Source organism: Kandleria sp., assembly GCF_017934775.1.
Lineage (GTDB): Bacteria > Bacillota_I > Bacilli_A > Erysipelotrichales > Coprobacillaceae > Kandleria > Kandleria vitulina.
This window is the reverse complement of record NZ_JAGBIX010000096.1, coordinates 1-57671: the sequence shown is the minus strand read 5'-3', so window position 1 is coordinate 57671 and position 57671 is coordinate 1. Positions and strand designations below refer to the sequence as shown.

The following is a 57671-nucleotide window of genomic DNA, read 5'->3' as shown; positions in this document are numbered from 1 at the left end:
GTATCTACAGGAACACTAGGAACATGAAAAGCTTCTCCTACGACCACGCTAGCCGTTTTACGGCCTACTCCTGGCAGAGTGATCAGTTCATTGATGCTTTGAGGCACTTCACCATCATACTTCTCACAAAGCATTGCAGCCATTTTCTTGATGCTTCTTGCCTTATTGCGATAAAGACCAATACGTCTTATCAATTGTTCAATATCTTCCTGATTGGCATCACGATAATCACTTGCACTATGATACTTCTTGAAAAGTTCAGGTGTTACCTTATTGACTGAAGCATCAGTTGTCTGTGCTGACAATAAGACCGCAATCAATAATTCAAGTGGAGTTGTATAATGAAGTTCACACTTAGCATCAGGGTAAAGACGATCAAACTCATCTAATATTCTATTCTGTTTCTTCTCTATCATTAGCCCCACCATTTAAAGTCTTTCACTTCATCGCTAAAGCTAGAAACAGACTCCTCTTCCTTCGTTTTAATCACCTTGCCATATTCACTCCAGTTTTGTAGAATACGTTCCACATAGCGGAAATTCTTCACATTAGCCTTCACAGCTTCCTTGACTGCATCCATGATCATTTCATCATCATAGCCAGATCGTTTAAAGTCATTGATAAAGCCAATCTCTGTAACAGAAAGAGAACGACCAAATGATTCTTCAAAGAAGGATACAAGATTGACATCCTCCTTTTTTTCTTCCTTTTCATCCAAAAGCTTCATTTGAATAGGTTTAAAATCAAGCTGTCCATTACATCTATTGACAAAATGACCATTGATCAGCTTTAACATAATTTCATCAATACGAGAAAGCGCAAGTGATGAATATCGTGAAAGACATTGTGGTGTAATAGGTCTGATATTGAGCTTATGACATGTCATCATAAGCATGAGAATATGAATATCTTCATCTGTAAGATTCAGTTGTTTCCCTTTTACTAGAAGTAAAGTATTCCAATCTACACAGCCATAATCAATAATATCCAGATTCATGATGTCCTCCTATAGATTATATGATTTCACAAAGTCCCCTTCTAATGAATAAAAATAATAGTATAAATGATTCTTGTTTTGATATTTTGCATAGTACATGAATTTATCATCTTCATAGCAGATATGAACAGCCTTTACTTCATGATGTTCTTTCTTAACTTTCTCTTTAATACGAGCATCACTCATGTAGTTTCCTTCATAGCTTCCTGCGAGTTTCTTTTTTTCATCAAATGCGACAAGTTTCTTTTTGCCATCTTGTTTTACTTTCATGATGTAATATGTCTTTTCTCCATAATAAGGATAAAAATAATGATCATATTGCATCTTATTAGAAGAAAGAAGTTCATTTCTTAATGATTGTCCTTGTTGCTGATGTTTACTGTATGGTGTATGAACCACATTGATCAAAATAATCATAACGATCAGAAAAACAATGACCACCGTTGAAACTCCAATAAAAAGATAATGTTTCTTATTCTTAGTATCCATATTCTCTCCTCCAGTGATGTTTATTATATACCATCCCTTCTACAAAAAAAAGGGCATACGCCCTTTAATCGTTACGACTGCTGCCAATGATAACAAGCAGTATTCTAAGCATTGATGCAATTGTCGAAATAACAGCTGCCACATAAGTCAAGGCTGCCGCAGAAAGCATGCGCTTTGCGCCAACATATTCATCATCCGTCAAGAAAGATGCATCGAGAATATGCAATGCACGTGCTGATGCATTAAACTCTACTGGTAAAGTGACAACCTGGAATAGTAAGATTCCAATGATCAAGAAGAAGCCTACCCAGGCAATCTTTGTAGCTCCTAGAGCTAAACCGATCATGATTGCGATCCAGCCAAGATAGTTGCCCATATTGGCAAATGGCACAATCGCATTTCTAAAAAAGATTGGACGATAGTTCGTATTGTATTGAATCGCATGCCCACATTCATGAGCTGCAACTGCAATAGATGCAATAGAGTTTCCTCTATAGACATCACGGGAAAGATTGATTGTCTTCTTAGAAGGATCAAAATGATCAGAAAGTTCACCGTTGACCTCATAGATAGGCATATCAGCCATGCCGTTGGCATCAAGAATCATACGCGCAACCTGTGCGCCTGTGAGGCCTCTTTCATTAGGGACTTCCTTATATCTCGCATATGTTGTTTTAACTTTAATCTGGGCATATAAAGCCAATAAGGCTGCAAGTCCAACAAAGATTGTTCCTATCAAATAATAAGGATTACGCAACATCATGCTATAATACCATAAATTAAGCATAAACATTTACCTCTTTCTTTAAATATACTTTTATTATACACGAAAATATGAATTATTTATGTACAAAAAAGACGCAATTAGTTCATTGCGTCTTTTAGTCTATTACTAGGCTTAAAACTTACAGTTCTGCTTGCAGGAATTGTAATGATTTCTTTTGTCTTAGGTGAAACACCTTTTCTTTCATGACGGTTGTTAACTTTAAAAGTTCCAAATCCAGAAATAAGAACTTTTTCGCCATCCAACATTGTATCTACCATAGTATCAAATACTGTGTTGACTAAGATCTCAGCATCTTTTTTAGTAAGATTTCTTTTCTCTGATACTACGTCAACTAATTCTTTTTTATTCACGAAAAAACCTCCTCAATGAAACTGTAAATACTATAACAAAGTGAACTCATAGTTTCAAGTAAGAAAGTCAAATTTTTACGCTTTTTTTCAACAAAATATAGCAAAAAAAATGTCAGCTTACGCTGACAGATTTTTAATAAAGTCTTTCTGGTTTAAGTTCACGGTTCATAAGCTCTTTAATCTTTTCACTAGGCTTATCTCCGCAATAAAGTACATCATAAATAGCCTGTGTAATTGGGGCTTCAAAACCAGGATAGTTAGCAATGTCATCATGGATGACCTTACATGTTCTTACCCCTTCAACGGTCTTAGTATTACCAACCATGAAGTCAGAAGCACCATCAGCTTCACCAATTTCCTTACCAGCCTGGAAGTTTCTTGAATGAACACTTGAACAAGTAACAATCAAATCTCCAAGACCAGTTAGACCAAAGAATGTTTCTTCTTTAGCACCTTTTAATAGACCATAAGAAACCATTTCCTTAAGTCCTCTTGTAATTAATGCAGCACGGGCATTATCACCATAGCCAAGTCCCTTTAAGACACCTGAAGCTACCGCAATAACGTTCTTGTAGGCAGCACCTAATTCAGCCCCTACTTCATCATTGCCAGTGTATACTCTTAAATATTCATTTGAGAATAATGACTGAACGCTTTCTGCTGTCTTTTGATCCTGTGAAACAGCACATACGCTTGTCAACATTCTTACAACGACTTCTTCTGCATGAGAAGGACCAATTAAAGAAACAACTGGGTTGATTTCATCTTCAATAAATACTGAACGAATCGTATCTGAAATACGGCTGTTCGTATTCATATCAAATCCTTTAGCAGCATTGATGATTGTCACCTTCTTCTTAAGAATCTTTTTAATATCTTCCAAGACAGTACGAATAAACTGAGAAGGGATAGTTACCAAGATAAAATCAGCGCCATCAATTGCTTCTGCTAAATCCTTAGTAGCTCTGATATTTTCTTCAATCTTAATATTCTTAAAGTATTTATAGTTACAATGTCTAACATTGATGTCTTCGATTTCTCGATCATCAACACCATACATTAATAAATCTACTCCATTATCATTCAATACTCTCGCTAGACCTGTAGCCCAGCTTCCTGTTCCTAAAATTGCTACTTTCATTGTTAGTCCCTCTTTCTGCAGATAATATGAATTGGTGTTCCTTCAAAACCAAAAGCATCTCTAAGCTTGTTTTCTAGATAACGCTTATAACTGAAATGAAGGAATTTTGGATCATTGACAAATAACACGAACGTTGGCGGTGTTACTGCCACCTGATTACCATAATAGATTTTTAGACGTCCACCTTCAAAGTTAGATGTAGGATTCATTGCCTGAGCATCAACCAATACATCGTTCAATACGGAAGTGGCAACACGTTTTCTCTGATTATCATATGCTTCATGAATAAGGTCAAACAATGTCTGAACACGTGCGCTTGTCTTAGCACTGACAAAGGCAATACGTGCATAATCAAGATACTTAAAGTCTTCTCTTAATTTCTTCTGCATCTTAGCCATAGTCTTTTCATCCTTGTTCACAAGGTCCCATTTATTGACAACCAGGACAACCCCTTTACCAGATTCATGTGCGTATCCAGCAATGTGTTTATCCTGTTCAATAATGCCACGTTCACCATCGACAAGAATAAGAATTACATCCGATTTTTCAATGGCACTCATAGCTCTTAAGACAGAGTATTTTTCAACGTTTTCATAAATCTTACCTCTTTTACGCATACCAGCTGTATCAATGACACGATACTTCTGACCATCTTTAGTAAAAGCTGTATCGATAGCATCTCGTGTTGTACCTTCAATATCAGATACGATAACACGTTCTTCTCCAAGAAGTGCATTAGTTAAAGATGATTTTCCAACATTTGGGCGTCCAATTAAACTAAATTTAATTTCATCTTCTGGAAGATCATCCTCTTTATCAGGCAAGAGACGTACAACCTGATCAAGTACATCCCCTACACCAATCCCGTGTGAACTTGACACGGGAATAGGATCTCCTATTCCTAATGAATAGAAATCGTAAATATTATCTCTAAATGCAACATCATCAATTTTATTACAAGCTAAAACAACTGGTTTCTTTGATTTCTGCAAGATTCTTGCTACCATCTGATCTTCAGCCGTTACACCTTCACGACCATTTGTCACAAAGACGATGACATCCGCTTCTTCAATCGCAATTTCAGCCTGCATTCTAATTTCTTTGACGAAGTCATGATTAGCAAGTTCAATTCCTCCAGTATCAATAACTGAGAAATCTCTAGTGAGCCATGAAGCACGGGCATAAATACGATCTCGCGTAACACCGGGCGTATCTTCTACGATGGAAATACGTTCACCTACAATTCTATTAAAGAGCGTTGACTTTCCGACATTCGCTCTACCGACTATCGCAACAACACCTTTCATCATCACTCATCATCCCTTTCTAACCTAATTTCTGACTGACAAGATCCATGACAGTAGCGACTACTTCATCCAAGCTCATATCCGATGTATCGATTTCAATCGCATCATCAGCTTTCTTTAATGGAGAAATTTCTCTCGTCATATCTGCATGATCTCTTTCAGCTATTTCTTTTTTAATTTCTTCTAAATCAGAATCAATACCTCTTTCAAGGTTTTCTTTATGTCTTCTAATAGCACGACATTCAATAGAAGCAACCTGATAAATCTTTAATTCCGCATCAGGTAATACGACAGTCCCAATATCGCGTCCATCTAGAATGACACCTCCACCTTTCGCCATATCTCTTTGCTGAGAGACAAGGAAAGATCTCACTCTGCTGTATCCTGATACAATGCTTGCTCCCATGGATACTTCGTTTTCACGAATAGCCATTGAAACATCCTGATTGTTTAGCATAATAATGCCACCAGGCAACATATTGATTTTTATATCTTTAAGTAAATTGCATACGCCTTCTTCATCATGAAAATCGACCTGATGAATAAACGCATAGTAGGCAACACATCGATACATTGCTCCTGTATCGATGTATGTATAATTAAGATTATTTGCAACCATTTTTGCAATTGTTGACTTACCGGCGGCAGCCGGTCCATCAATCGCAATTGATATTTTATCCATTCCAAAGACTCCTTACACTATTTTCATCTGAACCAAGATAGTATAAACAATAAACATGAGAACTGCAAGAAATAATAAGACAATAATAAGATTTAGGAAGAAATCTAGTACTGGATGAGCCTTTTTATCGTCATTTTTCTTCTTAGATTGCTGACGTTCAACTTCTTTTGTTTGCTTCTTATCTACTTTTTCCTGTTTCTTAGCTTCTTTTTCTTGCTTCTTAAGCGCTTTTTCTTCTTCAGCTTTCTGTCTCTTAGCCGCCTTTTCTTCTTCTATTTTCTGACGTTTAGCAGCTTTCTCTTCTTCCTTTTCCTGCTTAGCAGTCTCTTTTTCCTGTTTCTTTAACGCCTTGATTTCTTTTTTTGAAAGCTGAGTCGTTTCTTCTTCTACAATAACAGGAATGACAGGTTCTTCTTCTTTTTCCTCTTCCTGAGACATTTCAGTAAGTGTTTCCTGAACACTCATAGGAGAAGATGAAACATCCTTTCCTTCGCTTAAATCCTCTTCATCCACATTGATGCTAGTAGCATGATGATCTGCCTTTAAACGATTAAGAATATCCATTCTTGTAGAAAAATCATCTTTACCGATATTTTCCTTTACACGATTAAGTGCAGACTTCACATTCTCATCTACTTCCAATGTTTCATAGCTAAGCGGGTTAAGCATTGATTCATCAACCTCAGCATCTTTTGACTTTGGAATAAATGAAAGAAAATCGTCTTCTTCTTCCGCTGTTTCTTCTACAACTGGAAGTTCTTCCTGATTTTCCTGTGTGGCTTCTCTTAAGTCTTTATATTTGTTTGTTCTTGTCTGTTTTTCTTCCATTTTCATCACCACGAACATTATAACATAACTTAAATATTCTGAAAATAGGCTTTCAAAATAGAATAAGATGGTTTATAATAATCTGTGTAAATTATTGATAGGAGGATCGTTTATGGTTAAAGTAAATGAAAATTGTATCGGTTGCGGTGCTTGTACTGCAGTATGCCCTGATGTATTCGATCTTAATGATGACGGTGTGGCAGAAAACATCTTAGGCGAAGTACCTGCAGATTTAGAAGAATCTGTAAAAGAAGCTGCTGAAAGTTGTCCTGTTGAAGCAATCGAATTATAATTCCACTAAAAAAAGTCCTATTTATTAGGACTTTTTTTCTTTCTTAACGCTAAGTTTCTTAAAACCTTCACTTCATGTGGAGTCAAGCGACGACAGCTTCCTGGTGTCAATCCTTTTAAGTCAATAGGACCGATCATAATACGATGCAATCTCTTAACCGGATGACCAACTGATTCAAACATCTTCTTAACCTGACGGTTCTTTCCTTCAATAAGTCTGATCATAAGCATAGTTGTACCATGTTCATCATCTACATCTACTACCTTGATCTTAGCTGGAAGTGTCTTTACCCCTTCAAGATAAACACCTGATTCAAGCATCTTCTTTTCCTTTGTCTTAAGAATACCCTTAATTGATACTTCATAGATCTTTTCTAAATGAGAAGACGGATGCATCATTAAATTAGCGAATTCTCCATCATTACTCATAAACAATACACCAGTTGTATCATAATCAAGTCTTCCAACAGGATAGACACGTTCCTTGATAGCTGTGAAATAATCAGCTACACATGGACGATTATGTTCATCTTTCATTGAACAGATGACACCTTTTGGCTTATAGAATAAATAATAGACTTTATTTTCTTTTTCTAAAGAATGACCATTGATAGTAATGACATCATTCCCACTTACTTTTGTACCTAAAACGTTGCAGACAACACCGTTGACTTCAACTTTTCCAGCTTTAATAAGTTCTTCAGCTTTTCTACGCGATGTATACCCGCTCTGGGCAATAACTTTCTGTAAACGTTCCATATTACTCTCCTCTAATAAATCTTGCTATCTTCTCAGCATCATTATAGCCTTTTCTATAGAGAAGATATAGATTTTGTTTTTCTTTTGATAAAGTTGACATATGCCCAATTGTATCTGGCGCAATAATCAATACTTTTCCTTGTTTTTCAAGCTCCAATGCATCCTTTAATGCAGCATTGTACACTTCTGCTCTTTTTCTTAAATGCTCACTTGCTTTCTTATCAATCTTAGAAAGAATGTTGGCATTTAATTTATCGTGATCAGAATCACGCATGTAATCTTTTGGTCTTGTTAAGATCAATACAACTTTATCACAGCCATCTTTTAAGGCACGTCTAACTGGGATAGGTTCTATAATGCCCCCATCATAGTAAGGTACACCTTCAATATTGACTGGCTTGCAGACAATCGGTAAGCAGGATGATGCTGAAAAGATGCGATATTCATCCTGGTTGATATCTTTCTTGGTAAAAATATGAGGTTCTCCCGTATTGGCATTATAAGCCAACACATTAAATTTCATCGGATTATTCTTCAAGGTCTCATAATCTAAAGGATTTTCTCCTTCTTTTCTTGATAATGTGTAATAAATATAATCCAGATCAACATAGCTTCCTTTGTTGATGAAATTCTTTAAGCTCATATATTCTTCCCTGAACGCATAATCCATGAAGAAATGATAGTTTCTTTTATATTGTTTAGCAGTAAAAGAAGCAAGATTGGCACTTCCTGCTGAAATGCCGATACCATAGTCAAATGTAATATGATGCTCTAGGCAATAATCAAATACGCCTGCACCATAGATATCTCTTGTTCCACCACCTACATCGATAATACCAATCATAATTAATCTCCTAAAGGATAATCTTCATACCCTTTTTTCGTCTTGATCATTTTAACAGTAGCTTCTAATCCATGCTCTGATAAATACTTTAATAAATAAACAAGAAGTTCTCTTGTTTCTTCATTCATGATATAGCTATGTGCCCCATTAAGATAATACTGTAATGGAAAATCATCAGTATAATTTTCGCCATTATAGATCATACTTGCTGCCACGCGGTCACAAAACATTTCAAGAACATAGCGATAAGGCATCTTGGCAGCCTTGATGCCATCTCTAGTAAAATCCACCCAGAATTCCCAGTGATGCATGTTTCTTCCTTTATGATGAAGCCATGCCAGCGAATAGCCATTCAGCTTACGTTCCGCACCATTAGGGGAACTTGTTCCACGGTAGTAACGGATTCCCGTCTTAAATTCTGTCCAAGTATATTTAGATAAATCATGAAGCAGCCCCTGCTTATAAAGTCCCACTTTAAAGCAGAGTCTGCCAACTAATATTTTATGTGCTGTAATTGTCTTAAAATGATTCCATGCATTCATTATTTCTCACCAATCGTAAGTATACACACTTTCTTGCACGTGTCAAATGGCTTTTCTTTTTTAGAAGTCATGATATAATGTATAAAAAGTGGAGGTGGTCATATGCCATTCAAAATTGATATTCAGACAAATATTGATGAGAAAAACCTTGATATAGAAACATGTAAAAATCTCATCCGTTCTCTTGAAGAAACGTATAAAAACACACGTACTGAAATATATAGTCATTTCTTAGGAATGAAATCCATGCGTCTAGCACTCATGCTTGCGGCAACATCGCTTTTCTTCTATTTCATGACAACTATGCCATTCTTCTTATATGGTGCCTTTGGAAGTGTCCTTCTTATCATGATCGCATCTTTACTGTTGGCAGAGACAACATCAAAGATCATAAGAAAACAAGTTAAAATGAAAATTGAACAATTCAAAGAAACGCTTGATCGTCTTCAGCGTATGAAAGAACTTAAAAAATCCTAATCTTCATTAGGATTTTTTTCTTTATATTTTGTATTAAAGATATCTTCTTCATCAAAATCATCACTGATTTCTTTAAGCTTAGGCAATTCATCAAGACTCGTTAACTGAAATGCATCCATAAAGACATCCGTAACCCCATAAAGGATCGGTCTCCCCGGTGCATCAGAACGTCCCACTTCCTTGATAAGCGCCTTGGCGCAAAGCTTTCTTACCATCGCTTCACATCCCACACCACGGATCTCTTCGATCTGTACACGGGTGATCGGCTGATAGTAGGCTACAATAGCCAATGTCTCTAAGGCTGATTTTGACAATTTAGCAACGTTTTCTTTAAAGAGTGATTGATAATACTGCTTATGCTTTAAGAGCGTTACCATCTTAAAATAGCCGCCATAATTGACAATCTCAAACCCTTTGACTTCTTTTTTTTGATACATATGAATAAGTTCATCCACATACATCATGACTTCCTGTAAAGAGAGCTCTAAAGCTTCACCAATCTGCTTTACACTGATTCCTTCATCTCCTGAAAGAAAAATCATGCCTTCAATTATTGATAAATATTCATTCTTATTCATAATACTTTCCTTTCAGATAGATTCTATCAAAGTTTTCTTCCTGCGTGATGACCAGCTTCTGATTCTTGACAAGAACAAGAACCGAAAGAAATGTTACGACCGCAAAATAGCGATCCCCTTCATCAAAGAGATCTTCAAAATCGACAAGCTGCCCCTTCTTCATGCTGAAGAACGTTTCAATCTGTTCACATCTTTCCGCAATAGAAATTTCTACTCGGGCTACTTTTGATTCCAATGGCGACTGCGCCATTTTTCTTTTTAATATCTTCTGCATCGCAGAAATAAGATCATAGACTTCCAGATTATCAGGAAGCTGATCTTCTACTTCACTGCTGAACTGATCTAGTGTCGGCATCTTAGAAAACATCATTTGTCTTTGATTGTATGCTTCCTCAAATTCCTGAATCACTTCATTAATCTGATTCTTTTCGATCAGCTTTCTGATCATTTCCTGACGTTTTTCTTCATAGTCATCTTCTTCATCAAGATGCTCTTTTGGCAAAAGCAGTCGACTCTTCATTTCAATAAGCCAGGCAGCCATCACAAGATATTCAGACATCGCTTCTAAATAAGAAGGATCCATCGTTTCTATATATGCGAGATACTGATCACAGATGATGGAAACATCAAGATCAAGAAGATCCATGTTCTTCTCTTTAATAAGATGCAACAACAGATCCAGCGGTCCTGTAAATTCTTCTGTTTTTACCTGATATTCCATCTTCTCACCTTCTTTAGAAAACAATTTTAACAAAAAAAGCCTTAATATTTAAGACTTTTTTACTCATTCACAACATTCCTTAATGTACCTTCAATAAACAATCGCACATTCTCATACACTTCATCAGCACATTTTTGTCTTGCTTCAACACTGCCCCATCCCACATGAGGAGTCAGAATTGCACGCTCAGGATATGTTAACTGTAATAGACCACTGCTTTTTTCAAGTGGTTCTTTTTCATAGACATCAAGACCTGCTCCGTAGATTTCTTCATTATTTAACGCCTTTACAAGCGCTTTTTCTTCTACGATAGGTCCTCTACCAACATTAATCAGGATAGCTGATGATTTCATCATCTTGAAGACCTCTTCATCAAAAAGATGATGCGTCTTATCAGTCAACGGAGAATGAATAGAAATCACATCGCATTCACGACACAATTTTTCAAATGACACTCTCTCATATTCCTCCTTGCGATCCACTCCAGAAAAGGATGTATAAACCACTTCAGCACCAAACGCGGAAGCGATGGAAGCCACCTTGCGTCCGATTGCACCAAGTCCGACAATTCCCCAGCGCAAAGAAGAAAGGGTGTGGAACGGATTTCCAAAATATGAGAATGCCCCACTTTCGCTGTAAGCGCCACTTTTAACATAACCGTCATAATGAGAAAGGCGTTCTACTAAACTTAACGCCATAGTCATCGTCAGCTGCGCGACCGCATCCGTCGAATAGCCTGACACATTCTCGACCACAATGCCTTTCTCTTTAGCATATTCGAGATCGACATTGTTGGCTCCAGTGGCTGTTAAGGCAATCAGTTTAAGATGCGGACAGCTGTCGATGACTTCTTTATTAAAAAGATTCTTATTCGTAATGACAATTTCCGCATCCTTAGCGTAATTAATAACCTGATCCTGGGTTACATGTTCATAGAAGGAGATATCTTCAAAGTTATTGAACTTCTCTAGATCAACATCTTCTCCTAGTGTTTCTTTTTGTAGAAATACAATCTTAGACATGTTTTTCATCCTCCATAATATAGATTTCTATACGAGAACGATTGGTCTTTAATCGATCGATATAGAAAATAAAGCATACTGACATCTTATTGTTTATATAATCATATTTCAATAGATTATAAGAAAGATATTTGCTTTTCTCTTCCTTGAGACCCCCACCGGTCGCACTTCCTGCCGAAATAATATAAGCGTGATCCTTTTTCATGAAGAAAGGAATGTGCTTATGACCGTGCAGGACATAACGAATACGCTGTCTTTTCAGCCAGCTGATAAAGATGGGCGCATCGATGAGCGCTTTGCTTGAATCAAGCAGTTTTCCTAGTATTGCTTTTTCTTTAAAAGCGACCTTCAAGAAATCCGCTTTCCCGACCTTGTAGACATGATGATGCAATAATACAACTGGAGTATAGTCTTCAAGATGATCAACTGTCGAAAGTTCTTCTTCTATTTCATAAAGCTGACGTGAACCAACGGCCCCTCTTGCAAGTGACCCTTGTGAATTGGAATCGATTTTTATCAGGATAATCTTATCATCTTCTAAAATCTTGATCTTATCCCCTAAAAGATAAGCGATAACCTTGGACTTCTGTCCACCTCCAATATTGACCCCATGTACAATCATATCATGATTGCCAAGCACAAAAGTTACATCAGTGTGATATCGCTTTTTAAGACTGGTCATAAAATCATTAGCTTTATACATGTTCTTCTTGCTTGGTGAATTCATCAGATCACCTGTAATGATCGTCTTTAGCTTATGATCACTATGAAGATAAGGCATCAAGGCATTGAGTGAATCATAAAGAGCATCCAGCTGTCTGCTCTTTTTAGCAGGCCCTAAATGAAGATCACTTAAATGAAGATAATAACTATTATGGGTTCTTTTATTCTTGTAGAGCTGATCACTGTTGATAAATGCTTTTAGCTTTTCAATATCATCTTGTGAACGCATTGGAAAGAATGTGGATTGTCCTTCAGTAAAGATCAATGCACCTGGCCATTTATCAATGTTTAATATTGCATCAAGACATCCTGGGAAAGGATCATCCATAACCAGATGTGTTTCATCAATCTTATAGTTGATATTATGTATCATCACATGAGGATCATCCCACGAGAAAGTTGGCCATGGTTCCTCATTGACACCGGGGAAGAAAATAATATGCGTCATAGGCGCATATTTACTCCTTATTTCATTAATTTCTTCACGGATATCACCATGTAGAACGTGTCTTACCTCATTTACTGAATTAAAAGATTTCGCAACAGAAAATATAGTCTGGTCAATGATATTAAATGAAGGCATGTATATATCACGATGAAACAGCCATTCACGAAAATAACAGAAATGTTCATATGTTTCAAAAACATCTCTCATGAAGGCTGTATCTTGCCCGTATATCATATTATAGAAAATGTTAATACAATCAAATTCATTCATATGACCACCATCCTTGTTTCTATTTTATCAATATTGAAAAAAAGAAAAAAGGGCATAAGCCCTTTTTCATTAGAATTTAAGATTACGTGGAGTACGTGGGAATGGTTCAGTATCTCTGATATTGCCCATACCTGTCAAGTACATTAAGAAACGATCAAATCCAAGACCAAATCCGGCATGTTTACATCCACCGAAACGACGTAAGTCCATATACCACTGAAGTGTATCAGTTGTCATGTTCTTTTCTTTCATCATCGCTTCAAGAACATCGTAACGTTCTTCTCTCTGGCTTCCACCAACTAATTCACCGATACCTGGTACAAGAAGGTCACAAGCTGCAACTGTCTTCTTGTCATCGTTTAATCTCATGTAGAATGCCTTGATATCTTTTGGATAATCAGTTAAGAATACTGGACCTTTAACGATTTCTTCACAGATGTATTTTTCATGTTCAGCATTTAAATCCATACCCCAGTATACTTTATTTTCAAACTTCACACCATTAGCGATTGCTTCTTCAAGATATTCAATAGCTTTTGTATATGTCATACGTTCAAAGTGTGAATCTCTGACATGTGTGATTCTCTTGATACATTCTTTATCAATTCTTTGTTCAAAGAATTTCATTTCTTCAGGTGCATTATCTAATACATACTGAATACAGTATTTTACCATATCTTCGATAAGATCCATATCATCTTCAAGATCAGCGAAAGCAATTTCAGGTTCTACCATCCAGAATTCGCTGGCATGTCTAGTCGTATTAGAATTTTCAGCTCTGAAGGCAGGACCGAATGTATAAACATCTCTAAATGCCATAGCGAATGCTTCTACATGAAGCTGTCCAGTTACTGTCAAGTATGCTTCTTTACCAAAGAAGTCATTTTCAAAATCATCGTTGTCGATAGTAGTCGCTCTAAACATTTCTCCAGCACCTTCACCATCATTACCAGTGATGATTGGTGTATGCACATAAATAAATCCCTGTGACTGGAAGAATTCATGGATAGCCATTGATAAGACAGAACGTAATCTAAACATAGCGTAGAATGTATTTGCTCTTGGTCTTAAATGAGGAATTTCTCTTAAGAATTCAAATGAAGTTCTCTTCTTCTGTAATGGGTAATCTTCATCGCAGCTTCCTTCTACTTCAATTGCAGTAGCAACAATTTCAAATGGCTGTTTAGCTTCTGGAGTGATTTTAAGCTTACCGGTAACGTGGATTGATGAACCAGTTGAAATATGGGCAACTTCTTCAGCGTTCTTTAATGTTTCCTTTTCATAAACAATCTGGCAGTTTCTAAAATAAGTTCCATCGCTTAAGGCGATAAATCCGATTTTACCGCTATTTCTATTTGTTCTTACCCAACCTTCTAATTCAACGTATTCTAAACTATCAGTTTCCATTGGCTGGTTTGATAGAATCATTTCATATAATTCTCTTACTGTAATAAATTCAAACATTTTTTTACTCCTCTTCATTTGCTTTCGCTTTCATTTTAAGTTCGAGTTCCTGAATTGCCACAACAACATCTACATTCTGTACTTCGACTCCTTCAGGAACAGTAAAGTGGCTGTGAGTAAAGTCTACAATACCTTTTACTCCAAGCTTTACTAATCGATCTACTACACTTTGCACATCTTCTGAAATGGCGAGAATGGCAATCTTGCACTCTTTAGGGAATGATGATTCAAGATCTTCAATATTTCTGATCTCTACCCCAAATCTTTCTCCGATAATATTTTTATCACGATCATAAGCACAGACAATCTTGCCGACCGTGTATTTCCATCTGTTGTATTTTAATATGGCACTTCCAAGATTACCGACACCAAGAAGGATGATTGGTTCATCTAGTCCTAATCCCAACACTTCACTTAAGGCATCAATAATATGTGTTGTATCGTAGCCATATCCGCGTTTTCCAAGAGTTTCCTTCTGAGGAAGAAAACCAAAATCTCTTCTGATTGTTGTATCCTGGATATGCGTTACTTCTGAAAGTTCACTAGAAAGAAAACTTTCCTTTCCAGCCTGTCCCATTGTACGTAATGCTTTTAGATAAATTGGAAAACGTGCCATTGTCGCACGTGAAATTTTCTGTTTCTTTTCCACCATAAACTATCCTACACTTTCCTCTTCAAGATCATAATGTGGTTTCACGCTTATATCAAGCTCTGAAAACTTCTCATGACGATACATGACGCTTGCTGCTGAAGCAATCATAGCCGCATTATCTGTACAGTATTTCATTGGTGGGAAGATAACAGGAACGGGGCTCTTGGCCATCTTTTCTCTTAATCCCTTATTTGCGCTTACACCACCAGCTACAATGATTTCTTTTACATTAAGATCCACTGCTGCCTTAATGGCTTTTGTACTTAACACTTCCACAGCAACATCCTGGAATGTACAAGCTAAATCATTCTTTCTGACTTCTTCTCCACGCTGTTCAAACTTATGATTTAAATTGATAACAGCACTCTTCAATCCACTAAAACTGAAATTATAGCTGTCATCTAGAAGCGGTACTGGAAGATCGTAAGTATGTTCACCTAAGTGTGCCATACGATCGATTTCTGGTCCTCCAGGATAAGGGAGATGAAGTACTCTTCCGACCTTATCATAAGCTTCTCCGATTGCATCATCATATGTTGTTCCTACGACTTCAAAATTAAACTCGCTTTTCATATAGACAAGTTCTGTATGTCCCCCTGATACGACAAGGGCAAGACATGGATAATGAATTGTATTCTCAATTGCGTTGGCATAAATATGCCCAGCAATATGATGTACGCCAATAAGCGGCTTATTAGTCGCAATAGCTAAAGTCTTCGCTTCCTGCATCCCAACATGAAGCGATCCGACTAATCCTGGACCTTTTGTGACAGCTATTGCATCCACATCATCAATTGTGATATTGGCAGTACGTAAAGCTTCCTTCAACACTGTTGAAACGCATTCTACATGCTTTCTGCTGGCAATTTCTGGAACTACTCCACCATACTGCTTATGTATATCAATCTGTGATGCAACGACATTGGCCAATAATTCTTTTTCATCTTTAAGAATTGCGACACTCATTTCATCACAGCTTGATTCAATAGCTAAAATCGTTGCCATAGTCATCCAACCTTTCTTTAATCATGAGATATGCATCTTCATGATTATCTACATAATAATTCTTACGAATAGCTTTTTCTTCAAAACCAAAAGACTTATAGAGTCCAATCGCTACCTTGTTAGAAACTCTCACTTCAAGATCACACTTTTCACAGCCGTGAAGTGCAGCCCTTATAAGTGCATAGCCAAGCAGTTTCTTGGAAAGATGTTCTCCCTGTCTTTTTTTAGAAATGCCAATCGTTGTGACAGTTGCCTGTTCATAAACAAACCACATGCCAATATATCCAATTATTTCTTTATCTTCAAGTACAAAATAATGAGCAAAGCCATTATTTTCTATTTCTCTAAGATAATCTTCCTTCTTCCATGAAGAATGAGGAAAAAGCTCCTCTTCCAACTTCATGACATAAGCAAGATCATCCACTTTCATTGCTCTTATATGCATGCCTTCTTCGCCTCTACATTTTTAATATAGGTTGGCGTTAATGCATCCACATATTCTTCAGCCTCTACATTTAAAGAAAGCTGATAGATATTATTGCATAGATCAGCTTCTTCAGGATCTACTCCTAAAAGTGAAGTCTGTCCTACAAATGAAAAATCAGGGTACTGCTGTTTTAAAGCCAAGGCTTCTTCATAAGTACACATCATTTCTTCCATCAATGGTTTTCCTTGATCATAGACACAAGCAAATACCTTCTTGCTGCGGGCATCAATAATAGAAATAGCTTTCTTATTTCCAGCGTAGGCAGCTAAAGAAGAAACTGTCTTGATCTTAACTGGCGCAATCGCTGCTAATGTTTTAGCAATAGTCATAGCTACACGTACCCCTGTATAAGACCCTGGACCTTTCGTAATGATCATTTCATCCACGTTTCTTAATGAAAGGTCATGTTTTTCAATTAAACTATGAAGTACCGGAATAGCATCTTCCGATTGTCTTTTTGTCCCTATTTTCTGATAAGCATCCAACATCTTTCCGTCTTTAAAAAGACCGACAGATAAATACTGATTGCTTGTATCCATCACTACACTAATCATGACAAACCTCCTCAACGAGCTTTACATATCTCTCTCCGACAGGATGGAATATAATGCGTCGTGACTGATCTTCATTTTTTCTTATTTCAATTTCTAATCGTTCTTCAGGAAGAAGATCTTCAATATACATTGGCCATTCAATAACACAGATGCCATCATCGTCGATCATTTCTTCAAAGCCTAGATCGTCATCGCTATCTTCTAGACGATAAGCATCAAAATGATATAAGGTCTTATCTCCTTCATAGATCTTAACAATAGTAAATGTTGGAGAATTAATGATCTTCTTGATTCCAAGACCTCTTCCTATACCTTTAGTTAACGTTGTCTTGCCTGCTCCTAATTCACCAGTAAGCGTAATGACACTATGTGACTCTAACGCTTTACCAAGCTTTTCACCAAAAGCAATCATGTCAGCTTCATTATGAAATGTTAACATTATACTTTCTCCTTTTCGCTTTTCAGATAAGCATCATACCATTTCTCCGCAAATCCCGGTCTAAATGGACCTTCCATATTCTCTGTCATTTCAATAAGAATATCTAGCTGTTCACGGAAGATGTGATCCAACTCATCCGAATATCCATATAGTTTTTTATGGCTAGCATATTCTGCCTCATCAAGAACTTTATAATGGTAATCTGGGAACACTTTTAAATCGAGATCATAATCGATATATTTAAGAGCTTCTCCATCATAAAGAGTTGGAGATGCGATATTGCAGTAATAAAAAACGCCATTTTTTCTAATCATACAAATGACATTGAACCATTTATCCTTTGGAAAATAACAAATGGCTGGCTCCCTTGTAAACCAAGTACGACCATCGCTCTCAGTAACCATCGTCCTATTATTTATAGAAATAAAATGCTGATCTGTCTCTTCTAGAATAACTGTATGAGACCAGCTCCGGTGAGGTTTCCCATCATGCTTATAACAATGGATCAGCTGCTTTGATCCAACAAACGCTTCATTCATTTCCATACCTCATTTCACATTCATGGCTATTATACACGTTTTCTCTTGTTTTTACTAGAAAATCATATATGAAAAAAGAAGGCTTTACGCCTTCTTCATTTTTAATACTTTTTCTAGTCTAGGATAGAGAATCATAAAGAGAATAACACAGGCTACAAGTGTTCCTACATTATAAGGAACATTGTAAGTTAAATTCCCTTTTAGAGGTGTCTTAAACTGATACCATCCTGCAATAAGATGCGAGATTGTCTTAAGTACCATTGCTACGACAATTCCTACTGGAAAATGTTTAATTGATGGCACAATTGCGGCAACTCCACATAATACCATCGGGATCACGTAATCAAAAGCAACTGAGTAAGGACCATAGAATGTGGCTAACCCCAATGCAAAATGAAGACCACAGCACACAAGTCCTACAACTGCTCCATAAAGCGGACCAAGCAAATAAGAACAAAGAAAGATAGCGACTAGCGAAAAGGCTACGTTTCCTCCTTGTGGCATGCTTGGTGTAAATTTCGTTAAGAATTCTAATACAATCTGCATTGCTGCAAACATGGCCATCAGTGTCATGGCTTTAGTGTCTAATTTCATTATTTATTTCCCCCTTATAAATATATAAGAAGCCAACAAACAAAAAGGCTCCACATACAGTGAAGCCTTTGATATCTCGATTTGCACTCTCTACGCTGGCACTACCCAGTTCAGATCATAAGGGTCATTCTCAGCCTTGCGGCACCCCTGGCTTCTCATTGATTATATATGTTCTAACACATTATTTCAATCATTAATGACGAAAGCCAATCGTAAATATTATAGCTAGTGAAATCACCATCATTAAAGCAATCGCAATAATTGAAGTAGAATCCCCTGTTTCTACAGTCTTCTTGCTGAGTTTTACTTCCTTATTCTCCTTTTTCACCTCGTAATGTTTTCTATTCATCACTGTAAGCGTGATTGTTCCATCACCTCTTGTATCATTATTTATATGCACTATCTCTTCTTTTCTATTAAGCTCATAGCCCTTAGGTGCTTCTTCTTCCTTAATGATATACGTTCCAAAGAGAAGATGATCAAATTTCACTTGACCATTTTCTAAATGTTTTTTCATAATGCACTTCTTATCTTTATATAAGCCAAAGACACCACTTTTATCATTAAGTACTTTTCCTTCTTCATCTACCTTCTCTACAATTAGATCAGTATAAAGATAATCATCATGCATGATGATTGTCTTTTCTACTTTATCATTCTTCACTTTAAAAGACATACTATTGGCAATCTGATAGCCCTCTGGTGCCATTGTTTCAGTTAAGATATACTCATGATTTTCTTCTAATCCTTTAATAGGATGAGCCTTATTATCACTGATCCATTCATCTACTTCTTCTCCTTGATCACATTTCTTATTCTGATTGCGATCTTCAAAGACACAAAGATGAGCACCCTCTACTTCTTGATCAGCCATATCTTTCTTATAGACACGATAGACATTATCCTTCATTTCCACCTTTGCTTTCACTTTACCATTAATGATTACATCACTATGACTATCAATAGAGAAGGCTACATCTTCACTTTTCACATAGCCTTCGGGTGCTCCATTAATAAAGGAATCATCTTTTTTAAGGACTTCACTTAATATATAGTAATGATCAGTCTTTAATCCTTTAGCAAGATGTTCACTGCCATCACTTTCCCATTCATCGACAATGTTTCGTTCATTTTGATCTAAGACACCATTCTTGTTAGTATCTTCAAAGATTGTCAAATGGGCTCCCTTAACTTCTTTTCCCGTTGTGATATCAGTCTTAGAGATCACTACATTTCTATTGATAATAGGTTGTCCATTATTTAAGGTATAAACCTCATTGTCTTTACTTAAGGTAAAATGATATTCCTTCTGGTCTAGTACATGTCCCTCCACAGTTTTTTCTTCTACCACATAATACTTGCCTAGTCCTAGCTTAGATGAAATAGCTTCTCCTTTTTCATCTGTTTCTAGCTGTTCAATCTTATCTCCTTTCTTGTATTTCACGAAATCTTCATCTGCTCTAAGTGAGAAGATAACATGTGGCAGTGGCTTAGCATGGTTATGCTTAACAAGTTTCACTTGTCCTAAAGAAGGACGGTCTACACTTTTACAGATGATATTTTCTGCATTTAGGTTCACCTTGATAGGATTATCCATAATCTGATAGTTCTTTGGTGGAGTCTCCTCTTTGATGTAATAAATGCCTTCTTCTAATTCAGGAGAGAGAGCCTTCCCTTCTTTATCTGTAACAAGGCGTCCGACCTCCTTTCCTGATGGTGAATCATTGTGAATAGAGAAGATAGCACCAGAGAGATCTCCGCTCGTATTGACGCCTTCAGTGGTAGCGCTTTTTAAAAGCGTAAATCGATACTTCTTCACTGTCTTCCATTTATAGACACGCCACAGTTTCACAGTCGTTTTCTTAGGTTCAATCTTAGATATACGGTTTCCCGTGACTATCCCCTCAATAAGGTTCCCTTTAGAGGTCTTATCCTGACGATTGCTAGAATGCCAATACTTGTCATCATGGGGTGAATCGCCCCAGAAGAATCCAACGTGATGGGATCCGTTCTTCGTTGTCACGCCCCCATCTACAAAGGACCAGATAATATCTCCTTTTTCCAGTATGCCAGAATTAAGCATATCCTTCTTGGTCTTAAAATCATAATAGCGAATGTTATTCTTATTGGCCCAGCTGACCCATCCTACCTTATTGGCAGAGACACCATCAGGAATCTCATTTCGCGCATGATGCTTCTTTACTGGCATATTGTAAAGCACATACCAGATAAATCCCGTACATTGCATATGTCCCTTCTTGCCTGGTACAGGATCTTCATGAGCCTTGTCAGCACCATAAGGTGTTCCTAAAAAACGTGACTTGTTTTTTGTCAGATAGCTGACAACCTCATTTCTTGTGACCCCAAAATAATCAGTTAAATCATATTTCATGCTGTTGGCTGCCATGACCGGCGTCATTGCTGATATAAGCAGTCCAATCATCAATACTATTCTCCATTTTTTCATATTGCTTCCTCCTTGCACTCATCAAATATTTTTTCTTTTATAAATGATTTGATATCTTCTTTATTGGTGCACACTTCATAGATGGGCTTTCTTTCATCTAAACGCTGCAGATCCACCATTCTCATATCCGAAAGCTGCATACGACAATGCATCTTTTCGTGGTGATACATCGTTTCTATTTCCATCTCAAAGTTTTCATTGATAGCAGAGGAATTCTCTTTAATGGATGTACAAGGCACTATCAGCATCTTATATCCAAAATCTTTTAATACATAACACCAGTGTCCATCCTGAAGTTCTTTAGGATAACCACGTCCAATATTGAAATAAGCCAATGTATGGATCTTGGGCTTATGGTGAACATGGTAGAACGTATGATCGACATTATGATCCTTCACCAGCTGACAAAAAAAGAAAGCCAGCTGACTAGTCTGAAACATCAGACTATGCGTATATTTCTCTACGTCGTAGCATCCTGATTGTTCAAGTGACAGCAAATATTTCTTAAATTGAATAAGATTCGTCTGTGTACTCATCTTTTTCCCTTCTTCCTATAAAAAATAAATTCTATTTTTCTATTCTTAAAAAGAAGGTTTTTTTCTCATAGAAATATGAAAAGATTTTTATATGATTAAAATAATAGCAAAAGACTTCCCATTTTAAACTAAAGTCCCTATAATATGTTTGTGTCACAATGTCTACAATAAATATAGCGCCAGAACTCTTCGGAGTTGACGAGGACCAGATTTATCGAATATTCGGCGGATGATCTGGAGGTATGATGCTACCTGAACGATGGGCAAAACAAGAAGCAATTCTTGCACAAATTCCATTTGGCATCATTCATTGTCGACACATATTTCACTAATAGGAGGTCAAAATATGTGTGGAATTACAGCCTATGTAGGTAAAGGAGAAGCTCTTCCTTTCCTAATGCAAGGATTATCTAAACTTGAATACCGCGGTTATGATTCAGCCGGGGTCACTGTTTTAAAGGATGGTCATTTAACAACTGTTAAATGTAAAGGACGCCTTGCAAACTTAGAAGAAGAATTAAAAAAATATGATATGAGCGGATGTGTAGGTATCGGTCATACAAGATGGGCTACACATGGTGTACCATCAAACTTAAACTCTCACCCTCATACAAATATGAGCAATACATTATCAATTGTTCATAATGGAATCATCGAAAACTATCGTGAACTTAAAGAAACATTGATTGAAAAAGGCTATACTTTTAAATCAGATACTGATAGTGAAGTTGTCGTTCAGTGCCTTGATTATTTCTATCATGGAGATATCATCGATGCAGTTCATAAAGTTCTAGCAGTCATCGAAGGATCTTATGCATTATGTATCATTTCTACTGAAAATCCAGATAAGATCGTCGTTGCTAAAAAGGATTCACCATTAGTTATCGGTAAGACTGACGAAGGTTATGTTGCTGCGAGTGATACACCTGCTCTTCTTGCTTATACTAAAGATGTTTATTTCTTAGATGATAATGATATTGCCATCTTAACAGCTGATAGTGTTTCTTTCATCGATAAAGACAACAACCCTATCGAAAAAGAAATCGTCACTATCCCATATGATATGGAAGCTGCTCAAAAAGATGGATATGACACTTACATGTTAAAAGAAATCAATGAACAGCCTCATGTTATCAATGAAACATTAAGAGGAAGAGTCTTTGAAGATAAAGTTGTTCTTAATGAAATCAAAGATGTAGATTTCTCAAAATTCAATAAAGTATACTTTGTTGCATGCGGTACTGCTTACCATGCATGCTTATGCGGTGCTCAGATTCTTGAAAGAGCTACAAAGCTTCCAGTTATCACTCAGGTTGCTTCTGAATTCCGTTACAATGATCCAATCATTGATGAAAAGACATTATGTATCTACGTTTCACAGTCAGGTGAAACTGCTGATACTTTAGCAGCACTTCGTCTTGCTAAAAGCAAAGGCTGCACAACAATCGCTATCGCCAATGTATTAGGCTCTACAATTTCAAGAGATGCTGATTATACATTATATACTTGTGCAGGTCCTGAAATTGCGGTTGCTTCTACAAAAGCCTATACAACTCAGCTTGTCTTATTGACTTTATTGGCATTATATATCGCTCAAGATCTTCATTTAGATGTAGATCAGGATATCTTAAATCAGCTTAATGATCTTCCTGCCTATGTTGAAAATCTTATTAAAGATGAAGAACTATTCGCTAACTACGCTAAAATGCTTAAAGATAAACATGACTGCTACTTCATCGGTCGTTCATTAGACTACGCATCAGTTCTTGAAGGGGCATTAAAATTAAAAGAAGTATCTTATGTTCACGCTGATGCCTATATCGCTGGTGAATTAAAGCATGGTCCAATTGCTTTAATTGAAGATGGTACAGTTGTCATTGCGGTGGCAACACAGCCTCATGTAGCAGCTAAGACTATTTCAAACATCCAGGAAACTATCGCTCGTGGTGCAGATGTTATCTTATTTACAACTGAAAATGAAGAAGTAAACAATGTAAAGAACACTTACATCTTACCTTCAATCAACCCACTATTACAGAGCGTACTTGTTGCTATCCCACTACAGCTGATTGCTTACCATACAGCTAATATCAAGGGATGCGATGTTGATAAACCAAGAAACTTGGCAAAATCAGTTACTGTAGAATAAGCTAAAACGTACATCAGGATATGATGTACGTTTTTTCATGTATTTCTAATATTTTTATATTCATTACAACCGCTTTCGTTTTTCTTCACATTATCTAAAAAAAATGGTACACTTAAACATGAGGTGATAATGTGGACAACAAAGAAAACAAAGATTTAACAGCGTATGATAACCGTTTCCACGAAGATCCAACATCTTTTAATGATTTTCAGGCCGCTGATTATATCAAGGAATTAAAGAACCAAGACAAGAATGACGAAGCTATTGAAGTAGGTCGTACATTCTTGGAAGTAGCTCCTGAATTAAAGAGATACATCAACTATTTCGGTTATGCGCTATATAACCGTTATATCAATATTGAAGATGAAAAGATTGCAGAAAATGAAACATTATTCTTTGCAATCCTGGATGAAATTGCAAATGTATGCAAGCAAGAACGTTATTCTCCATTGGAAGCTGCTGTTAATAAAGCAATCAAATATGTCAGCAAGAAGAATCCTGTTGACTACGGAAAACTATCTGAAATTCTAGAGTATCTTGATGCCCCAACTTTAGATGATACACCATTCATCAATAAAGAAGGCAGAGAGTACGAAAGCAAGAAAGAAAAATGGTACAGAATGAAAGTTAGAGCACTTTATGAAGTGAAAGACTACAGAAACTGTATCGAACAGGCGAACATCGCGCTTACCCTACCTTTAAAATGGCATTATAACAATTTAAACTGGGTAAAATACTACCGTGGTGTTTCTCTAATTGAAGTAGGAAGATATGAAGAAGCTGAACATGTATTCCTTGAATTAAAGAACAGCTTCAAGATCGTTAACCTTTCATCAGTCCTTTATAAGCTTTATGTCAATACTGGACGTGAAAATGATGCGTATACTTATCTTATCAACGATTTCTTCCTATCAGGATATGATGCTTCAAACTTAGATAACTATGTTGCTATCGCAAAAATGGCACATGATAAAGGTGTAGAAAAAGCTGAAAAGATTGCTGCTGCAATGATCAATAAGATCAAGAGCAACGCTTATGAAACTGAATTAGATCTTTCTGAATATGACAATGAAAGTGCTGATTCATTATTCGATATGCTTTATTCTGAAATCATGTATCATCTTGAACGTTATATCAAACGTGAAGAAGGTAAAGTTATCTACTATAACAACAGTAGAAACTTTGGTAGCATTCTTCAGGAAAATGAAGATGACAATCTATTCTTCATGCAGGCTGATTTCATCGATGATGAAGAAGTCAGAAAATTCGATGTTGTTGAATTTTCTCGTATTGCAACATATGATCGTAAGAAGAAACAGGCTTCTACTAAAGCAGTTCTTCTTAAGGTTTTATATGAAGATATCAACTATTAATAAAAAAGACTGATTTTTTCAGTCTTTTTTATTTTATAGCTATAATTTTTTTCTTTTTATTTAGGATAAATCATCAAATTTAAAAACATTTTTGCAAATGTACAAAATTATTGACAAAATAATGAAACTTCACTATTATTTAAGTAATATCATATAAAAAACATTGAAGTGACATAGTAAAGAGCACTGTGGCAAAAGAGATATCACGGACGGTGAAAGTGATACGCAAAGGTTCTTGAATTCACCACGGAGTTATACAGCAGAAAAGCTGTTTCGGCAGTGCCCGTTATCGCACATGGTTCTTTGAACCTAGTAAGGCAGAACTTGTGAAAGTTATGCAACTAGAGGTGGTAACGCGTGGATTCGCCCTCTTGGGTGAGTCTTTTTTGTTTTTAAGAAAGAGAGGAATGGAAATGAAAAAAGTTTTAAGTATCTTATTGGTTCTTGGATTAGTATTAACTGGATGTAATTCATCTAGTAAAAAGGACAAGAAGGATGTAAAGATTGCAGTATTACAGTATATGCCACACGCTGCCTTGGATGCTGCTTATAAAGGATTTAAGGATAAGCTTGTTAAAGAAGGATATAGTGCAAAGAATATTACTTTAAAGAATGCTCAGGGAGAAATCTCTAACTGTGAAACAATTGCTGAACAGATGGTCAATGAATCACCTGATTTAATTTATGCAATTGCAACTCCAGCTGCTCAGACTATCGCAAAGAAGACTAAGGATATTCCTGTTGTCATCAGTGCGGTTACTGATCCTGAAACTTCTAAGCTTGTTAAATCTAACAAGAAACCTGGCAACAATGTTACTGGTACTTCTGATTTAACTCCTGTTAAAGATCAGATTAAATTATTGAAATCATTATTGCCTAATGCAAAAGAAGTTGCTGTTCTTTATACAGGAAGTGAATCTAACTCTGAAATTCAGGCTAAGATTGCTGTTAAAGAAGCTAAAGCTAACGGTTTAAATGTAGTTGAAAAGACTGTTTCTGATTCAAATGATATCGATGCTGTTGCTCGTTCAATTAAATCTGATGTTGTCTATATTCCAACTGATAACCTATTAGCTGCAAATGTTCCTACTGTAACTCAGGCTTTAAATGAAAACAATATTCCGCTTATCTGTGGTGAAGAAGCTATGGTTAAAAACGGTGGATTAGCTACTTACGGTATTGATTACTACAAATTAGGACAGAAGTCTGGAGAAATGGCTGTTAAGATTCTTAAGGGTGCTACTCCTGCTACTATGCCTATTGAATATCTTGATTCAAATGACTGTCAGCTTACTATCAATAAGACTCAGGTTTCTCGCTTTAAAGTAAGCGTTCCTGCTGATCTTGAAAAGAAAGCTAACTATGTAACTACCAATAAACAATAAAACAAAGGGGTATATTTATGGATTTATGGATTAACGCGATGCAAGGTGCCGTTAACCAGGGGATTCTCTGGAGCATCATGGCACTTGGTGTCTACATTACATTCAGACTGCTTGATATTGCAGATCTGACTGTTGACGGATCATTCGCTACCGGGGGTGCAGTGTGTGCAGTGATCTTAGTCAACGGTGGTGATCCAATCGTTGCGATTCTTGTTTCTACCTTAGCAGGATGCTTAGCAGGATGGGTAACTGGTTTTCTACTTACAAAATGCCACATTCCTGCCATTCTTGCAGGAATCCTATCACAGATTGGTCTTTATTCTATCAACTTACGTATTATGGGAAAATCAAATATCCCACTATTATCTACAAAGAGTCTTTATGACTGGGGATATAGTGCTGGATTAAAGACAACACAGGCATCTATGATTGTTGGACTTCTTATTACAGTTATGATCATCGCTATTCTTTACTGGTTCTTTGGTACAGAACTTGGTTCTGCTATCCGTGCAACTGGTAATAATGAACAAATGGTACGTGCTGTTGGGGTCAATACAAACTTTACTAAGCTTGTAGGGACAACATTATCAAATGGTCTTATTGCCTTATCTGGTGCATTGATTACTCAGCAGCAGGGGTTTGCGGATGTTAAGATGGGGATTGGTGCTATCGTCATCGGATTAGCTTCCATCGTTATCGGTGAAGTGGTATTTGGCAATCACGGTAATTTCCTAGTAAGATTAATTGCTATTGTTACAGGTTCAATTATCTACCGTTTAATCATTGCCCTTGTGCTTCAGGCCGGCTTATCTACTGATGATCTTAAATTATTGACTGCCATTGTAGTAGGCGTTGCCTTAACGATTCCACATATTCTATCTAATCGTAAGCAGGTTGCCTTATATAAGAAACTTACGAAAGAGGTGGATGAGAATGCTTAAGATCAAGAATGTTTCAAAGACTTTCAACATTGGTACTATCAATGAGAAGAAAGCTTTAAAGAATATTAACTTAGAATTAAATGATGGGGACTTTGTCACTATCATCGGTGGGAATGGTGCTGGTAAATCAACACTTATGAACATGATTGCTGGTGTCTACCCTATTGACTGTGGTCATATCCTCATTGACAACAAGGAAGTTTCATTGGACTCTGAATACAAAAGAGCTTCCATGATTGGACGTGTCTTCCAGGATCCAATGCTTGGAACTGCAAGTGCCATGTCTATTCAGGAAAACTTGGCGATGGCTTCTCGTCGTGGAAAGTCAAGAACCTTAAGATGGGGTATTACTAAAAAAGAAAGAAAAGAATTCAAGGAACTTCTTAAACCTCTTGGATTAGGTCTAGAAAACCGTTTGACTTCTAAAGTAGGATTATTGTCCGGTGGACAAAGACAGGCGTTAACATTGCTTATGGCTACTGTTAAGAAGCCTAAAGTACTGCTTTTAGATGAACATACTGCCGCATTGGATCCTGCCACTAGCGCTAAGGTTTTAATGCTGACAAATGAAATTGTCACAAAGCAGCATCTTACTACTATGATGGTCACTCATGATATGCAGGAAGCTATCGATGTGGGCAATCGTCTTATTATGATGTATGATGGCCAGATCATCTATGATGTAAGAGGAGAAGAGAAAAAACAGCTTACTGTACCAGATCTTCTTAAGAAATTTGAAGAAGCTTCAGGTAGTGAATTTGTTAATGATAGAATGCTTTTAGGATAGAAGATGACAACATCTTCTATCTTTTTTTGTTTGCACCTTTATAAAGAAAGGTTATAATAGACCCTACAGGAGATGATTAAATGAAAAAAAAGAAACATGCAAAATTCAAAAAGGGGTCCTTGATCTTAGCAGCTCAGTTCATTGCTTCGCTATTGATCATGTTCACTTCTCTTAAGATTGCTTTTTTACCTTGGTTCTATCAGCTTCTTCTTGCAGTTCTACTTATTATATTATTAGGACTTGTACATAAGATTATTTATCCAAAAAAGAAGGAAAAAAGAAAAGCTTTTCGTCAATTGACGGGAATCATCTTATCCCTTGTGCTTTCTTTTTTCCTAGTCATAAGTTCTTCCTACCTTAATGTAGCGAATGCAGCCTTGTCAGGAATGGCTAAATCTGATCCTACTGCCAATTATCGTACATATGTCATTGATGGCAGCTATAACAGCATCGGTAAGCTACAAGGACAGACTGTAGGTCTCTTAACTCTAGGTGATGAGGCTGAACATACAAAAGCAAAGCAGATTATAAAAAATAAACTCCATTGTGAAACGGAAGATTATGATACTGTTCTTGACATGCTTTCATCTCTTCGCCGTGGAGAGATTCAGGCGGTCTTTATTAATGATGCCTATAAGACAGTATGCGCCAACAACTATACTGGATGGAATCGCAACGCCTACTGTGTTGATAAGATATCCTTTACCTACGATGAAGAAGATACCCCTTCTACCAATAAAAACATTTCTAAAAATGCTTTTACAGTACTGATCAGTGGTGTCGATAGTCGTAAGAGTGTAACAGAAACCTGTCGTTCTGATGTCAATATGCTTGTGACAATTCAGCCAGAAACACATCAGATCCTGATGACCAGCATTCCTCGTGATTATTATGTATCATTAAGCAATGCTCAAGGTCATAAAGATAAATTATGCCATGCGGCTTTATTTGGTACCTATACTCTACAAAAAACATTAATCAATACACTTGATATCAATATTGACTTTTACGCTCGCGTCAGCTTCACATCCCTTACAAAGATCGTTGACCTCATCGGAGGCGTTAAGATCTATTCCGATAAAACCTTTGTCCCATGGACAGATCGTGGCATTACCATCAAGAAAGGATGGCAGACTATGAACGGGCGCTATGCCTTGGCATTCTCAAGAGAAAGAAAGACTTACACCAACGGTGATTCTCACCGTGCTGCTAACCAGCAGGCGGTCTTGAAAGCTATTATTGAGAAGATGTCTTCTTCTCCACTGCTTATCAAGAAGTATCCGGAAATCATGAAGGCTCTTTCGACATCCATTCAGACCAATATGTCTTCTGATCAGATGAAGCAGCTTTTACGTCTAGAGATTGCTTCTCATCCATCATGGGACATTATGAGTACTGTTCTTGAAGGTAACTCAAAACGTATGTTAGGTGGCTATCTGATGCCTCATACATCGCTTTATTATATGATTCCTGATGAGAATAGTATTGATGAACATCGTCAATATATTCAGAATATGATCAATGGTCAAAAAATATCTGTAAACTAAAAATAATCTGGAGAAGTTCTCCAGATTATTTTTTATTATGAAGCATAAAGAACATGCTCACTGCTCCTAAAACAAGACATATGCTGCCATAAAGCATAAAAAGCATTGTTCCTTTAATAAGTGCTGCTGTATAAAGAATAAGAGCACCTAAGTACAATAAAACAGGCAATAAGAGTGTTTTCATACATTATCCACCTTTCTTTTTAAAAAAAGAAAGAACAATTGTTCTTTCTTATCCTTCAATTTCAATATTAGTGATTTTTACATCATATGGGCTAGCAACCGCAACAGTAACAACATCACCAATAGCATGATCAAGAATAGCTTTTGCTAATGGTGATTCATTAGAAATCTTACCATTTAAAGGATCAGTTTCAGTTGTACCTACGATCTTGTAAGATTCTTCTTCAGCATTTTCTTCAGATAAATCTAAGATAGTAACGATATTACCAAGTCTAACAACGTCACTAGACATATCAGCTTCATCGATAACTTCTGCATGCATTAACATGTCATCGATTTCTTTGATACGACCTTCGATTCTAGCCTGTTCATCTCTGGCTGCATCGTAGTCGGCGTTTTCAGATAAATCCCCTTGACTTCTTGCTAATACTAAGTCTTCTCTATTCTTAACACGATCAACGTTGACTAAGTGTTCACGTTCTTCTTGTAATTTTTTATACCCTTCTTGAGTTAAAATAACTTTATTGTCCATATTTTTCACCTCACGCGTAAATTAATATATCATATTTAGTTGATTTATTCAATAATACTTCTAATTTTAGTGATCAGCAAATCAATTGCAACAACATTGCTGCCACCATTAGGAATAATGATATGAGCATACTTCTTTGAAGGCTCAATAAACTGCTCATGCATAGGTCTTACAGTATTAAGATACTGTTCACATACTGAATCTAGTGAACGTCCTCTTTCTTCCATGTCTCTTCTTAATCTTCTGATGAAACGGATATCTCCATCAGTATCTACATAAACAAGAATATCACACTGTTTTCTTACTTCTTCTTCAGCTAATACGAAGATACCTTCAAGGATAAGAACATCCTTTCCTTCGATAACTTCTGTAATATTGCTTCTTGTATGCTGAGTGTAATCATATGTTGGTTTTTCGATTGCGACTTTCTGTTTAAGCATCTTTAGATGCTTAACAAGCAAGTCAGTATCAAATGCTAATGGATGATCATAGTTGGTCTTTACTCTCTCTTCCATTGGCAAATCGCTTTGATCTTTGTAGTAGTCATCCTGTTTGATAATAACTACCTGATGCTTTTCTTCAAATGCTTCATAGACTTTTGCGGCAATACTTGTTTTACCTGAAGCACTTCCTCCTGCGATTCCAATAATGATTGCTTTATCGTTCATTTTTAACCTTCCTTCCCATATCATTCATGGCTACATTCTCTGATAATGGAATATAGAGAACTTCCATTGGATGATTGGCTACTTCTACTTCTTCTTTATCTTCATTATAGATTTTTTCTACTTTAAATGTGAAATTATCTCTCTTTGGTGAGAAAATTTCTACTGTATCTCCTACTTTAAAGTAGTTTCTTTGTTCTATCTTAGCTAAATGTTTTTCTTGATCATAATCAAGTACTCTCATGACAAATTCCTGTGTTGGATGTTCATCACGAAGATTGAAAAGCTGATAGCTAGCATCTGGTCTGCCATTAAAAAGTCCTTCACAAAAAGCACGGTTGGCAGCCTTGTTTAGCTCACTTTCATACCATGTATCTCTGAAATGATCAGGATCTGCACAGTAGGCATCAATCAGCTTTCGATATGTCGATACCACTGTCGCAATATAATGCACAGATTTCATGCGTCCTTCTATTTTGAAGGAATCCACACCAATTTCGATAAGTTCACCGATATGATGAACAAGTGCCATATCTTTTGAACTCATTGAGAAAGGAATATCATCTTCCTGATTGATTCTTTCTCCATCAGCTTCGATATCATAATACCAGCGACAAGACTGTGAACAGCCACCGCGGTTGGCATCTCTTCTTGAATAATAGTTTGAAAGCATGCATCTTCCTGAATAGGCAATACACATTGCTCCATGAACAAAGTATTCCATATCAATGTTTGGGATCTTTTTTCTGATAACCTTAAGATCCTTAAATTCTGTTTCACGCCCAAATACAACACGTTCCATGCCTAGTTCTTTCCAGAACTTGATAGCTTCTGAATTCAATGTAGACATCTGCGTTGAAACATGCACTTCCATCTTAACACCTAACTCTTTAGCGAGCATCATGATATATGGATCAGCGACAATGATCGCTTTAACTCCAATTTCATCTAATGCCAATAAGTATTCTTCTAATCCTTCTAGATTATCTTCATGAAGAATAATATTGCAAGTCACATGGATATCAGCTCCATGTTCATTAGCAAACTCAACAGCTTCCTTAATATCTTCTAATGTAAAGTTTGATGCTGCTGAACGTAAAGAGAACTCTTTTCCCCCTACAAATACAGCATCTGCTCCATAGAGAATCGCTGTCTTTAATTTTTCAAGATTTCCTGCTGGAGCAAGAAGCTCTGGCTTCTTGATAAATACACGTTTTCCATTTTCATCTCTTCTACATAGAGCCATTGCGATCCCTCCTCTTGACATCTTCTAAACGATACAATGTACTATCGTGAAGGAAACCACGATCTAATGGAGAAGACACATTCTTAAGAAGTGGCATATATTCTTTAACATGATGCACATAGACTTCAAGCCCCTGATCATAATATGTCTTAAGACAATCGCTGTACATATGTGTCACTTCAATAGCTTCGCTTACGTCCATATAGTTTGTTTCAATATAAAGATAGTCAAATACATCAAGCTGATCAAATAGATCTAATGTATAAAGCTTATTTACACTATAAATAGTTGTTCCACGTTCATCTTCATAAATATGACTCGCATAATCACTTTCACGAGCATGTAAGATAACATTATCTTTATTAAAACTTCTATCAATAGCCTGCTCATAAGTAGAGATCAGATGTCTCTTGCTTGACATCATATACTGTACGCCATGACCTTGAATCATAATTGGCATATGCGTATTTTTCTTAATAGAAATCTGTTCTTCTAAAGGAATTTCTTTTGATACCCAGGCACTTGATACCCCCTGATCACCAAGTACATTTAATGTACGATGGTTGGTATTAAGGGTCATCGGTGCATACATCATATCAAATTCATATCTTTTCTTCTTCACATAGTGCAATACTGCAAAATCCTGGAATAGTATTCCTCTGATAGAAAGTTTTGCAAGTTCATCAATGTACTTGAATAAACGACTTAATTCATGTTCATCATATAATCCATTGACCATCACATAAGTCTCATTGACACGTTCATTAATTTCAGCTATTTCATCTAAAGTATACTTTACAGGAGAATACGCACTAAAATCACCTGCCACAATAAACATTTCTACACCCATTTGCTTGAAGTCATGAATGTAATCTTTATGTGTCAGATGTAACGCCATTCTTAATTGATGTTTTTTCTTAGTAATCAAACATACACCATCTCCTACATCGAAATACTCAACTGCATAATCTCTATTATGTCTGATCCAGTTTCTAAATCTTCCAATTTTTCTAACGAGTGCTCTTGTATTTCTGTTTTCAATTTCATCAACATGATGAATCATACCATGAAAATCAAGATTGTCCACTATAACTACACCATCATCTTTTAAATATGGTACATATTTCTCGAAAAATTTACGATATTGTGCTTTCGCAGCATCGATGAAGATAATATCGTAAGGTGCATTTTTTAATGTCTGATCATCAAAGAGAAGCGCATCATCGTGGTAGATCGTAATACGATCTTCGAGATGATGTGCTTTAATATGTTCACATGCTTCCTTGTAGCATGCATCATTACGTTCAATTGTTTCTACTTTTAATCCTTCAACGTTGGATACCATCATCATTGATGAGTATCCAATCGCTGAACCAATTTCCAATAAAGACTGTCCTTTATGTTTTTTTATTTGTTCAATCAAGAAGAGAATGCCTTCCTTTTGCATAACAGGAATGTTGCGTTCTCTTGCACTTTGTTCTAATTCATCAAAAAATATCATTTAATACCACTTATTCTCCTTAACTGCCTTCTGATGTTCTTCAAAAGTTTTAGAATAAATTACAGTACCATCCTTCTTAGCGAAGAAATAGTAATAATCTGATTTCTCATAATTTAGTACAGCTTTTAAAGTCTTAAGCTGAACTGTTGAGATTGGACCGATAGGTAGTCCTTTATACTTGTATGTATTGTATTTTGAATCCACCTTAAGCATAGAATGACTTACCTTAACGCCAGTTCTACCTAAGGCATAATTGACAGTGATGTCGCTCTGTAATGCCTTATTGGCATTAAGACGGTTGATAAATACCCCTGCAATCTTTGCTTGATCTTTATCATAAAGTGATTCTCTTTCAACGACACTTGTTAATGCTAAAAATTGATGCACTGAATATCCTGAAGCTGCAATCTTGCTTTTTAATGGAGTAAGCTTCTTATCCATTTCATCTAAGAATTTCTTAGTGACACTTTCAATAGTAGGATTCTTCTCATTACAATAATATGTTTCTGGATAGAAGTATCCTTCTAATGGATAAAGAATATCTTTTTGAAGAATATCATCAGTCAAGAACCAATAAGATGAAATCAATGATTTAAGATAAGATTGATCTTTCCATTTTGCGATAACATCCTGATCTGTTACAGTCTTCCCTGTCACCTTCGTTAAATAAGTTGCTACCGCTTTGGCTGCCTGCGGAATTGTTGTTCCTTCTCCCACTTTAACTTTCTCATTAATGATATATTGCTTCTGTGTTCCTTTCATGATAGAAACCATCTTAACAAATGACATATTCTGATTAAGTTTATAAGTGTTAGCCTTAAACAACGGCTTTTTTAACTTAAGATACACTTTAGCAGCAGTAATATTTCTAACTAGCTTATGCTTATTAAGCTTAGATAGTACTGTTCTTGCACTTTCACCAGAGTCGACACTCACAATAACATCCTTACTCTTTGATGAAATGGCATGTCTTGTACCATCTATATACATATATGATCCGCCAGCTACAATAAGTAGAATGGCAATTAATATTACTAATAATTTTTTCTTCATAACGTTCCTCACTTTTTCTCATTATATAGGATTTTATTTAGATAAGAAAGGTTTTACGTCGAGAAATACAAGAGAAAACTCTTTCATTATAAAAAGGAAGTCTATAACTTCCTTCTAGTTAAACATATTCATAACAACACTTTGATTCTCTGCGCCTTTTTCCATACATACAGGCTGATGAAGTGAGAATGCTGAATGAGTCTCATATAAGACACCATTACGTTCTCCTTCTCTTATTTCAAAGCTTTCAATTGTTCCTGATTGTTTAGAGGCAACAACAAGCCAACGATCTTTAAAAATCAGCATCGCAATTGGACCAGCATCAGTTTCCATGCAGTCAATGCGCTTGATTGTGCCATCTTCGTTAACAGCAAAGACAACGACAGTATCATCACCCTTGTTGCTGACAAAAAGATATTTGCCATTTTCTGAGAGAATAATATCAGTTGGTGTATTTTCATGTTTGCATTCATCTTCTTTATATGAAAGCTGTTCTTGAATAAGTTCATATTTTCCATCATTGATCTTATAGACATTGATCATACTTGAAATCTCATTGATCATATAAGCATGATGTCCTCTTGAAGAGTAGACTACTTTTCTAGGACCACTGCCATCTTTGACTTTAAATGAACATTCTTCATCTTTAATAAGAGCACCGTTTTCACCTTGATCATAAAGAATCACTTCATCGCCACCCATATCGGTAACAAGAATCTTATTTTGTGGTGTCACACACACAAAGGTTGGATGTGATTCTGTCTGCTTAATAGGATCAACGCCTTTTCCTTTTAATTCATCAACAACTTTAATATTTACAACTTTCGACTTCTTGATTGGTGACTTAACGACTTCTCCGTTGTAATAATCAACACCATAGAGATACTTTCTATCCCCGTCTACAGCTGTACTAAAGAATGTATGTCCCTCATGAGAAACACGTGCAGCTAAACCAAGCTGCAGATCCATGCAGGCATATTGCCAGATGCCTCCATCAACCTGATTTCCTGAGCCATTTCGATATGTGATATACATCCAGCGACCATGTTTATGCATGGACAAAGGACTAGCCTGTGCCTTTGTAAATTTTCGCTTAAAAATTTCCCCTGTATTAATATCTATGTAAAAAGAATATATCCCTCTATCAATTTCAGTTCCTTCTGAACCAACGAAAAATATATCTACTTTTTTTGTTCGATTAAATAGGCCCATATATTACTCCTCACTAATAATATTTATTCACAGTCTTCCCCACCGCAGGACTCACCGTCCACTGCATCATTGGCAAGGTAAGAATCAAGAATTTCTTCTGTCTTATCCCATTCTTTTGGATCTTCAATAGGATAAAGATGTCCTTCTTCATCATATTTAGATACAAATACCTGTTCTTCATCATTTTCATCATAATAGAAAACATAATGAGAAGATGAATCTTCATCATCGTAAGTAAACAGGATTTCAAATTCCTTCTTCTCTCCAGACTGGTCATAGACAGTAATTTTATTATCTTTCATTATTGTCTCCCTATACGGTCAAGATATCCCTGAAGAATCTCTACAGCTGCCATCTTGTCCACTACTTTTTTTCTTTTCTTTCTTGAAACATCTCCAAAGATCAGATTGTTTGTTGCAATAACAGTTGTCAATCTTTCATCTTCCAAGATAACTTCAACATCCATCATATTTTCTAGGACTTCCTTAAAATGAATGGAGATCTGGGCACGTTCTCCCAAATCACCATTCATATGTTTAGGCAATCCTAATACAATTTTATGAATACCGTATTCTTCCACAAGAGCCTTAACGCGATAAGCGCATTTCTTATAAGCCCCTTCAGAAAAACGGTATGTTTCAACACCATGAGCAAGCATTCCTAATGAATCACTTACCGCAATGCCACATGTTCTTGATCCAAGATCTAAACCTAAAATTCTTTCCATTACTTATTCTCCAAATAGAATTTTACGAGCTCTTCAATAATTACATCTCGATCAATCTGCTGAATGATCGAACGTGCACCACGATGACTAGAAATATAAGCTGGATCATTAGAAATTAAATATCCTGCAATCTGATGAACCGCATTATATCCTCTTTCATCCAATGCTTTTGCTACACTCACAAGATTGCTATGAATCGCTTCTTTTCTCAACTCCGCCGAATTGAAAACTTGCGTCTTTTGTAAATCTTTCATCCTACGAAGACCTCCTTTATATCAATGTAAGCCGTTTCTATTCTTATATTCTATACCAATTATAAACAAATTACAATTAAGTAGACTTATAAGTTACTCTTAATAAGCTCAATAGCTTCTTTTACACCATCAAGAGTAGGTGCTCCACCCTGAGCGATATCAGGTTTTCCGCCACCGCGGCCATTCATTACCGCATTGATAGATTTAACAAGGTCCCCTGCTTTAATGCCTTTTTCATTTAAGTCTTTAGTTACACCAACAAAGTAAGAGTTCTTATCTTCAAATGTACTTGTTAAGAAGATAACACCACTTCCTAATGTATCCTTATAATCAAAGACAAGCTGTTTAGCATCTTTGGCATTCTTTTCTACATGTTCATACAAGAATCTTACACCATTGACTTCTTCAACATCGCTTGCTTTAGACTTAGCCTGTAAAGCATTCAACTGACCATTTAACTTTTCAATTTCTTTTCTTAAGGCCGCATTTTCATCTGCTAAATCTGCAACCTTTTCTACTACCTGAGCACGGTTCTTTAATTTTAATGTTGCTGCAACAGCATTGACAGTTTCCTTTTCTGCCATCATTGCTTTATAAGCTTCTGATGAAGTCACAGCTTCAATTCTTCTGATACCAGAACCAACTGATGATTCAACATTGATTTTAAATAAACCAATTCTTCCAGTATTTGGAGCATGACATCCACCACATAATTCAACAGAGAAATCAGAAGCCTTTACAACTCTGACAACATCTCCATACTTTTCATCAAATAAAGCAGTAGCGCCTGCTTTTAAGGCATCTTCTTTTTTCATTTCAGAGATTTCTACAGGAATACCTGCGAAGATCTTCATGTTGACAAGTTCTTCAACTTTCTTGATTTCTTCTTCACTCATCTTTGAAGGATGTGTAAAGTCAAAACGTAATCCCTTTTCATCAACATAAGAACCAGCCTGTGCCACATGTTCACCTAAGATTTCTTTAAGTGCAGCATCTAATAAATGTGTTGCTGTATGGTTATTTTCAATAAGTACACGTTTATGAGTATCTACTTCTAAAGTGAAGACATCTCCCACTTTAACTGTTCCATTAACTTTAACATAATGAAGATGCTGACCATTTGGTGCCTTTAGAACATTAACAACTTCACCTTGTACATGATCATTAGCAAATGTTCCCTTATCAGCAACCTGTCCACCCATTTCAGCGTAGAATGTAGTCTGATCAAAGATAATTTCACCTTCATCAGTAATTTCTTCAACCTTTTCACCATTCTTGAATAAAGCGATAACTTTTCCATCAATTGGTGAAGGATCATAATTGAATGTAGATGGTTCTTCAAAATCCATTAAATCTGCTTTCTGAGATGCAAATGATTCAAGATCTCCTCTAGCAGCTCTTGCTCTTTCCTGCTGAGCTTTCATTTCTTCATGGAATCCTTCTTCATCAACAGTGAAGCCTTTTTCTTCAGCGATTTCTACTGTTAATTCATAAGGGAATCCGTATGTATCATAAAGCATGAATGCTGTCTTGCCATCAATGACTTTTTCATCTTCATGTTTCTTCATGAAGTTCTGAATTCTCTTTTCACCCTGGTTCAATGTTTTAGCAAATGCTTCTTCTTCTTTCTTGACACTAACCTTAACCATTTCAGCTTTAGAAGGAAGATAATCATAGAATTCTTTCATCATATCTGAAACTGTATCAACTAATTCATAAAGGAAAGCTCCTTCAATACCAATAGCTTTACCATAACGAACAGCTCTTCTTAAGATACGTCTTAATACATATCCTCTACCAGCCTTATCAAACATTGCTCCATCACTTAATGCAAAAGTAACAGTTCTGATATGGTCAGCAATGACTCTATAAGCCATCTTATTTTCTTCATAAGAAACATTAGCTAATTTTTCTGTTTCTCTAATTAAAGGCAAGAATAAATCTGTATCAAAGTTTGTTTCTCCACCCTGGATAATTGAAACAAGTCTTTCTAATCCCATACCTGTATCAATATTCTTGTGTGGCAATTCCTTGTATTCCTTACGATCAATGGCAGGATTACAATCAAACTGTGAGAATACGATATTCCATACTTCTACATAACGATCATTTTCTAGATCTTCATGCAATAATCTTAATCCGATATGATCTGGGTCAAAATCTTCTCCACGATCATAGAAGATTTCACTATCAGGACCTCCAGGACCTTCACCGATTTCCCAGAAGTTATCAGCAGTCTTCCACATATGGCTAGGATCTACGCCACATTCTTCAGTCCAGATACGATATGCTTCTTCATCATCAGTATAGACTGTGACATAAAGCTTATCTTTATCCATCGCAATCCAATCTTCACCTGTTAAGAATTCCCAAGCAAAATGAATAGCTTCTCTTTTAAAATAATCACCAATTGAGAAGTTACCAAGCATTTCAAAGAAAGTATGATGACGTGCTGTCTTCCCTACATTTTCAATATCATTAGTACGAATTGATTTCTGTGCATTGGCAATACGATGACTGGCAGGTTTTTCTGTCCCATCGAAATATTTCTTTAATGCAGCTACACCAGCATTGATCCAAAGTAAAGTTGGATCATTGTGAGGAATCAGGCTTGCACCTGGTTCAATCATATGCCCCTTAGACTTAAAATAATCAAGGAACATCTGTCTAGTTTGATTACCTGTTAATTTTTTCATGTGTCCTCCTAATAAAAAAGTCGTTCCTATAAAAGGAACGACTATAATCGCGGTACCATCCTTATTCAAGGCTTACGCCTTGCTCTTTATACCCTTAACGCAGGCTCACGTTGATGTTTACATCACTCTCCAAAGTAGCTTCCCCCATAGTCATGAGAAACTTGCACCATCCGTTTCCTCTCTTGACACTTCTATAAGGTACTCTTCTTCTTCTACGATTTAACATCAACATTATAATGGGTTTATTCGCATATTTCAATAGTTTTATCTTCTAGAAATCTACATCTAGATCATAGTAACAAGCTTTAAGCAGCTTTTCCATTTCTTCCTGACTTGGCTGACGTGGGTTAGAACCTGTACATGCATCCGCAATCGCATTTTTAGCAATCTCTGGAAGTCTTTCTAGGAAGACTTCTTCAGGTACAAATCCATTTTCAGTTGGATAAGAATCTGCTCCATAGTTCTTGATACAATGTGGAATATTCAAGGAATCATTCATTCCTCTTAAATATTCAATAAGTAATTTTACTTTTTCATCTTCATTATTTCCACCAAGCTTCATTTCATCAGCGATAAACGCATAGCGTGCTTTCGCAGTTGGATCTTTCGCATTAAATGCAATAACTTTTGGCAAGTACATCGCATTAGCTGCACCGTGGATGATATGTGCTCCATAATCCGCAAAGACAGCACCAGTCTTATGAGCCATAGAATGTACAATTCCTAATAGCGCATTAGAGAATGCCTGTCCAGCTAGACACTGTGCATCATGCATATTATCTCTAGCAGTCATATCTCCTTCATAAGAGTTGACTAAATCTCTTTGAATCATCTTGATTGCCCAGATTGCCAATGGATCAGTATAGTTGCAGTTGGCAGTAGACACATAAGCTTCAATTGCATGTGTCATAGCATCCATACCAGTATGAGCAACTAGCTTCTGTGGCATTGTTTCAGCGAGTTCAGGATCTACGATAGCGACATCAGGTGTAATTTCAAAGTCCGCAATTGGATATTTGATACCTTTTTCATAATCAGTGATAATTGAAAAAGCTGTAACTTCTGTAGCTGTACCAGATGTAGATGAGACTGCACAGAAATGTGCTTTCTTTCTTAACTGCGGAATACCGAATACCTTACACATATCTTCAAATGTACAATCAGGATATTCATACTTGATCCACATTGCTTTTGCGGCATCAATTGGTGAACCTCCTCCAATAGCTACAATCCAATCAGGTTCAAAAGCAAGCATTGCATCTGCTCCCTTCATGACTGTCTCTACCGATGGATCTGATTCAATACCTTCAAATAGCTGTACTTCCATACCAGCTTCTTTTAAATAATCAATGGCACGATCTAAAAAGCCAAAGCGTTTCATCGATCCGCCACCAACACAGACCATCGCTTTATGTCCTTGTAATGTCTTTAAGGCTTCCAAAGCCCCTTTTCCATGATATAAATCTCTAGGTAATGTAAATCTTTTCATAATATAGCCTCCTTGCAATAAGCTGTAACCGTTTTCATATAATTATCTTATCAAAAAATTCACAACTGAGATTAGAATGAAATTAGTATATCTCTATATCGAAATATATATACTTACTTAATGAGTTCATAATGTCTTAAAGCCTTGACTATTCCATCATGATCAACATCATCACAGACATATTCCGCAATCTGCTTTAACTGCTCTTCACCATTGCCCATAGCGATCCCGTGAGCAACATGATTTAACATCTGCAGATCATTTCCCCCATCACCAAAGGCCATGGTTTCTTGTCTATCAATATTATAATAGGAAAGGAACTTATCAATACCTAACTGTTTTGTTCCTCCTAGCGGTGTGACATCAGTAAACAATGGATGCCATCTTGCGCTTGTGCAGTGAGGCATTTTCTCAAGAAGTTTCTCTTCTTCCTGTTTAGATACAAAACACATAAGCTGGTAGACCTTCTCATCAAGAACACGTGAAAGATCTCCTGTAGGCTGATCATCATTATGTGTAATCGAATGAATTTCAGCGACACGCTTATCCTTATAATTATAGATTTTTCCAGTCTTCATAGTAAATCCACAAGGGAATGGTTGTTCATCTAACACTTCCAATAATGAAACAAGATCCTCTTTTTCAATAAAGTTCTCATAAACCACTTCTTTATTTGTATAACAATACTGTCCGTTTAAAGTGATATAGCCATCAAAAGGAATATCTCCCAACACTTCTAATCCATCTTTAAAGCGACCAGTCGCAATAAAGATCTTTATACCATTATTATGAAGCTGCCATAAGGCCTCTTTTGTAGAAGCTGGCATCTTGTGATTCTTGAAACTTACTAGTGTTCCATCAATATCAAAAAAAACTGCTTTAATATTCATTGTTCAATGCTCCTTTTAGACGCTCAATATACTTTAGTGCCTCATTTGAGAAGACATATCCTTTCCTATAGATCAAGAAATCCTTGATTACTATTTCATAATCATTACATTCTTTTAAACAAAGATCATAACGATCCAATACACTCTTAGGAAAATGGGCGCTCCACATAAACGCATCATCCATGCTAGAAAGAAGTGAATACATCGTTTCTCTTTCACTAACCATGATGCTTCTATCAACACCCTCCTTTTCTAGAAGTGACTGCACGAATGACATTGTATGTCCTGGCATAGATGTTCCATGTATGATATGCACATCATTTTTAAGTTCACCAATAGAAAGCGTCTGTTTCTTTGCGTGAGGTGAATGAGATGAAATAAGAAGCTTTAGCTTTGAAGTAGATAAAAGACTGCTTTTTAAATTGCGGTAAAGCAACTGATTTTCATAATAGACTTCAGAAAAATCAAAGCATCTTAAAATACCAAAATCAACATCTCCATTTGAAACCTTCTCAATAATGTTCTTAGGTCCTTCTTCTTCATAATGAATATGATAAGAACTCTCTTTATTTTGAGAGATTAACTCTTTTAAGACTTCTACAAGAACAGATGATGAAGGGACTGCTACATGAAAAGAAAGTGTTTCCTCTAAACTGGACAAGTGACTTAACTCATTAAAATCCTTAATGATATTCTCAATCTTAGCAATCACTTCCTGACCACGGTTGGTCACTTCCATACCATGATGAGAACGCTTAAAGATTTTTAAACCTAAATCATTCTCTACTTCCTGAATAACTTTTGATAAATAAGGCTGATTAAGATAAAGCACTTTAGCAGCCTTTGAGATAGATCCCTGCTTCTCTACTTCAAGAATATATCTTAAATGATCGATATTCATTTTATTCACCTCGCATACTCCCTATTCTAACATAGGAAAAATGAAAACGATACCATTATTACCCTGCTTCATTTCTGCATATATCAAATAGTTATCAAAAATACGAATGTTTTATCCCAAGGCGTACAAAAAGGCATTTTTTCTTAAGAAATTAAGGATTTTATCTTTCATATTTTCAAGAAAAGTAATAATATAGATACAGGGAAATGCAATCCTTGGGATCAGAATCCCTAAAGAGCTTCTGGCTAATAATAAGTACTACAATTATAAGGGTGCTTTTTCATGCTTATATGGTGTGGGCATGAAAAATGAGTTATTAGTTTATCGTTAATTAAAGGAGGAAAAAATTTAATGATCTATTCATCAGAAGTAAAGAACATGTGTCCTGTCACACAAGGCGCTCATCACGGTTGTGCTCCTATTCCTGAAGAAGGAAAATGGGTATACTCAAGAGAAATCAAAGATATCTCTGGTTACACACATGGTATCGGTTGGTGTGCTCCACAGCAAGGTACTTGCAAACTTTCATTAAACGTTAAGGAAGGTATCATCGAAGAAGCATTAATCGAAACAGTAGGATGCTCAGGTATGACTCACTCTGCAGCAATGGCTGCTGAAGCTTTATCAGGAAAAACTATCCTTGAAGCTTTAAACACTGACTTAGTTTGTGATGCAATCAACACTGCAATGAGAGAATTATTCTTACAGATTGTTTACGGACGTACTCAGTCAGCATTCTCTGAAAATGGTTTAGTTATCGGTGCTGGTCTTGAAGACTTAGGTAAAGGTTTACGTTCAATGGTTGGTACAGCTTACTCAACAAACGCTAAAGGACCTCGTTACCTTGAATTAACTGAAGGTTACATCACTAGAAACGCTTTAGATGAAAATAATGAAATCATCGGTTACGAATTCGTTAACTTAGGTAGAGTTATGGAAATGGTAAAAGATGGTATGGATGCTAATGAAGCAATCAAAAAAGCAACAGGTACATACGGCAGATTTGCAGACGCTGCTAAATACATTGATCCAAGAAAAGAATAATATAGGGGGAGAAAGATATAATGGCAATTACATTTGAAGGTTACGAAAGACGTATTAACCAAATCAACAAAACTCTCAACGAATATGGTATCAAAGATATCGAAGAAGCAAAAAAAATCTGCGATGATGCTGGTATCGATGTTTATAATATCGTTAAGTCTACTCAGCCAATCTGCTTCGAAAACGCATGTTGGGCTTATACTGTAGGTGCTGCTTTAGCACTTAAGAAAGGTGACAAGAAGGCTGCTGACGCTGCTAAAACTATCGGTGTTGGTTTACAGTCATTCTGTATCCCTGGTTCAGTTGCTGATGACCGTAAAGTAGGTTTAGGTCATGGTAACTTAGGTTCAAGATTATTAGATGAAGAAACTAAATGTTTCGCATTCTTAGCTGGTCATGAATCTTTCGCTGCAGCTGAAGGTGCAATCAAGATTGCATTAAACGCTAACAAAGTAAGAAAAGAACCATTAAGAGTTATCTTAAACGGTTTAGGTAAAGATGCTGCTAAGATCATCTCAAGAATCAATGGTTTCACTTATGTTGAAACTCAGTTCGATTATTTCACTGGTGAAGTAAAAGAACTTTCAAGAACTCCTTACAGCAATGGTGACAGAGCTAAAGTAAACTGCTATGGTTCTGATGACGTACGTGAAGGTGTTGCTATCATGCATAAAGAAGGTGTAGATGTATCAATCACTGGTAACTCTACTAACCCAACTCGTTTCCAGCATCCAGTAGCTGGTACATACAAAAAAGAATGTATCGAAATGGGTAAAAAATACTTCTCAGTTGCATCAGGTGGTGGAACTGGTCGTACATTACATCCAGATAACATGGCAGCAGGTCCTGCTTCTTATGGTATGACTGATACTATGGGACGTATGCATTCTGATGCTCAGTTCGCTGGTTCTTCTTCTGTACCTGCTCACGTAGAAATGATGGGCTTAATCGGTATGGGTAACAACCCAATGGTTGGTGCTACTGTAGCAGTAGCTGTAGCTATTGAAGAAGCTTCTAAATAATTAACGACTAAAAAGACTCTCTCGGGAGTCTTTTTTTGTATATTAAAAGAAGGCTCATCAAGCCTTCTTTTCTACTTTACTAAAGTTAATGCGTGTTCAAGAACCTTCTGACCATTCATCATGCCATAGTCTTTCATATCAATAACTTCAACAGGTTTATCTGGGAACAATCCGCTAACTTTCTTAAGTTCGAAACGAACCTGTGGGCCCAAAAGAATAACATCAGCATCTGCTCCTGCACTTGTCACTTCAGCTTCTGGATGAGCTTCAATAGTAATATCTTCTAACCCCTTAGCTTCTGCAGCTTTAATCATCTTATTTACTAGAAGACTTGTAGACATCCCTGCTGAACAAATTAATAAAATCTTCAACATATCCACCTCCTTGTTACATTTTATCATTATAAGCCCTTACATCATTATTATTTTCAGAATCTGTAAATAATAATCATTTTCAATTATTTTAAATATTATATCTTCCATATCTTTTATTTACAATTTGACATTTATTTTACTTTCTTATTGTGTTACACTGAATTCAGGAGCATTATTATGGAAAACTTAATACTATATTGTGAAAACTATTTATTTTGCATAACTATAATATCGATTCTCCTTATCCGTCTAAAGTATGATATCGAGAAACAATATTCAAAAACCTTATATACGAGAATACTTCTTTCATGTCTTCTGTGTTTTACCAGTAACATTCTTTCAAAGATATGTGAGATACCACCAATAAGTGATAACTATCTATTCTTATTCTATTTATTTAAGATGTTATTCTTTATTTTCTTGGCAGAAACCATTCTTTCAATGTTCTTCTATTCTGAAAACATAAGAAACTCGAAAAACAATCTTTCTTCTAAAACAATATTTCTCTATTCTATCCCTTTTCTTATTTCAGTCATGATAGCTATCTTCTCAACAGCTACTCACTCACTGTTCTATTTTGATAACGGCTATAATAGAGGACCAGCCTACGTGATCTATTTAAGCATTCTCAGTCTCTATTTATTGCATCTTGTCGTTAATTCCATCATACAGGCACAATCTGAGATCAATCCCTCACGAAAACAGAAACTCATCCAGATGATTCTTTTCCCATGTATGAGCGGCTTGACATTCTTTTTAAGTGTCTTCTTTAAGAACTATCCAATCATATCAATAGGAATGACACTTAATCTGCTACTGCTTCATCTTTCTGTTCTTTATGAATCCATCACGATTGATCCTCTTACTGGATTAAACAACCGTCAAAGATTGTTAGACTATATCAGTGACAAGATTCATAATCCCATTGAAGATGTCTACATCGCCATGATTGATGCAGATAACTTCAAATACATCAACGATAACTTCGGTCATATTGAAGGAGATCTCGTCTTAAAAGAGATTGCGCATGCATTAAAGAACGCCTGTCATAATTTTAAAAGAAGACCCTATATTGCAAGATATGGCGGAGATGAATTTATCATTATCATTGATGGCAACTATAATGACATCACTAACCTTATGATTGCCATACGGAAAAACATTCAGGACTTAAATACCGATAAAAAAGATTACAATATCAATATTTCTATCGGATTATCAAGATGTGGTAATCAAAATGAAACAATCACATCACTTATTCATCAGGCTGATCAGAACTTATATAAAGAAAAGATGCTACATAAACAATTTCTTCAACAATAAAAAAACACCCGAGGGTGTTTTTTTTATTGCCAATAGGCATCAATATGAGGCTGAGAGAGCTGTTCTCCAATAACAATGATAACATCCTGACCCTCCTTGATATCAGAAAAGTCCATATGATCTTTTGTCGCATTAATTTCAACATAATGATCATCACAGCGCATAAAACCTTTTATTCTAAAAACATGACCACAGAGTGAATCAGAAAAAATATCTTCTACACGTTTCTTTAATGTCTCTAAATCAAGATGTTTATTCATAAAGAATAATGAATCATAATGATCATTATCAAAAATCTTCATCATACTTTCTGCTTCATAGCCACAATGACTGATTGCATAAAGATCTTCATCATTCCATTCAGCCCAATCTTTAGTAAATAAAGCATCAATCTGACGACGACAGCCAAATTCCTTTAATGTGTCATTAAGCTGCATTGTAATTGCACTGACACGGTTATCATCAATGCCTTTCGCCTTGCTTACAACAACCATGCCTGCATCCATGATTTCAGAAGCAAGAACATATCTTGTTTGTCTAGTTAGTTCACTTTCTAGATGTGCATCCACAATCGCAATAACATTATTTATTTCATACCACTGATCAAGTGGTGATTCATGAAGAGCATCAAAGAACTCATCCACATCAAAGATTCCTGATGGTTCAATAAGTACACGATCATATCCTCTCATGCCCATAGAAATCAATTTTGTCTTAAATCTTCGCTGATGACATTCTCTATCACATGCACCTGCCACCATCTCTAATTCACACTGATCACCTAATTCCTGTAAAAGCATCATGTCCACATTAACTGCACCATAATCATTTTCTAGAATCGCAATCTTTTCACCTTGTTCTAACAAGTATTTTGCATACTTCTTAATAAAGGTTGTCTTGCCTGAACCAAGAAAACCTGTAATCAGATCTATCTTAACCATCTTTTTCATCTCCTATCACAACATATTAATAATTACTTCTAAAATACCACAGGCTACCATAATGATAATCGGATTCACCTTATACTTCACAAGAAGAACAAAGCTCACTATAAACACAACAAGTGCAAAATAAGAAGTGTTATGTCCAAAATGCACAGCATCCCCTAACAAAGTTAACCCACTAATCGCAATCATTGCGATTACCGCTGGTCTAAGATAAGAAAGGATCTCCTTAAGCCAATCGACATCTTTATATTTATTGTATATAATCGCCAATATCGTCACAATAATACAAGAAGGCAGCACACACCCTATTGTCGCTATAATCGCCCCAGAAAGCCCTGCAACACGCATTCCAACAAAGGTAGAGCCATTAATCGCAATAGGACCTGGTGTCATTTGTGAAATCGTGAAAAGATTTGTAAAGGTACCCATATCAATCCAATGATGGGTGCTGATTGCCTGTTCAATAATCAATGGCATAGAGGCATAGCCACCACCAAAGCTAAATAATCCTATATAAAAGAATGAAGCAAATAATTGCCAATAAATCATTTTCTCCCTCCTTTAACATAAACATCAATTAATGCAAAGACAACACATCCAAGAATGATCCAAGCTACATTAAACTGAAAATAGCCATTGAGAACTAATGCTAAAATAAAAAGCAGTACTGTCTTTTTCATGTGACTTTTCATTTCACCTTTTAACATTTCATAGACAACACTTAAAATCAATGCCGCAACACCAATTCTCATCCCTGAAAGAAGTTCTTTAATTATTTGATTAGACATAAACGCCTCATAAAACATTGAAATCACAAACAATATCACAAAAGGAGGAATAATAGTACCTAGTACACAAATAAATACGCCCATTATACCAGCCATCTTATATCCAAGTATTATAGCACCATTAACCGCAATTGGCCCGGGAGATGACTGTGCAATAGCTACAAAATCAAGCATTTCATTTTCATCGATATAATGCAATTCATCACAGAACTTCTTTTTCATCAAAGAAACAATGACATAGCCTCCTCCAAAAGTAAAAGTAGACAAATATAACATCGATAAAAACAGTTCTAAGTAAAGATGTTTCTTTTTCATACGAACCTCCTCAAAGCATTATATGGCGGAAATCATCCTTCTGCAATATAAAAGGATCATATCACATGATACGATCCCTTCTTATTAATATAATCTTCTCGCACAATAGAACTGTCCGCTATAGTAAGCACTTCTATTTAAAGAAATAACCGAAACCTGTGCGCCAGTGTATGGTGCATGTACCATGCATCCATCACCAATATAGATACCTACATGATGAACACCTGAACGAGATCCATTTCTAGAGAATAAGATAATATCTCCAGGTTTCATAGATCCACGGCTTACTGAACGTCCCATGACAGCTAAATAATAAGTAGTTGTTCTACCAAAATTCACGCCAGCCTGACGGTGTGCCCACCATACTAATCCAGAACAGTCGAATGTACTTGGACCAGTGGCACCCCATTTATACCAGCATCCACGTTTAGATAATGCTTTTTCAGCAATTTTAGCACCTAACGCAGAAGATGATTTTGATGACGAGCTAGATGATTTAGAAGAACTTGAAGATTTTGAGCTAGATGACTTAGAAGTCTTTGCTTCTGCTTCCTTCTTCTTAGCAGCTGCTTCTTTCTTTTTCGCTTCCTCAGCAGCCTTCTTAGCTGCTTCTTCAGCTTTCTTCTTAGCCTCTGCTAAAGCCTTGTTCTTAGCTGCTTCTCTCGCTGCAGCCTGGGCTTTCTTCTTAGCCTCTTCAGCTTTCTTTCTGGCAGCTTCAGCAGCTCTTCTTGCAGCCTCTGCTGCTTTCTTTTTAGCTTCTTCCGCAGCTTTCTTTCTTGCTGCTTCTTCAGCTTTCTTTCTAGCAGCTTCTTCAGCTGCTTTTCTTCTTGCTTCTTCGGCAAGCTTTTTCTTGATTGCTGCAATTCTTGCCGCTTCAATTCTTGCCTGCTCTTCAGCTCTCTTCATTTCTTCTAGATTATCTTCAATCTGATCAATTGTTGCTTCATTATTCTTTAATGAATTCTGATCATTTTGTACATCTGATTCCTGAGACTGGAGTTTTGTATTATATTGCTTCAATAATGTAGATGACTGTTTTTTAGCATTATCAAGATTCGATTTATTTACGGCTAAAGTTGATTTCTGTGATTTTAACTTTGCTTTAGTATTGTTGATTTCATCCATCAGATCATTTTCATAAGATGTCAGATCACCAACAGTGGCAACTCTAGAGAAAAAATCAGAGAAGTTTTCTGCACCAAATAAATAGCTTGTATAACTTGTAGAATTCGCAGTAGACTGAATCGCATAGATTCTTTCTTTAAGTTTTTCCTGCTTATCCTTTAAATCCTGTTCTGTATTTTCAATTGACTTCTGAACATAGTCAATCTGTGATTGAGTCGTTGAAATCTGAGAGCTCAACTGACCAATCTTAGTCTGCATATCAGAAATAGAATCCTTAGTCTTGCTGATCTCTGACTGACCATCAGAAATATTTTGTTTAATGCTAGTACTTTTCTTCTTTAAATATGCATTAAAAGACTCACAAGTCTTTCTCTGTCCTTTTGTTAACTTTTTAGAAGAACATAACTGATAATAAGTATCTTCTTTTCCAGTAAATTCATCCGCATAAGCTTCATTAGATGAAACCATCATTGTCGGTACTGCCAATGCGAATACAAGAGCCAACTTAACGAAATGCTTGACTTTCACATAAATGCCCCCTTTTTCCCGTATCCTCTTTATATCTTGATAATTGTTAATCTCCGCTTCTTAACAGTAACATTAAATAAGTACAAATTCAAGAGAATTATTCGGAAAAAAACTATATTCTTTTCGACTTTTAAGGTTGATTTGAGTTATAACCCTGAAATATTATATTTTCTCATTAAATATTTATCACATAAATAGAATTTTATTATCTGATTACGATATTCCTAATATCTATTTGTATAATATAAATACAATTAATAAGTTGACTATGTTACGATAATAGAAAAGAAAATGATGAGGTGTGACTATGGATAAGAATAATATGTTAAATGATGATCATTGGGAACTACAAAAAAAGATGGCTAAGATTACAACTATCGAACTTGTCTTAAAATATCGTTTCCCTGATTTAAGACTAGGATTTCTTTATTCTCTTTCTTATGAAGAACTAGATGAAATCATTGATAATATTTCTACAATCACCCTTGAAGAGCTTCAAGGCTATACTCATGAATAAGACATCTTGTGATGTCTTTTTTTATTTTTTTCAAAACGACATGAAAAGAATGTTTTTTTATAACAGTATGATAAAATAGTAATAGATAAATCAATTTGAAAGGAGATTCACTATGAAAATATTATTATGTTGCAAAGCAGGAGTAACTTCTAATATGTTTGCTGCTAAATTAAAAGATGAAGCAAGCCAGAAAGGCATTGATGTTACAGTATGGGCTGCAGCTGAAACAGCTGTAGAATATTCAATCGATCAGGCTGACATCGTTCTTGTTACACCTCAGCTTAAGAGTTCTCTTTCTAAATTTGAAGATCTCGCTGATCCTGAAACCCCAGTAATTCTCATCTCAGATGAAGACTTTACACAATTCAATGCTAAAAAAGTATTAGATGAAGCTTTAGCTAAAAATGATTAATGTAAAAAGAATCCTATTATAAAAGGATTCTTTTTCACATTCTCAAAAAAGTTGAATGAAAATCAATCTTTTGTTATAGTTAGAATGTTATGGAAATCAAAAATAATATTAACCTAAAAGACCACTTAACAATGCGTTTAGGCGGTCAAGCAAAATACATGGTTGAAATCAATTGCAAAGAAGACATCAAGAATGCCTATCAGTATGCCGAAGACCACGGGCTAAAAGTATTCATCTTAGGAGGAGGTAGCAATACTTTAGCAACTGATAAGGGTTTTGATGGACTTGTCATGCTAATGAAAATAAAAGGTACTGAAGTTGTCGCTGAAGACGAAGACAGTATCACTTTTAAAATCGGAGCTGGAGAAATCCTTGACGACATTGTAAAAAAGAGCGTAGAAATGCATCTTACTGGCATTGAAGCAATGTCCATGATTCCCGGAACAATCGGTGCTGCTCCAGTACAGAATGTCGGAGCCTATGGACAAGATATCTCTCAGACATTTGTTTCTTTAGAAGCCTATGACACAAATACAAAATCATTTGTGACACTTTCTAAAGATGATTGCCAGTTCTCATATCGTCATTCGATCTTTAGAGGAAGTGCATGGGGACGTTATGTCATTCACCATGTCACTATTACACTAAAAAAAGGCAATCCTACACCTCCTTTCTACAAACAGGTACAGGATACTTTAACTCAAGATGGTATCACTGAATATACACCTGATATCATCAGAGAAACAGTCATTAAGATCAGAACACACAAGCTTCCTGATCCAGAGATCAATCCTAACTGTGGTTCATTCTTCAAGAATGCGATTATCTCTAAAGAAAAGCTTGCCTCTTTACAGAAAGACTATCCTGAACTTAAAGGCTTTAAGGTAGATGAAGATCACTACAAGATCTCTACTGGTTGGCTTATCGACAAAGCCGGTTTAAAAGGACACAAGCTCCATCAGATGAAAGTCCATGATCGTAATGCCTTAGTGCTTATTAACGATTGTGCTACTTCATATGAATCCCTTGCTGAAGCAAGAGATGAAATTATTCAGATTGTCAAAGATAAATTTGATATCACAATTTCACAGGAAGTATTAGAAATGTCATAAAAGGTGATCACACAAGTGATCACCTTTTCTATTTACGATGTTTTAATTCATCAAGATCAAATGGCGTAAGCTGATAAACATAATAATTTAACCAGTTCGCAAATAACAAATAAGCATGCGAACGCCATTTTACTTTAATATCCTTATTTGGATCATCATCCATATAATAATTCTTAGGTATCTCTGCGACAATATCTTCTCTAAGAAGATCACGATGATACTCCTTATCCAATGTGTCCGTATCATATTCTGAATGACCTGTCACAAAGAAACGGGAACCGTCTTTTTCAGCTACAAGATATACTCCAGCATCATCACTTTCCGCAAGGACATCCAATGTTGGAATAGCTTCAAGATCTTCTTTATATACTGTTGTATAGCGTGAATGTGGAGCATAGAATTCATAATCAAAGCCTCTTAAGATCTTTCTTTTCATATAATCCGTATTGATCTTATGTTTATAGACTCCAGTTACCTTATGATTAAGAAGATGTTTATTAATATTATAATAATGATATAAAGCAGCCTGTGCTCCCCAACAGATAAAAAATGAACTGAAGACATGACTTGTTGCCCAATCCATGATTGTACATAATTCATTCCAATAATCCACCTGTTCAAATGGCATCTTTTCTACTGGAGCTCCTGTTATAATCATGCCATCATAGTAATTATCTTTGATATCTTCAAAAGTATGGTAGAAATTACGAAGATGTTCCATTGAGACATGAGAAGGTTCATGACTGGCAGTACGAATTAGATCTACTTCAATCTGTAATGGTGTGTTTGATAGAAGTCTTAGAAGCTGTGTTTCTGTCACTTCTTTAGTTGGCATCAGATTGACAATCATAATACGCAATGGTCTGATATTCTGAGTTGTGGCACGTGTCTGATTCATTACAAACACGTTTTCTTCACTTAATATTTTATTAGCTGGCAAATCATCCGGTAAGTTAATCGGCACAATAAATCACCTCCTGGATATCATATCATAATTTTATTTTATTTAATATTAGCTAAAAGCTATGACCAATTATTATAAAAATAGGAAATAAAAATATAATATGTTATAATTACAAGCGGGTGATAAAATGAAAGAATTAATTATAAATAGTATCCAAGCTCTTGTTTCTTCAGAAAAGGATACACTTGCCAACATGGCAAATATTTCTGCAGTTCTAAATGATTACTTTGATGATATCAATTGGGTTGGATTCTATCGTACAAAAGGCAATGAACTTATTCTTGGTCCTTTCCAAGGCAAGCTAGCCTGTGTCCATATTCCTTATGGCAAAGGGGTATGTGGTGTAGCTGCTAAAGAAAAGAAGACTTTAAGAGTAAGCAATGTTCATGAATTCGATGGACACATCGCCTGTGATTCAGCTTCCAATAGTGAAATTGTAGTCCCATTAATAAAAGATGGTCAATGCATTGGGGTATTAGATATTGACTCTCCTTCTTTTGACCGCTTTACAGAAGAAGATCAGATTTTCCTTGAAAATCTTGTAGATGTGATTACACCCTATTTAACTTGCATTTAAAAAAACCCTTTTCAGGGTTTTCTTTTACGAGAAGAGATAATCTCTTCTCGTTTTATTTTGTGAGTAATGAAGCTGCTTCTTCATCGATAATAACTGTAACATGTGGATGTCTTTGTAAAATTGAAGCAGGTAGTTCTTCAGTGACTTCCCCTTCAATCATCCCTTTGACAGCTTCAGCTTTCCTTTTTCCGCAGGCAATAAGCAAGATATGCTTAGATTCCATGATATTGTGAATACCCATTGTGATGGCACTTTTTGGAACTGCGTCAAGATCTCCGTTGAAGAATAGTGCAGCATTATCTTTAATGGTACTTTCTTTTAAAGCAATATAGTGGGTACTTGTATCAAATGAAGTACCCGGTTCATTAAATCCAATATGTCCATTTGAACCTAATCCTAACAGCTGAATGTCCCTCTTATTGTTTGAAAGAAGTTGATTGTATCTTTTACAATCTTCTTCAATTTGACCTTCCCCACTTGGTATATGAACATTCTCCTCTTTAATGTCGATGTGTTTAAAAAGATGTTCATGCATAAAATGGTAATAGCTCTGTGGATGATCATGCTTTAATCCGTAATACTCATCAAGGTTGAATGTATTGACATCTTTATAGCTCGTCTTATTGACCCTATGATCTTCACACATCAATTCGTAAAGACGAATTGGTGTTGAACCAGTTGCTAACCCAAGATTTGCATCCGGTTTTTCAATAACTAAACTTTTGATAATTTCGAAGGCTTTTTGACTTGCTTCTTCATAATTCTTAACAACAATAATATTCATATGCATCCTCCTTGCACTCTCATTATGTACTACAAAAATGAGGGTTGTGAGAATTTTTCATATTGTGAAAATGCTTTAATATTTCAATTATATTTTGCTTTAAAAAAGTAAACGTTTCCACATAACTCTTTATTTTCTAAGCGATTTCATGTAAAATGTAGACAAGATGGAGGTAGGTCAAAATGACAACAATTAAAGGTATTGGGGCATCAAGCGGTATTGCATTAGCAAAAGCTTATAAATTAGAAATGCCTGATTTAACAGTTACAAGAGATACTGTTGCAGATCCAGCAGCTGAAGTTGAAAGCTTTAGAGAACACAAAGCAGCTGTTGAACAAGAAATTTTAAAAATCAAAGAAAAGGCTTCAAAGAATTTATCAGAAGAAGAAGCTGCAGTCTTTGATGCACACATTCAGATGTTAAATGACCCTGAATTAGGTGGGCAGGTTGAAGCAAAAATTCAAGATGAAAAATTAAATGCTGCAGCAGCATTAGAAGATGTAGCTACAATGTTCATTACAATGTTCTCTTCTATGGAAGATGCTTACTTCAAAGAAAGAGCTGCAGATGTTAAAGATGTTTCTACACGTTTAAAAGCTCACTTATTAGGTAAAAAATTACCAGACCCTAGCAGTATTGATGAAGAAGTCGTAATTATTGCAAACGACTTGACTCCTTCAGATACTTCTCAGTTAGATAAAAATCTTGTTAAAGGGTTCGCTACTAATATCGGTGGTAGAACATCTCATTCTGCTATTTTAGCAAGATCAATGGAAATTCCAGCAGTTGTAGCCACTAATACAATTCTTGATGAAACAAAAGACGGTGATTTCATCGTGTTAGATGGAGATACTGGTGATGTTATCATCAATCCTGATGAAGCTACTATTGCTGAATTCGAAAAGAAGAAAAAAGAATATGATGAATACAAAGCTGAATTAAAGACTTTAGTAGATGCTGAAAGTGTTTCTACTGACGGTAAGAAGACTTTATTAGTTGCTAACATCGGTTCACCAAATGACTTAGAAGCTGTAAAAGCTAACGGTGCTGAAGGTGTTGGTCTATTCAGAACTGAATTCTTATACATGGAAAATGATGATCTTCCAACTGAAGAACAGCAGTTTGAAGTTTATAAGGAAGTATTAGAAAATGTTAATGGTCCAGTTGTAGTTAGAACATTGGATATCGGTGGAGATAAGAAATTACCTGCACTTCCACTTCCTGAAGAAATGAACCCATTCTTAGGTGTTCGTGCTATTCGTCTATGCTTACAGAGAAAAGATATCTTCAGAGTACAGTTAAGAGCTTTATTAAGAGCATCTGTTTATGGTGAACTTCACATCATGTTCCCAATGATCGCTACTCTTGGAGAATTTAGAGAAGCTAAAGGCGTATTAATGGAAGAAAAAGAAAAATTAATCGCTGAAGGCGTTAAAGTTGCTGATAAGATTGAAGTTGGTATCATGATTGAAATCCCAGCAGCAGCTGTATTAGCAGATCAGTTTGCTAAAGAAGTTGACTTCTTCTCAATTGGTACTAATGACTTAATTCAGTACACATTTGCAGCAGATAGAATGTCTTCTACAATCAACTACTTATATCAGCCATTCAACCCAGCAATCATCAGATTGGTTAAGAATGTAATTGAAGCATCACACAAAGAAGGTAAATGGACAGGTATGTGTGGTGAAATGGCTGGAGAAGCTAAGGCAGCACCATTATTATTAGGTTTAGGTCTTGATGAATTCTCTATGTCAGCTACTTCAATTCTTGCACAGAGAAAACGTATTAGAGGATTATCTTATGAAGAATGTAAGACTCTTGCAAATAAATGTGCAGATGAATGTGCTACAATGGAAGAAGTTGTAGACTTAGTTTCTGAATCTACAGGATTATAATAAAACAGTAAAGATCAGTGTCATCACACTGATCTTTTTTATTTGTATAAAAGCAGTAGATATCAATGATATGCACTCTACTTTTATTTAGTAAGCAAGTTTATATTTCTATTTATACTTGAAATAAAATTAGCAATATTTGGCGATATAAGAGGTAAATAGAAAACTACTATCAAGTGAATATATGATAAATTAAAAGCTCTTAGAAGTTGATTTTAAGGGGTATAGATATATATATAATAAAAAAAGAAGCAACTAGCTTCTTTAGAAAAAATGATAAAAAAAAGGAGTCCCCTTGGGGACCGGACAGACTGGCAGCGTGCTGTTTTTGCCGTTTCCGACTATCGTCGCCGCTGCGATGCTTAACTTCCGTGTTCGGCATGGGTACGGGTGTGTCCATCGCGCCATCGCCGCCAG

General features: G+C 36.0%; 63 protein-coding genes, 1 rRNA gene and 2 other annotated features (1 of these 66 running past the window's edge). Of the genes, 16 read left to right on the top strand and 48 right to left on the bottom strand.

The window, feature by feature from the left end:
- The 9 genes from nth to J6L95_RS10355 all read right to left on the bottom strand — a co-directional run.
- On the bottom strand, positions 1-416 hold the 5' portion of the coding sequence (nth, locus tag J6L95_RS10395; RefSeq protein WP_287459081.1) for an endonuclease III. 220 nt of this gene lie to the left of the window's left edge; only the first 416 of its 636 coding nucleotides appear in the window; its start codon is at positions 414-416; its stop codon lies beyond the left edge, outside the window.
- Positions 416-997 (bottom strand): DnaD domain-containing protein, encoded by a 582-nt coding sequence (locus J6L95_RS10390; protein ID WP_029070752.1) that lies wholly within the window; start codon positions 995-997, stop codon positions 416-418. The genes nth and J6L95_RS10390 overlap by 1 nt, the downstream gene beginning before the upstream one ends.
- Before the next feature lie 9 nt (positions 998-1006).
- A complete protein-coding gene (locus J6L95_RS10385; RefSeq protein ID WP_287459079.1) occupies positions 1007-1486 on the bottom strand; it encodes a hypothetical protein in 480 nt (159 codons plus the stop codon).
- A gap of 64 nt (positions 1487-1550) precedes the next feature.
- The gene (locus tag J6L95_RS10380) at positions 1551-2273 is read right to left on the bottom strand and encodes a zinc metallopeptidase (RefSeq protein ID WP_031588526.1); all 723 of its coding nucleotides are present in this window, start codon (positions 2271-2273) and stop codon (positions 1551-1553) included.
- A 77-nt stretch (positions 2274-2350) separates the two neighbouring features.
- On the bottom strand, positions 2351-2623 hold the full coding sequence (locus J6L95_RS10375) for an HU family DNA-binding protein (RefSeq protein WP_029070749.1): 273 nt from the start codon (positions 2621-2623) through the stop codon (positions 2351-2353).
- A 133-nt stretch (positions 2624-2756) separates the two neighbouring features.
- Positions 2757-3764 (bottom strand): NAD(P)H-dependent glycerol-3-phosphate dehydrogenase, encoded by a 1008-nt coding sequence (locus J6L95_RS10370; RefSeq protein ID WP_287459077.1) that lies wholly within the window; start codon positions 3762-3764, stop codon positions 2757-2759.
- A 2-nt stretch (positions 3765-3766) separates the two neighbouring features.
- On the bottom strand, positions 3767-5074 hold the full coding sequence (der, locus tag J6L95_RS10365) for a ribosome biogenesis GTPase Der (protein WP_029070747.1): 1308 nt from the start codon (positions 5072-5074) through the stop codon (positions 3767-3769).
- Between the two features lie 16 nt (positions 5075-5090).
- Positions 5091-5753, bottom strand: a complete 663-nt coding sequence (cmk, locus tag J6L95_RS10360; protein ID WP_029070746.1) for a (d)CMP kinase — start codon at positions 5751-5753, stop codon at positions 5091-5093.
- 12 nt (positions 5754-5765) lie between these two features.
- Positions 5766-6581 (bottom strand): hypothetical protein, encoded by an 816-nt coding sequence (locus J6L95_RS10355; protein ID WP_051551146.1) that lies wholly within the window; start codon positions 6579-6581, stop codon positions 5766-5768.
- A gap of 112 nt (positions 6582-6693) precedes the next feature.
- Here J6L95_RS10355 and J6L95_RS10350 point away from each other — a divergent pair, with 112 nt between their 5' ends.
- Positions 6694-6873, top strand: coding sequence for a ferredoxin (locus J6L95_RS10350; RefSeq protein WP_029070745.1), 180 nt, complete (start codon positions 6694-6696; stop codon positions 6871-6873).
- A 17-nt stretch (positions 6874-6890) separates the two neighbouring features.
- Here J6L95_RS10350 and J6L95_RS10345 read toward each other — a convergent pair whose 3' ends face one another.
- From J6L95_RS10345 to J6L95_RS10335, 3 genes are read right to left on the bottom strand one after another with little or no spacing between them, the layout of a single operon-like run.
- The gene (locus J6L95_RS10345; protein WP_029070744.1) at positions 6891-7631 is read right to left on the bottom strand and encodes a pseudouridine synthase; all 741 of its coding nucleotides are present in this window, start codon (positions 7629-7631) and stop codon (positions 6891-6893) included.
- 1 nt (position 7632) lies between these two features.
- On the bottom strand, positions 7633-8475 hold the full coding sequence (locus tag J6L95_RS10340; protein WP_287459073.1) for a patatin-like phospholipase family protein: 843 nt from the start codon (positions 8473-8475) through the stop codon (positions 7633-7635).
- 2 nt (positions 8476-8477) lie between these two features.
- The gene (locus tag J6L95_RS10335; RefSeq protein WP_029070742.1) at positions 8478-9017 is read right to left on the bottom strand and encodes a DUF5662 family protein; all 540 of its coding nucleotides are present in this window, start codon (positions 9015-9017) and stop codon (positions 8478-8480) included.
- A gap of 102 nt (positions 9018-9119) precedes the next feature.
- On the opposite strand from J6L95_RS10335, the gene J6L95_RS10330 reads away from it, so the two are divergent.
- Positions 9120-9494, top strand: a complete 375-nt coding sequence (locus J6L95_RS10330) for a hypothetical protein (RefSeq protein ID WP_029070741.1) — start codon at positions 9120-9122, stop codon at positions 9492-9494.
- Here J6L95_RS10330 and scpB read toward each other — a convergent pair.
- From scpB to J6L95_RS10260, 14 genes are all read right to left on the bottom strand, one after another.
- Positions 9491-10072, bottom strand: coding sequence for an SMC-Scp complex subunit ScpB (gene scpB / locus J6L95_RS10325; protein ID WP_029070740.1), 582 nt, complete (start codon positions 10070-10072; stop codon positions 9491-9493). The two genes, J6L95_RS10330 and scpB, sit on opposite strands and share 4 nt — an antisense overlap.
- Positions 10065-10793, bottom strand: a complete 729-nt coding sequence (locus J6L95_RS10320; protein WP_029070739.1) for a segregation and condensation protein A — start codon at positions 10791-10793, stop codon at positions 10065-10067. Before J6L95_RS10320 ends, scpB begins: the two co-directional genes overlap by 8 nt.
- 59 nt (positions 10794-10852) lie before the next feature.
- Complete coding sequence (locus tag J6L95_RS10315) at positions 10853-11815, bottom strand: D-2-hydroxyacid dehydrogenase (protein WP_031588530.1); 963 nt, start codon at positions 11813-11815, stop codon at positions 10853-10855.
- The gene (locus tag J6L95_RS10310) at positions 11808-13256 is read right to left on the bottom strand and encodes a metallophosphoesterase family protein (RefSeq protein ID WP_287459071.1); all 1449 of its coding nucleotides are present in this window, start codon (positions 13254-13256) and stop codon (positions 11808-11810) included. Before J6L95_RS10310 ends, J6L95_RS10315 begins: the two co-directional genes overlap by 8 nt.
- 69 nt (positions 13257-13325) lie before the next feature.
- A complete protein-coding gene (asnS, locus tag J6L95_RS10305; protein WP_029072456.1) occupies positions 13326-14720 on the bottom strand; it encodes an asparagine--tRNA ligase in 1395 nt (464 codons plus the stop codon).
- Between the two features lie 4 nt (positions 14721-14724).
- Positions 14725-15372, bottom strand: a complete 648-nt coding sequence (locus tag J6L95_RS10300; RefSeq protein WP_029070735.1) for a redox-sensing transcriptional repressor Rex — start codon at positions 15370-15372, stop codon at positions 14725-14727.
- Between the two features lie 3 nt (positions 15373-15375).
- Positions 15376-16377, bottom strand: a complete 1002-nt coding sequence (tsaD, locus tag J6L95_RS10295; protein WP_035876414.1) for a tRNA (adenosine(37)-N6)-threonylcarbamoyltransferase complex transferase subunit TsaD — start codon at positions 16375-16377, stop codon at positions 15376-15378.
- On the bottom strand, positions 16355-16822 hold the full coding sequence (gene rimI, locus J6L95_RS10290; RefSeq protein ID WP_074689203.1) for a ribosomal protein S18-alanine N-acetyltransferase: 468 nt from the start codon (positions 16820-16822) through the stop codon (positions 16355-16357). Before rimI ends, tsaD begins: the two co-directional genes overlap by 23 nt.
- Positions 16813-17418, bottom strand: coding sequence for a tRNA (adenosine(37)-N6)-threonylcarbamoyltransferase complex dimerization subunit type 1 TsaB (gene tsaB / locus J6L95_RS10285; RefSeq protein ID WP_287459070.1), 606 nt, complete (start codon positions 17416-17418; stop codon positions 16813-16815). The genes rimI and tsaB overlap by 10 nt, the downstream gene beginning before the upstream one ends.
- A complete protein-coding gene (gene tsaE / locus J6L95_RS10280; RefSeq protein ID WP_029070731.1) occupies positions 17411-17857 on the bottom strand; it encodes a tRNA (adenosine(37)-N6)-threonylcarbamoyltransferase complex ATPase subunit type 1 TsaE in 447 nt (148 codons plus the stop codon). Before tsaE ends, tsaB begins: the two co-directional genes overlap by 8 nt.
- The gene (locus J6L95_RS10275) at positions 17857-18396 is read right to left on the bottom strand and encodes a DUF402 domain-containing protein (protein WP_029070730.1); all 540 of its coding nucleotides are present in this window, start codon (positions 18394-18396) and stop codon (positions 17857-17859) included. Before J6L95_RS10275 ends, tsaE begins: the two co-directional genes overlap by 1 nt.
- 84 nt (positions 18397-18480) lie before the next feature.
- Positions 18481-18990, bottom strand: a complete 510-nt coding sequence (locus tag J6L95_RS10270; RefSeq protein ID WP_031588533.1) for an ECF transporter S component — start codon at positions 18988-18990, stop codon at positions 18481-18483.
- 193 nt (positions 18991-19183) lie between these two features.
- Entirely contained in the window at positions 19184-21457 is a 2274-nt protein-coding gene (locus J6L95_RS10265; RefSeq protein WP_287459069.1) for a SpaA isopeptide-forming pilin-related protein, read from the bottom strand.
- Complete coding sequence (locus tag J6L95_RS10260) at positions 21454-21993, bottom strand: hypothetical protein (protein WP_029070727.1); 540 nt, start codon at positions 21991-21993, stop codon at positions 21454-21456. The genes J6L95_RS10265 and J6L95_RS10260 overlap by 4 nt, the downstream gene beginning before the upstream one ends.
- Positions 21994-22339: 346 nt before the next feature.
- Here J6L95_RS10260 and glmS point away from each other — a divergent pair, with 346 nt between their 5' ends.
- The 6 genes from glmS (at position 22340) to J6L95_RS10230 (ending at position 30175) form a co-directional block, all read left to right on the top strand.
- A complete protein-coding gene (glmS, locus tag J6L95_RS10255) occupies positions 22340-24142 on the top strand; it encodes a glutamine--fructose-6-phosphate transaminase (isomerizing) (RefSeq protein WP_029070726.1) in 1803 nt (600 codons plus the stop codon).
- A 131-nt stretch (positions 24143-24273) separates the two neighbouring features.
- Complete coding sequence (locus J6L95_RS10250) at positions 24274-25515, top strand: hypothetical protein (protein WP_287459067.1); 1242 nt, start codon at positions 24274-24276, stop codon at positions 25513-25515.
- Between the two features lie 154 nt (positions 25516-25669).
- Positions 25670-25889: a binding site (T-box leader), on the top strand.
- 39 nt (positions 25890-25928) lie between these two features.
- The gene (locus tag J6L95_RS10245) at positions 25929-26900 is read left to right on the top strand and encodes an ABC transporter substrate-binding protein (RefSeq protein ID WP_080703069.1); all 972 of its coding nucleotides are present in this window, start codon (positions 25929-25931) and stop codon (positions 26898-26900) included.
- Positions 26901-26917: 17 nt separating this feature from the next.
- On the top strand, positions 26918-27841 hold the full coding sequence (locus J6L95_RS10240) for an ABC transporter permease (RefSeq protein ID WP_029070723.1): 924 nt from the start codon (positions 26918-26920) through the stop codon (positions 27839-27841).
- Complete coding sequence (locus J6L95_RS10235) at positions 27834-28628, top strand: ABC transporter ATP-binding protein (protein ID WP_029070722.1); 795 nt, start codon at positions 27834-27836, stop codon at positions 28626-28628. The genes J6L95_RS10240 and J6L95_RS10235 overlap by 8 nt, the downstream gene beginning before the upstream one ends.
- An 80-nt stretch (positions 28629-28708) precedes the next feature.
- A complete protein-coding gene (locus tag J6L95_RS10230) occupies positions 28709-30175 on the top strand; it encodes an LCP family protein (protein ID WP_287459065.1) in 1467 nt (488 codons plus the stop codon).
- 25 nt (positions 30176-30200) lie between these two features.
- On the opposite strand, the gene J6L95_RS10225 is transcribed toward J6L95_RS10230, so the two are convergent.
- The 14 genes from J6L95_RS10225 to J6L95_RS10160 form a co-directional block, all read right to left on the bottom strand.
- Positions 30201-30359 (bottom strand): hypothetical protein, encoded by a 159-nt coding sequence (locus tag J6L95_RS10225; RefSeq protein ID WP_180365690.1) that lies wholly within the window; start codon positions 30357-30359, stop codon positions 30201-30203.
- Positions 30360-30407: 48 nt separating this feature from the next.
- Positions 30408-30890 (bottom strand): transcription elongation factor GreA, encoded by a 483-nt coding sequence (gene greA, locus J6L95_RS10220; protein WP_029070720.1) that lies wholly within the window; start codon positions 30888-30890, stop codon positions 30408-30410.
- A 44-nt stretch (positions 30891-30934) separates the two neighbouring features.
- Entirely contained in the window at positions 30935-31558 is a 624-nt protein-coding gene (gene udk, locus J6L95_RS10215; RefSeq protein WP_287459063.1) for a uridine kinase, read from the bottom strand.
- Positions 31548-32801, bottom strand: a complete 1254-nt coding sequence (locus J6L95_RS10210; protein WP_029070718.1) for a peptidase U32 family protein — start codon at positions 32799-32801, stop codon at positions 31548-31550. The genes udk and J6L95_RS10210 overlap by 11 nt, the downstream gene beginning before the upstream one ends.
- On the bottom strand, positions 32788-34302 hold the full coding sequence (locus J6L95_RS10205; RefSeq protein WP_238588073.1) for a U32 family peptidase: 1515 nt from the start codon (positions 34300-34302) through the stop codon (positions 32788-32790). The genes J6L95_RS10210 and J6L95_RS10205 overlap by 14 nt, the downstream gene beginning before the upstream one ends.
- Positions 34303-35355 (bottom strand): endolytic transglycosylase MltG, encoded by a 1053-nt coding sequence (gene mltG / locus J6L95_RS10200; RefSeq protein ID WP_287459061.1) that lies wholly within the window; start codon positions 35353-35355, stop codon positions 34303-34305.
- A gap of 114 nt (positions 35356-35469) precedes the next feature.
- A complete protein-coding gene (locus J6L95_RS10195) occupies positions 35470-36567 on the bottom strand; it encodes a lactonase family protein (protein WP_287459060.1) in 1098 nt (365 codons plus the stop codon).
- A gap of 23 nt (positions 36568-36590) precedes the next feature.
- Positions 36591-36869 carry a DUF1292 domain-containing protein gene (locus J6L95_RS10190; protein ID WP_031588543.1) on the bottom strand — a complete coding sequence of 93 codons (279 nt, stop codon included), beginning with the start codon at positions 36867-36869 and terminating at the stop codon, positions 36591-36593.
- Complete coding sequence (ruvX, locus tag J6L95_RS10185; RefSeq protein ID WP_029070715.1) at positions 36869-37294, bottom strand: Holliday junction resolvase RuvX; 426 nt, start codon at positions 37292-37294, stop codon at positions 36869-36871. The genes J6L95_RS10190 and ruvX overlap by 1 nt, the downstream gene beginning before the upstream one ends.
- Positions 37294-37548, bottom strand: coding sequence for an IreB family regulatory phosphoprotein (locus J6L95_RS10180; protein ID WP_029070714.1), 255 nt, complete (start codon positions 37546-37548; stop codon positions 37294-37296). Before J6L95_RS10180 ends, ruvX begins: the two co-directional genes overlap by 1 nt.
- Before the next feature lie 86 nt (positions 37549-37634).
- Entirely contained in the window at positions 37635-40244 is a 2610-nt protein-coding gene (gene alaS / locus J6L95_RS10175) for an alanine--tRNA ligase (RefSeq protein WP_287459059.1), read from the bottom strand.
- Positions 40245-40274: 30 nt separating this feature from the next.
- Positions 40275-40468: a binding site (T-box leader), on the bottom strand.
- A 47-nt stretch (positions 40469-40515) separates the two neighbouring features.
- Complete coding sequence (locus J6L95_RS10170) at positions 40516-41733, bottom strand: iron-containing alcohol dehydrogenase (protein ID WP_029070712.1); 1218 nt, start codon at positions 41731-41733, stop codon at positions 40516-40518.
- 113 nt (positions 41734-41846) lie between these two features.
- Complete coding sequence (locus J6L95_RS10165) at positions 41847-42623, bottom strand: Cof-type HAD-IIB family hydrolase (RefSeq protein WP_287459058.1); 777 nt, start codon at positions 42621-42623, stop codon at positions 41847-41849.
- Positions 42613-43524, bottom strand: coding sequence for a LysR family transcriptional regulator (locus tag J6L95_RS10160; protein WP_287459083.1), 912 nt, complete (start codon positions 43522-43524; stop codon positions 42613-42615). The genes J6L95_RS10165 and J6L95_RS10160 overlap by 11 nt, the downstream gene beginning before the upstream one ends.
- 351 nt (positions 43525-43875) lie before the next feature.
- Here J6L95_RS10160 and J6L95_RS10155 point away from each other — a divergent pair, with 351 nt between their 5' ends.
- Together J6L95_RS10155 and J6L95_RS10150 are read left to right on the top strand one after the other, a co-directional pair.
- Positions 43876-44568 (top strand): iron-sulfur cluster assembly scaffold protein, encoded by a 693-nt coding sequence (locus J6L95_RS10155; protein ID WP_029070709.1) that lies wholly within the window; start codon positions 43876-43878, stop codon positions 44566-44568.
- 20 nt (positions 44569-44588) lie between these two features.
- Positions 44589-45590: a GGGtGRT protein gene (locus tag J6L95_RS10150; protein WP_031588548.1), complete on the top strand. Its 1002-nt coding sequence runs from the start codon at positions 44589-44591 to the stop codon at positions 45588-45590.
- 71 nt (positions 45591-45661) lie between these two features.
- Here the strand turns inward: J6L95_RS10150 and J6L95_RS10145 are convergent, their stop codons facing one another.
- The gene (locus J6L95_RS10145; protein ID WP_287459057.1) at positions 45662-45964 is read right to left on the bottom strand and encodes a PTS sugar transporter subunit IIB; all 303 of its coding nucleotides are present in this window, start codon (positions 45962-45964) and stop codon (positions 45662-45664) included.
- A 420-nt stretch (positions 45965-46384) separates the two neighbouring features.
- On the opposite strand from J6L95_RS10145, the gene J6L95_RS10140 reads away from it, so the two are divergent.
- Positions 46385-47287, top strand: a complete 903-nt coding sequence (locus J6L95_RS10140; RefSeq protein ID WP_287459056.1) for a GGDEF domain-containing protein — start codon at positions 46385-46387, stop codon at positions 47285-47287.
- Positions 47288-47310: 23 nt separating this feature from the next.
- Here the strand turns inward: J6L95_RS10140 and J6L95_RS10135 are convergent, their stop codons facing one another.
- The 4 genes from J6L95_RS10135 to J6L95_RS10120 form a co-directional block, all read right to left on the bottom strand.
- On the bottom strand, positions 47311-48228 hold the full coding sequence (locus tag J6L95_RS10135) for a GTP-binding protein (protein ID WP_287459054.1): 918 nt from the start codon (positions 48226-48228) through the stop codon (positions 47311-47313).
- Positions 48229-48243: 15 nt separating this feature from the next.
- On the bottom strand, positions 48244-48783 hold the full coding sequence (locus tag J6L95_RS10130) for a chromate transporter (protein WP_287459053.1): 540 nt from the start codon (positions 48781-48783) through the stop codon (positions 48244-48246).
- Entirely contained in the window at positions 48780-49337 is a 558-nt protein-coding gene (locus J6L95_RS10125) for a chromate transporter (protein WP_287459052.1), read from the bottom strand. Before J6L95_RS10125 ends, J6L95_RS10130 begins: the two co-directional genes overlap by 4 nt.
- A gap of 84 nt (positions 49338-49421) precedes the next feature.
- Positions 49422-50990, bottom strand: a complete 1569-nt coding sequence (locus tag J6L95_RS10120; RefSeq protein WP_287459050.1) for a C40 family peptidase — start codon at positions 50988-50990, stop codon at positions 49422-49424.
- A 307-nt stretch (positions 50991-51297) separates the two neighbouring features.
- On the opposite strand from J6L95_RS10120, the gene J6L95_RS10115 reads away from it, so the two are divergent.
- The 3 genes from J6L95_RS10115 to murB all read left to right on the top strand — a co-directional run bounded on the left by J6L95_RS10115 (position 51298) and on the right by murB (position 53031).
- Entirely contained in the window at positions 51298-51507 is a 210-nt protein-coding gene (locus J6L95_RS10115) for a hypothetical protein (RefSeq protein ID WP_029070702.1), read from the top strand.
- Positions 51508-51619: 112 nt separating this feature from the next.
- Positions 51620-51919, top strand: coding sequence for a PTS sugar transporter subunit IIB (locus J6L95_RS10110; RefSeq protein WP_029070701.1), 300 nt, complete (start codon positions 51620-51622; stop codon positions 51917-51919).
- Between the two features lie 89 nt (positions 51920-52008).
- Positions 52009-53031 (top strand): UDP-N-acetylmuramate dehydrogenase, encoded by a 1023-nt coding sequence (murB, locus tag J6L95_RS10105; RefSeq protein WP_287459049.1) that lies wholly within the window; start codon positions 52009-52011, stop codon positions 53029-53031.
- Between the two features lie 28 nt (positions 53032-53059).
- Here murB and metA read toward each other — a convergent pair whose 3' ends face one another.
- On the bottom strand, positions 53060-53995 hold the full coding sequence (gene metA, locus J6L95_RS10100; RefSeq protein ID WP_287459048.1) for a homoserine O-acetyltransferase MetA: 936 nt from the start codon (positions 53993-53995) through the stop codon (positions 53060-53062).
- A 127-nt stretch (positions 53996-54122) separates the two neighbouring features.
- Here metA and msrC point away from each other — a divergent pair, with 127 nt between their 5' ends.
- Entirely contained in the window at positions 54123-54572 is a 450-nt protein-coding gene (msrC, locus tag J6L95_RS10095; RefSeq protein ID WP_029070698.1) for a free L-methionine (R)-S-oxide reductase MsrC, read from the top strand.
- A 52-nt stretch (positions 54573-54624) separates the two neighbouring features.
- Here the strand turns inward: msrC and nagB are convergent, their stop codons facing one another.
- A complete protein-coding gene (gene nagB / locus J6L95_RS10090; protein ID WP_287459045.1) occupies positions 54625-55356 on the bottom strand; it encodes a glucosamine-6-phosphate deaminase in 732 nt (243 codons plus the stop codon).
- A 182-nt stretch (positions 55357-55538) separates the two neighbouring features.
- Here nagB and ptsP point away from each other — a divergent pair, with 182 nt between their 5' ends.
- Positions 55539-57254 carry a phosphoenolpyruvate--protein phosphotransferase gene (gene ptsP / locus J6L95_RS10085; protein ID WP_029073065.1) on the top strand — a complete coding sequence of 572 codons (1716 nt, stop codon included), beginning with the start codon at positions 55539-55541 and terminating at the stop codon, positions 57252-57254.
- Positions 57255-57563: 309 nt separating this feature from the next.
- Here the strand turns inward: ptsP and rrf are convergent.
- Positions 57564-57671 (bottom strand): 5S ribosomal RNA (gene rrf / locus J6L95_RS10080).

Bases quoted from the DNA above. Each gene is read 5' to 3' on its own strand.
- J6L95_RS10390 (WP_029070752.1), bottom strand. From the start codon at position 997: ATGAATCTGGATATTATTGATTATGGCTGTGTAGATTGGAATACTTTA.
- J6L95_RS10385 (WP_287459079.1), bottom strand. From the start codon at position 1,486: ATGGATACTAAGAATAAGAAACATTATCTTTTTATTGGAGTTTCAACG.
- J6L95_RS10380 (WP_031588526.1), bottom strand. From the start codon at position 2,273: ATGCTTAATTTATGGTATTATAGCATGATGTTGCGTAATCCTTATTAT.
- J6L95_RS10370 (WP_287459077.1), bottom strand. From the start codon at position 3,764: ATGAAAGTAGCAATTTTAGGAACAGGAAGCTGGGCTACAGGTCTAGCG.
- der (WP_029070747.1), bottom strand. From the start codon at position 5,074: ATGATGAAAGGTGTTGTTGCGATAGTCGGTAGAGCGAATGTCGGAAAG.
- cmk (WP_029070746.1), bottom strand. From the start codon at position 5,753: ATGGATAAAATATCAATTGCGATTGATGGACCGGCTGCCGCCGGTAAG.
- J6L95_RS10355 (WP_051551146.1), bottom strand. From the start codon at position 6,581: ATGGAAGAAAAACAGACAAGAACAAACAAATATAAAGACTTAAGAGAA.
- J6L95_RS10350 (WP_029070745.1), top strand. From the start codon at position 6,694: ATGGTTAAAGTAAATGAAAATTGTATCGGTTGCGGTGCTTGTACTGCA.
- J6L95_RS10345 (WP_029070744.1), bottom strand. From the start codon at position 7,631: ATGGAACGTTTACAGAAAGTTATTGCCCAGAGCGGGTATACATCGCGT.
- J6L95_RS10340 (WP_287459073.1), bottom strand. From the start codon at position 8,475: ATGATTGGTATTATCGATGTAGGTGGTGGAACAAGAGATATCTATGGT.
- J6L95_RS10335 (WP_029070742.1), bottom strand. From the start codon at position 9,017: ATGAATGCATGGAATCATTTTAAGACAATTACAGCACATAAAATATTA.
- J6L95_RS10330 (WP_029070741.1), top strand. From the start codon at position 9,120: ATGCCATTCAAAATTGATATTCAGACAAATATTGATGAGAAAAACCTT.
- scpB (WP_029070740.1), bottom strand. From the start codon at position 10,072: ATGAATAAGAATGAATATTTATCAATAATTGAAGGCATGATTTTTCTT.
- J6L95_RS10320 (WP_029070739.1), bottom strand. From the start codon at position 10,793: ATGGAATATCAGGTAAAAACAGAAGAATTTACAGGACCGCTGGATCTG.
- J6L95_RS10315 (WP_031588530.1), bottom strand. From the start codon at position 11,815: ATGTCTAAGATTGTATTTCTACAAAAAGAAACACTAGGAGAAGATGTT.
- J6L95_RS10310 (WP_287459071.1), bottom strand. From the start codon at position 13,256: ATGAATGAATTTGATTGTATTAACATTTTCTATAATATGATATACGGG.
- asnS (WP_029072456.1), bottom strand. From the start codon at position 14,720: ATGTTTGAATTTATTACAGTAAGAGAATTATATGAAATGATTCTATCA.
- J6L95_RS10300 (WP_029070735.1), bottom strand. From the start codon at position 15,372: ATGGTGGAAAAGAAACAGAAAATTTCACGTGCGACAATGGCACGTTTT.
- tsaD (WP_035876414.1), bottom strand. From the start codon at position 16,377: ATGGCAACGATTTTAGCTATTGAATCAAGCTGTGATGAAATGAGTGTC.
- rimI (WP_074689203.1), bottom strand. From the start codon at position 16,822: ATGCATATAAGAGCAATGAAAGTGGATGATCTTGCTTATGTCATGAAG.
- tsaB (WP_287459070.1), bottom strand. From the start codon at position 17,418: ATGATTAGTGTAGTGATGGATACAAGCAATCAGTATTTATCTGTCGGT.
- tsaE (WP_029070731.1), bottom strand. From the start codon at position 17,857: ATGTTAACATTTCATAATGAAGCTGACATGATTGCTTTTGGTGAAAAG.
- J6L95_RS10275 (WP_029070730.1), bottom strand. From the start codon at position 18,396: ATGAATGAAGCGTTTGTTGGATCAAAGCAGCTGATCCATTGTTATAAG.
- J6L95_RS10270 (WP_031588533.1), bottom strand. From the start codon at position 18,990: ATGAAATTAGACACTAAAGCCATGACACTGATGGCCATGTTTGCAGCA.
- J6L95_RS10265 (WP_287459069.1), bottom strand. From the start codon at position 21,457: ATGAAAAAATGGAGAATAGTATTGATGATTGGACTGCTTATATCAGCA.
- J6L95_RS10260 (WP_029070727.1), bottom strand. From the start codon at position 21,993: ATGAGTACACAGACGAATCTTATTCAATTTAAGAAATATTTGCTGTCA.
- glmS (WP_029070726.1), top strand. From the start codon at position 22,340: ATGTGTGGAATTACAGCCTATGTAGGTAAAGGAGAAGCTCTTCCTTTC.
- J6L95_RS10245 (WP_080703069.1), top strand. From the start codon at position 25,929: ATGAAAAAAGTTTTAAGTATCTTATTGGTTCTTGGATTAGTATTAACT.
- J6L95_RS10240 (WP_029070723.1), top strand. From the start codon at position 26,918: ATGGATTTATGGATTAACGCGATGCAAGGTGCCGTTAACCAGGGGATT.
- J6L95_RS10235 (WP_029070722.1), top strand. From the start codon at position 27,834: ATGCTTAAGATCAAGAATGTTTCAAAGACTTTCAACATTGGTACTATC.
- J6L95_RS10230 (WP_287459065.1), top strand. From the start codon at position 28,709: ATGAAAAAAAAGAAACATGCAAAATTCAAAAAGGGGTCCTTGATCTTA.
- J6L95_RS10225 (WP_180365690.1), bottom strand. From the start codon at position 30,359: ATGAAAACACTCTTATTGCCTGTTTTATTGTACTTAGGTGCTCTTATT.
- greA (WP_029070720.1), bottom strand. From the start codon at position 30,890: ATGGACAATAAAGTTATTTTAACTCAAGAAGGGTATAAAAAATTACAA.
- udk (WP_287459063.1), bottom strand. From the start codon at position 31,558: ATGAACGATAAAGCAATCATTATTGGAATCGCAGGAGGAAGTGCTTCA.
- J6L95_RS10210 (WP_029070718.1), bottom strand. From the start codon at position 32,801: ATGGCTCTATGTAGAAGAGATGAAAATGGAAAACGTGTATTTATCAAG.
- J6L95_RS10205 (WP_238588073.1), bottom strand. From the start codon at position 34,302: ATGATATTTTTTGATGAATTAGAACAAAGTGCAAGAGAACGCAACATT.
- mltG (WP_287459061.1), bottom strand. From the start codon at position 35,355: ATGAAGAAAAAATTATTAGTAATATTAATTGCCATTCTACTTATTGTA.
- J6L95_RS10195 (WP_287459060.1), bottom strand. From the start codon at position 36,567: ATGGGCCTATTTAATCGAACAAAAAAAGTAGATATATTTTTCGTTGGT.
- J6L95_RS10190 (WP_031588543.1), bottom strand. From the start codon at position 36,869: ATGAAAGATAATAAAATTACTGTCTATGACCAGTCTGGAGAGAAGAAG.
- ruvX (WP_029070715.1), bottom strand. From the start codon at position 37,294: ATGGAAAGAATTTTAGGTTTAGATCTTGGATCAAGAACATGTGGCATT.
- J6L95_RS10180 (WP_029070714.1), bottom strand. From the start codon at position 37,548: ATGAAAGATTTACAAAAGACGCAAGTTTTCAATTCGGCGGAGTTGAGA.
- alaS (WP_287459059.1), bottom strand. From the start codon at position 40,244: ATGAAAAAATTAACAGGTAATCAAACTAGACAGATGTTCCTTGATTAT.
- J6L95_RS10170 (WP_029070712.1), bottom strand. From the start codon at position 41,733: ATGAAAAGATTTACATTACCTAGAGATTTATATCATGGAAAAGGGGCT.
- J6L95_RS10165 (WP_287459058.1), bottom strand. From the start codon at position 42,623: ATGAATATTAAAGCAGTTTTTTTTGATATTGATGGAACACTAGTAAGT.
- J6L95_RS10160 (WP_287459083.1), bottom strand. From the start codon at position 43,524: ATGAATATCGATCATTTAAGATATATTCTTGAAGTAGAGAAGCAGGGA.
- J6L95_RS10155 (WP_029070709.1), top strand. From the start codon at position 43,876: ATGATCTATTCATCAGAAGTAAAGAACATGTGTCCTGTCACACAAGGC.
- J6L95_RS10150 (WP_031588548.1), top strand. From the start codon at position 44,589: ATGGCAATTACATTTGAAGGTTACGAAAGACGTATTAACCAAATCAAC.
- J6L95_RS10145 (WP_287459057.1), bottom strand. From the start codon at position 45,964: ATGTTGAAGATTTTATTAATTTGTTCAGCAGGGATGTCTACAAGTCTT.
- J6L95_RS10135 (WP_287459054.1), bottom strand. From the start codon at position 48,228: ATGGTTAAGATAGATCTGATTACAGGTTTTCTTGGTTCAGGCAAGACA.
- J6L95_RS10130 (WP_287459053.1), bottom strand. From the start codon at position 48,783: ATGATTTATTGGCAATTATTTGCTTCATTCTTTTATATAGGATTATTT.
- J6L95_RS10125 (WP_287459052.1), bottom strand. From the start codon at position 49,337: ATGAAAAAGAAACATCTTTACTTAGAACTGTTTTTATCGATGTTATAT.
- J6L95_RS10115 (WP_029070702.1), top strand. From the start codon at position 51,298: ATGGATAAGAATAATATGTTAAATGATGATCATTGGGAACTACAAAAA.
- J6L95_RS10110 (WP_029070701.1), top strand. From the start codon at position 51,620: ATGAAAATATTATTATGTTGCAAAGCAGGAGTAACTTCTAATATGTTT.
- murB (WP_287459049.1), top strand. From the start codon at position 52,009: ATGGAAATCAAAAATAATATTAACCTAAAAGACCACTTAACAATGCGT.
- msrC (WP_029070698.1), top strand. From the start codon at position 54,123: ATGAAAGAATTAATTATAAATAGTATCCAAGCTCTTGTTTCTTCAGAA.
- nagB (WP_287459045.1), bottom strand. From the start codon at position 55,356: ATGAATATTATTGTTGTTAAGAATTATGAAGAAGCAAGTCAAAAAGCC.
- ptsP (WP_029073065.1), top strand. From the start codon at position 55,539: ATGACAACAATTAAAGGTATTGGGGCATCAAGCGGTATTGCATTAGCA.